This window comes from Ruegeria sp. CRTD044 (genome assembly GCF_059613485.1).
In genome coordinates this window covers 723,342-780,282 of the sequence record NZ_JBXWSP010000004.1, presented here as the reverse complement: position 1 = coordinate 780,282, position 56,941 = coordinate 723,342, and the positions used below count along the sequence as shown (strand labels likewise).

Annotated in this window: 55 protein-coding genes (2 of these 55 only partly in view); 29 read left to right on the top strand and 26 right to left on the bottom strand. The window is 63.0% G+C overall.

All coding sequences use genetic code 11. The features are described from left to right. Window positions 1-531: the 5' portion of a helix-turn-helix domain-containing protein gene (locus AC2FNL_RS06840; RefSeq protein ID WP_222456732.1), read on the bottom strand. The gene continues 93 nt to the left of window position 1, outside the view; only the first 531 of its 624 coding nucleotides appear in the window; it begins with the start codon at window positions 529-531; its stop codon lies off the left edge, out of view. A gap of 65 nt (window positions 532-596) precedes the next feature. Here AC2FNL_RS06840 and AC2FNL_RS06835 point away from each other — a divergent pair, with 65 nt between their 5' ends. From AC2FNL_RS06835 to AC2FNL_RS06815, 5 genes are all read left to right on the top strand, one after another. Continuing rightward, window positions 597-2,114 carry a class I adenylate-forming enzyme family protein gene (locus tag AC2FNL_RS06835; protein ID WP_496832914.1) on the top strand — a complete coding sequence of 506 codons (1,518 nt, stop codon included), beginning with the start codon at window positions 597-599 and terminating at the stop codon, window positions 2,112-2,114. Then, entirely contained in the window at window positions 2,111-2,770 is a 660-nt protein-coding gene (locus AC2FNL_RS06830) for a DsbA family oxidoreductase (RefSeq protein WP_496832913.1), read from the top strand. Before AC2FNL_RS06835 ends, AC2FNL_RS06830 begins: the two co-directional genes overlap by 4 nt. A gap of 76 nt (window positions 2,771-2,846) precedes the next feature. Then, window positions 2,847-4,055, top strand: a complete 1,209-nt coding sequence (locus AC2FNL_RS06825) for a multidrug effflux MFS transporter (RefSeq protein ID WP_496832912.1) — start codon at window positions 2,847-2,849, stop codon at window positions 4,053-4,055. A gap of 55 nt (window positions 4,056-4,110) precedes the next feature. Next, window positions 4,111-5,775, top strand: a complete 1,665-nt coding sequence (locus AC2FNL_RS06820; protein ID WP_496832911.1) for a hypothetical protein — start codon at window positions 4,111-4,113, stop codon at window positions 5,773-5,775. Then, window positions 5,772-6,449, top strand: coding sequence for an SH3 domain-containing protein (locus tag AC2FNL_RS06815; protein WP_496832910.1), 678 nt, complete (start codon window positions 5,772-5,774; stop codon window positions 6,447-6,449). The genes AC2FNL_RS06820 and AC2FNL_RS06815 overlap by 4 nt, the downstream gene beginning before the upstream one ends. 9 nt (window positions 6,450-6,458) lie before the next feature. Here AC2FNL_RS06815 and mfd read toward each other — a convergent pair whose 3' ends face one another. Together mfd and AC2FNL_RS06805 are read right to left on the bottom strand one after the other, a co-directional pair. Further along, window positions 6,459-9,917, bottom strand: a complete 3,459-nt coding sequence (mfd, locus tag AC2FNL_RS06810) for a transcription-repair coupling factor (protein ID WP_496832909.1) — start codon at window positions 9,915-9,917, stop codon at window positions 6,459-6,461. Between the two features lie 21 nt (window positions 9,918-9,938). After that, entirely contained in the window at window positions 9,939-10,463 is a 525-nt protein-coding gene (locus AC2FNL_RS06805) for a component of SufBCD complex (RefSeq protein WP_496832908.1), read from the bottom strand. Window positions 10,464-10,583: 120 nt separating this feature from the next. On the opposite strand from AC2FNL_RS06805, the gene hemB reads away from it, so the two are divergent. From hemB to AC2FNL_RS06785, 4 genes are all read left to right on the top strand, one after another. Continuing rightward, window positions 10,584-11,582, top strand: coding sequence for a porphobilinogen synthase (gene hemB, locus AC2FNL_RS06800; RefSeq protein ID WP_496832907.1), 999 nt, complete (start codon window positions 10,584-10,586; stop codon window positions 11,580-11,582). Window positions 11,583-11,726: 144 nt separating this feature from the next. After that, complete coding sequence (locus tag AC2FNL_RS06795) at window positions 11,727-12,299, top strand: lipid-binding SYLF domain-containing protein (protein ID WP_093962230.1); 573 nt, start codon at window positions 11,727-11,729, stop codon at window positions 12,297-12,299. 153 nt (window positions 12,300-12,452) lie between these two features. Beyond that, window positions 12,453-14,915: a penicillin acylase family protein gene (locus tag AC2FNL_RS06790; RefSeq protein WP_496832906.1), complete on the top strand. Its 2,463-nt coding sequence runs from the start codon at window positions 12,453-12,455 to the stop codon at window positions 14,913-14,915. Between the two features lie 108 nt (window positions 14,916-15,023). After that, on the top strand, window positions 15,024-15,419 hold the full coding sequence (locus AC2FNL_RS06785) for an SgcJ/EcaC family oxidoreductase (RefSeq protein WP_170586895.1): 396 nt from the start codon (window positions 15,024-15,026) through the stop codon (window positions 15,417-15,419). 3 nt (window positions 15,420-15,422) lie between these two features. On the opposite strand, the gene hflX is transcribed toward AC2FNL_RS06785, so the two are convergent. The 4 genes from hflX to trkA form a co-directional block, all read right to left on the bottom strand. Then, window positions 15,423-16,694, bottom strand: coding sequence for a GTPase HflX (gene hflX, locus AC2FNL_RS06780; protein ID WP_496832905.1), 1,272 nt, complete (start codon window positions 16,692-16,694; stop codon window positions 15,423-15,425). After that, on the bottom strand, window positions 16,694-16,933 hold the full coding sequence (gene hfq / locus AC2FNL_RS06775; RefSeq protein ID WP_005982826.1) for an RNA chaperone Hfq: 240 nt from the start codon (window positions 16,931-16,933) through the stop codon (window positions 16,694-16,696). The genes hflX and hfq overlap by 1 nt, the downstream gene beginning before the upstream one ends. Before the next feature lie 133 nt (window positions 16,934-17,066). Beyond that, entirely contained in the window at window positions 17,067-18,605 is a 1,539-nt protein-coding gene (locus AC2FNL_RS06770) for a TrkH family potassium uptake protein (RefSeq protein WP_496832904.1), read from the bottom strand. Beyond that, window positions 18,605-19,981, bottom strand: coding sequence for a Trk system potassium transporter TrkA (gene trkA, locus AC2FNL_RS06765; protein ID WP_093962234.1), 1,377 nt, complete (start codon window positions 19,979-19,981; stop codon window positions 18,605-18,607). The genes AC2FNL_RS06770 and trkA overlap by 1 nt, the downstream gene beginning before the upstream one ends. Window positions 19,982-20,077: 96 nt before the next feature. Here trkA and AC2FNL_RS06760 point away from each other — a divergent pair, with 96 nt between their 5' ends. Then, window positions 20,078-20,557: a hypothetical protein gene (locus AC2FNL_RS06760; RefSeq protein WP_093962235.1), complete on the top strand. Its 480-nt coding sequence runs from the start codon at window positions 20,078-20,080 to the stop codon at window positions 20,555-20,557. Between the two features lie 10 nt (window positions 20,558-20,567). Here AC2FNL_RS06760 and AC2FNL_RS06755 read toward each other — a convergent pair whose 3' ends face one another. The 7 genes from AC2FNL_RS06755 to dusB form a co-directional block, all read right to left on the bottom strand. Then, window positions 20,568-21,749 carry an MFS transporter gene (locus tag AC2FNL_RS06755; protein WP_496832903.1) on the bottom strand — a complete coding sequence of 394 codons (1,182 nt, stop codon included), beginning with the start codon at window positions 21,747-21,749 and terminating at the stop codon, window positions 20,568-20,570. Between the two features lie 43 nt (window positions 21,750-21,792). After that, window positions 21,793-22,365: a helix-turn-helix transcriptional regulator gene (locus AC2FNL_RS06750; protein WP_496832902.1), complete on the bottom strand. Its 573-nt coding sequence runs from the start codon at window positions 22,363-22,365 to the stop codon at window positions 21,793-21,795. Between the two features lie 40 nt (window positions 22,366-22,405). Continuing rightward, window positions 22,406-23,815, bottom strand: coding sequence for a nitrogen assimilation response regulator NtrX (gene ntrX / locus AC2FNL_RS06745; RefSeq protein ID WP_093962238.1), 1,410 nt, complete (start codon window positions 23,813-23,815; stop codon window positions 22,406-22,408). Beyond that, window positions 23,812-26,100, bottom strand: a complete 2,289-nt coding sequence (locus AC2FNL_RS06740; RefSeq protein WP_496832901.1) for a sensor histidine kinase NtrY-like — start codon at window positions 26,098-26,100, stop codon at window positions 23,812-23,814. The genes ntrX and AC2FNL_RS06740 overlap by 4 nt, the downstream gene beginning before the upstream one ends. A 99-nt stretch (window positions 26,101-26,199) precedes the next feature. Beyond that, window positions 26,200-27,567, bottom strand: coding sequence for a response regulator (locus tag AC2FNL_RS06735; RefSeq protein ID WP_496832900.1), 1,368 nt, complete (start codon window positions 27,565-27,567; stop codon window positions 26,200-26,202). 16 nt (window positions 27,568-27,583) lie between these two features. Further along, window positions 27,584-28,663 (bottom strand): two-component system sensor histidine kinase NtrB, encoded by a 1,080-nt coding sequence (locus tag AC2FNL_RS06730; RefSeq protein WP_170595314.1) that lies wholly within the window; start codon window positions 28,661-28,663, stop codon window positions 27,584-27,586. Then, window positions 28,660-29,676 (bottom strand): tRNA dihydrouridine synthase DusB, encoded by a 1,017-nt coding sequence (gene dusB, locus AC2FNL_RS06725; RefSeq protein ID WP_496832899.1) that lies wholly within the window; start codon window positions 29,674-29,676, stop codon window positions 28,660-28,662. The genes AC2FNL_RS06730 and dusB overlap by 4 nt, the downstream gene beginning before the upstream one ends. Before the next feature lie 152 nt (window positions 29,677-29,828). Between dusB and AC2FNL_RS06720 the strand changes: the two genes are divergently transcribed. The 9 genes from AC2FNL_RS06720 (at window position 29,829) to AC2FNL_RS06680 (ending at window position 38,592) form a co-directional block, all read left to right on the top strand. After that, window positions 29,829-30,959 (top strand): bifunctional 2-C-methyl-D-erythritol 4-phosphate cytidylyltransferase/2-C-methyl-D-erythritol 2,4-cyclodiphosphate synthase, encoded by a 1,131-nt coding sequence (locus AC2FNL_RS06720; RefSeq protein ID WP_496832898.1) that lies wholly within the window; start codon window positions 29,829-29,831, stop codon window positions 30,957-30,959. Beyond that, window positions 30,956-31,453, top strand: coding sequence for a phosphatidylglycerophosphatase A family protein (locus tag AC2FNL_RS06715; protein ID WP_496832897.1), 498 nt, complete (start codon window positions 30,956-30,958; stop codon window positions 31,451-31,453). Before AC2FNL_RS06720 ends, AC2FNL_RS06715 begins: the two co-directional genes overlap by 4 nt. Beyond that, window positions 31,450-31,926 (top strand): CinA family protein, encoded by a 477-nt coding sequence (locus AC2FNL_RS06710; protein WP_496832896.1) that lies wholly within the window; start codon window positions 31,450-31,452, stop codon window positions 31,924-31,926. The genes AC2FNL_RS06715 and AC2FNL_RS06710 overlap by 4 nt, the downstream gene beginning before the upstream one ends. Before the next feature lie 180 nt (window positions 31,927-32,106). Continuing rightward, the gene (locus AC2FNL_RS06705) at window positions 32,107-33,288 is read left to right on the top strand and encodes an ammonium transporter (RefSeq protein WP_496832895.1); all 1,182 of its coding nucleotides are present in this window, start codon (window positions 32,107-32,109) and stop codon (window positions 33,286-33,288) included. Between the two features lie 146 nt (window positions 33,289-33,434). After that, window positions 33,435-34,112, top strand: a complete 678-nt coding sequence (locus AC2FNL_RS06700; protein WP_093962247.1) for an orotate phosphoribosyltransferase — start codon at window positions 33,435-33,437, stop codon at window positions 34,110-34,112. Between the two features lie 201 nt (window positions 34,113-34,313). Then, window positions 34,314-35,804 (top strand): replicative DNA helicase, encoded by a 1,491-nt coding sequence (locus AC2FNL_RS06695; RefSeq protein ID WP_170402726.1) that lies wholly within the window; start codon window positions 34,314-34,316, stop codon window positions 35,802-35,804. 231 nt (window positions 35,805-36,035) lie between these two features. Next, the gene (gene alr, locus AC2FNL_RS06690) at window positions 36,036-37,070 is read left to right on the top strand and encodes an alanine racemase (RefSeq protein WP_093962249.1); all 1,035 of its coding nucleotides are present in this window, start codon (window positions 36,036-36,038) and stop codon (window positions 37,068-37,070) included. Beyond that, window positions 37,067-37,849 (top strand): MlaE family ABC transporter permease, encoded by a 783-nt coding sequence (locus AC2FNL_RS06685; protein WP_496832894.1) that lies wholly within the window; start codon window positions 37,067-37,069, stop codon window positions 37,847-37,849. The genes alr and AC2FNL_RS06685 overlap by 4 nt, the downstream gene beginning before the upstream one ends. Then, window positions 37,846-38,592 (top strand): ABC transporter ATP-binding protein, encoded by a 747-nt coding sequence (locus tag AC2FNL_RS06680; RefSeq protein ID WP_496832893.1) that lies wholly within the window; start codon window positions 37,846-37,848, stop codon window positions 38,590-38,592. Before AC2FNL_RS06685 ends, AC2FNL_RS06680 begins: the two co-directional genes overlap by 4 nt. Before the next feature lie 2 nt (window positions 38,593-38,594). Here the strand turns inward: AC2FNL_RS06680 and AC2FNL_RS06675 are convergent, their stop codons facing one another. Beyond that, window positions 38,595-39,017 carry an acyl-CoA thioesterase gene (locus AC2FNL_RS06675; RefSeq protein WP_170338348.1) on the bottom strand — a complete coding sequence of 141 codons (423 nt, stop codon included), beginning with the start codon at window positions 39,015-39,017 and terminating at the stop codon, window positions 38,595-38,597. Between the two features lie 106 nt (window positions 39,018-39,123). Between AC2FNL_RS06675 and AC2FNL_RS06670 the strand changes: the two genes are divergently transcribed. From AC2FNL_RS06670 to AC2FNL_RS06640, 7 genes are all read left to right on the top strand, one after another. Beyond that, window positions 39,124-39,576, top strand: coding sequence for a paraquat-inducible protein A (locus tag AC2FNL_RS06670; RefSeq protein WP_170338849.1), 453 nt, complete (start codon window positions 39,124-39,126; stop codon window positions 39,574-39,576). 149 nt (window positions 39,577-39,725) lie between these two features. Next, window positions 39,726-40,508, top strand: a complete 783-nt coding sequence (locus AC2FNL_RS06665) for a DNA repair protein (RefSeq protein WP_496832892.1) — start codon at window positions 39,726-39,728, stop codon at window positions 40,506-40,508. 133 nt (window positions 40,509-40,641) lie between these two features. After that, complete coding sequence (gene radA, locus AC2FNL_RS06660) at window positions 40,642-42,006, top strand: DNA repair protein RadA (RefSeq protein WP_496832891.1); 1,365 nt, start codon at window positions 40,642-40,644, stop codon at window positions 42,004-42,006. 40 nt (window positions 42,007-42,046) lie between these two features. After that, window positions 42,047-42,616 (top strand): CvpA family protein, encoded by a 570-nt coding sequence (locus tag AC2FNL_RS06655; RefSeq protein ID WP_496832890.1) that lies wholly within the window; start codon window positions 42,047-42,049, stop codon window positions 42,614-42,616. A gap of 497 nt (window positions 42,617-43,113) precedes the next feature. Continuing rightward, the gene (gene purF, locus AC2FNL_RS06650; RefSeq protein ID WP_093962976.1) at window positions 43,114-44,574 is read left to right on the top strand and encodes an amidophosphoribosyltransferase; all 1,461 of its coding nucleotides are present in this window, start codon (window positions 43,114-43,116) and stop codon (window positions 44,572-44,574) included. Window positions 44,575-44,758: 184 nt separating this feature from the next. Beyond that, window positions 44,759-45,007, top strand: coding sequence for a hypothetical protein (locus AC2FNL_RS06645; RefSeq protein WP_093962257.1), 249 nt, complete (start codon window positions 44,759-44,761; stop codon window positions 45,005-45,007). 42 nt (window positions 45,008-45,049) lie between these two features. After that, on the top strand, window positions 45,050-45,697 hold the full coding sequence (locus AC2FNL_RS06640) for an SDR family NAD(P)-dependent oxidoreductase (RefSeq protein ID WP_093962258.1): 648 nt from the start codon (window positions 45,050-45,052) through the stop codon (window positions 45,695-45,697). Window positions 45,698-45,753: 56 nt separating this feature from the next. Here AC2FNL_RS06640 and AC2FNL_RS06635 read toward each other — a convergent pair whose 3' ends face one another. The 4 genes from AC2FNL_RS06635 to AC2FNL_RS06620 form a co-directional block, all read right to left on the bottom strand. Further along, on the bottom strand, window positions 45,754-46,596 hold the full coding sequence (locus tag AC2FNL_RS06635) for an ATP-binding protein (RefSeq protein ID WP_496832889.1): 843 nt from the start codon (window positions 46,594-46,596) through the stop codon (window positions 45,754-45,756). A 115-nt stretch (window positions 46,597-46,711) separates the two neighbouring features. Beyond that, window positions 46,712-47,593, bottom strand: coding sequence for a twin-arginine translocase subunit TatC (gene tatC / locus AC2FNL_RS06630; RefSeq protein WP_496832888.1), 882 nt, complete (start codon window positions 47,591-47,593; stop codon window positions 46,712-46,714). Then, window positions 47,590-48,048 (bottom strand): Sec-independent protein translocase protein TatB, encoded by a 459-nt coding sequence (tatB, locus tag AC2FNL_RS06625; protein WP_170338333.1) that lies wholly within the window; start codon window positions 48,046-48,048, stop codon window positions 47,590-47,592. Before tatB ends, tatC begins: the two co-directional genes overlap by 4 nt. Before the next feature lie 6 nt (window positions 48,049-48,054). After that, window positions 48,055-48,270, bottom strand: a complete 216-nt coding sequence (locus tag AC2FNL_RS06620) for a twin-arginine translocase TatA/TatE family subunit (RefSeq protein ID WP_170338331.1) — start codon at window positions 48,268-48,270, stop codon at window positions 48,055-48,057. Between the two features lie 219 nt (window positions 48,271-48,489). Here AC2FNL_RS06620 and AC2FNL_RS06615 point away from each other — a divergent pair, with 219 nt between their 5' ends. After that, window positions 48,490-48,795, top strand: coding sequence for a hypothetical protein (locus AC2FNL_RS06615; RefSeq protein ID WP_093962262.1), 306 nt, complete (start codon window positions 48,490-48,492; stop codon window positions 48,793-48,795). Between the two features lie 21 nt (window positions 48,796-48,816). After that, window positions 48,817-49,488 (top strand): helix-turn-helix transcriptional regulator, encoded by a 672-nt coding sequence (locus tag AC2FNL_RS06610; RefSeq protein ID WP_496832887.1) that lies wholly within the window; start codon window positions 48,817-48,819, stop codon window positions 49,486-49,488. Between the two features lie 43 nt (window positions 49,489-49,531). Here AC2FNL_RS06610 and AC2FNL_RS06605 read toward each other — a convergent pair whose 3' ends face one another. The 7 genes from AC2FNL_RS06605 to AC2FNL_RS06575 form a co-directional block, all read right to left on the bottom strand. After that, window positions 49,532-50,683, bottom strand: a complete 1,152-nt coding sequence (locus AC2FNL_RS06605; RefSeq protein ID WP_170338325.1) for a M23 family metallopeptidase — start codon at window positions 50,681-50,683, stop codon at window positions 49,532-49,534. Between the two features lie 63 nt (window positions 50,684-50,746). Further along, window positions 50,747-51,397: a protein-L-isoaspartate(D-aspartate) O-methyltransferase gene (locus AC2FNL_RS06600; protein WP_170338827.1), complete on the bottom strand. Its 651-nt coding sequence runs from the start codon at window positions 51,395-51,397 to the stop codon at window positions 50,747-50,749. Further along, on the bottom strand, window positions 51,394-52,176 hold the full coding sequence (surE, locus tag AC2FNL_RS06595) for a 5'/3'-nucleotidase SurE (protein ID WP_170338322.1): 783 nt from the start codon (window positions 52,174-52,176) through the stop codon (window positions 51,394-51,396). Before surE ends, AC2FNL_RS06600 begins: the two co-directional genes overlap by 4 nt. A 123-nt stretch (window positions 52,177-52,299) precedes the next feature. Next, complete coding sequence (locus AC2FNL_RS06590) at window positions 52,300-53,385, bottom strand: ABC transporter ATP-binding protein (protein WP_170338320.1); 1,086 nt, start codon at window positions 53,383-53,385, stop codon at window positions 52,300-52,302. Between the two features lie 86 nt (window positions 53,386-53,471). Next, window positions 53,472-54,584 (bottom strand): YhaZ family DNA alkylation repair protein, encoded by a 1,113-nt coding sequence (locus AC2FNL_RS06585; protein WP_496832945.1) that lies wholly within the window; start codon window positions 54,582-54,584, stop codon window positions 53,472-53,474. A 2-nt stretch (window positions 54,585-54,586) separates the two neighbouring features. Next, on the bottom strand, window positions 54,587-55,366 hold the full coding sequence (locus AC2FNL_RS06580) for an SDR family oxidoreductase (RefSeq protein ID WP_496832886.1): 780 nt from the start codon (window positions 55,364-55,366) through the stop codon (window positions 54,587-54,589). Between the two features lie 75 nt (window positions 55,367-55,441). Next, window positions 55,442-55,804 carry a SnoaL-like domain-containing protein gene (locus tag AC2FNL_RS06575; protein WP_496832885.1) on the bottom strand — a complete coding sequence of 121 codons (363 nt, stop codon included), beginning with the start codon at window positions 55,802-55,804 and terminating at the stop codon, window positions 55,442-55,444. Window positions 55,805-55,913: 109 nt separating this feature from the next. Between AC2FNL_RS06575 and AC2FNL_RS06570 the strand changes: the two genes are divergently transcribed. Further along, window positions 55,914-56,941 carry the 5' portion of a peptide chain release factor 3 gene (locus tag AC2FNL_RS06570; RefSeq protein ID WP_496832884.1) on the top strand. Its footprint extends 580 nt past the window's final position, so 1,028 of the gene's 1,608 nt are visible here — the first part of the coding sequence; it begins with the start codon at window positions 55,914-55,916; its stop codon lies beyond the right edge, outside the window.

Below are 56,941 nucleotides of genomic sequence, written 5' to 3'. Positions count from 1 at the left end.
GCCCCGACGCATCTCAACCGGTTCATAAAATTCGGTGTACAGGCGGATCACGCCGGTCAGCACATACAGGAATTCTTCGCCATCGTGACGCACCCAGCCGTCGAACTCGTCCATTGACCGGGCGCGCACACGGGCCCGATAGGGCAGCATCTGCTTCTTGGTCAGCGTTTCGGCCAGCAACTCGTGCTCGTAGGTCGTGGTGGCGTGCGCGGTGCCTTCACCCATCCTGGTCACTGCCATGCGACCGATCACTTGATCCCGCTCGGGCGGGGTGAACAGTTGCGGTACAGAGATTTCGAGCCCGATCGCCAGCTTCTTGAGCGCATCATAGGTCGGCGACATTTGGCCATTCTCGATCTTGCTAAGCGTGGACCGGGCCAACCCGGCCTGGTTCGCCGCCTGCTCGAGGGTCCATTTCCGTGCCTTGCGCAGTTCACGCACGCGGGCACCCAGATCCACCGGCTCCAGCTCGGTGCGGGAACCGTTGTCGCGGGCGATGCGTACGATGGATTTGTGGTCTTTGCTCGTCATGCGTCATTCTATAGGGCCAGCGCCGCGCGCTTGCAACGCGAGACAAAGGGCAATAGCCAAGGCGCATGTTGTCGATCTTCGATCAGGGGCCGCCGCCGCCCTGCCCTACGCCATTCAACCTGGCCGCCCACGCGCTGCGCCGCGCCGATGCCACGCCCGACAAGGTGGCACTGTCCGTGCTGCGCGCCGACGGCTCGGACGACTGGACCTTTGCGCAGCTGAAATCCGCGGTTCTGAACACCGGAACCGGACTGCTGCGTGCGGGCCTTGTGCGCGGAGACATCGTGCTAATGCGCCTGGGCAATACGGTCGATTTTCCCATCGGCTATCTGGGCGCAATCGCAGTCGGGCTGGTCCCGGTGCCGACATCCTCGCAACTGACCGAGCCGGAAACGGAACGGATGATCCGGGATCTGTCCCCAGCCGCCATTCTGCGCGATCCGTCCGTGGCCTGTGCCGCGCATCCCCAGCAGATCGGCCTGACCGACCTTGCCGCCATGCGCGACCTGCCGCCCGCGTCGTTCGACATGGGCGATCCGGAACGCATGGCCTATATCGTCTACACCTCAGGCACCTCGGGCAAGCCACGCGCCGTGGCCCATGCGCATCGCGCGATCTGGGCGCGGCAGATGATGGTCGATGGCTGGTACGGCCTGCGCGAGGGCGACCGCCTGTGCCACGCGGGCGCGTTCAACTGGACCTACACGCTGGGCACCGGCCTGATGGACCCGTGGACCATCGGTGCCACCGCGCTGATCCCCGAACCCGGAACCGACCCGGCAGCCCTGCCCGGGTTGCTGCGCCGCCACCGCGCCTCGATCTTTGCGGCCGCCCCCGGTGTCTACCGCAAGATGCTGAATGCGGCGGACACGCTGTCCTTGCCCGATCTGCGCCACGGCCTGAGCGCCGGTGAGAAACTGTCGCGCGCCTTGCACGAACGCTGGGTTCAGGCCACAGGGACCGAGCTGTACGAGGCCTATGGAATGTCGGAATGTTCGACCTTCATCTCATCCAGCCCATCCCACCCCGCGCGCGGAGACTCTCTGGGCCAGCCGCAACCGGGGCGCCGCGTGGCGATCCTGGGGCCTGACGGGCCGGTTCCGCAGGGGCAGGAAGGCACCATCGCCATTCACCGCTCGGACCCGGGGCTGATGCTGACCTATCTCAACGCCCCGGACGAGGCCCGCGCGCGCATGCAGGGCGACTGGTTCCTGACCGGCGATCAGGGGGCGATGGCCGTGGATGGGCAGATCACCTATCTGGGACGCGACGACGACATGATGAACGCCGGCGGCTACCGGGTGTCCCCGGTCGAGGTCGAATCCGTCCTGTCGCGCTTTCCTGGAGTCGCTCAGGTGGGCGCGGCCGCGGTCGAGGTCAAACCGGACACCTTCGTGATCGCTGCCTTTTATTCCGGCCCGGAAAAACTGGACGAAACCGCCCTGCGCGCTTATGTCGAGGCCAACATGGCGCGCTACAAGCAACCCCGCGCCTTCATCCATCTTCCCGAACTGCCCACCGGGGGCAACGGAAAACTCTTGCGCCGCGCATTGCCGGCCTATTTCAAGGCACCCGAAGAATGACCCAGACCGTCAAGCTTGATATCCTGTCAGACCCGATCTGCCCGTGGTGCTATATCGGAAAGACCAACCTGGACAAGGCGCTGGCCTCGGTCCCGGATCATCCGTTCGTGATCGAATGGCATCCGTTCCAGCTGAACCCCGACATGCCCGAAGGCGGCATGGACCGGCGCGAATACCTGGAACGCAAATTCGGTGGCAAGGAGGGTGCGGTTCGCGCCTATGCGCCGGTGGTGGAGCATGCCGAAAAGGCCGGCCTGAACATCGATTTCGAGGCCATGAAACGCACCCCGAACACGCTGGACGCCCATCGCCTGATCCATTGGGCCGGGATCGAGGGCAAGCAGAACGAGGTGGTGGATGCGCTGTTCACTGCGTATTTCGTGCAGGGCCGCGACATCGGCGACCACGAGGTGCTGGCCGACATCGCCGACAGCGTGGGCATGGACGCCGCAGTTGTTCTGAAGCTGCTGAAATCCGACGCCGACCGGGACGACATTCGTCAGCGGGATACGCACTCGCGTGAAATGGGCGTAAACTCGGTCCCCACCTTCATCGTCGCCAACCAGCACGCGGTCCCTGGGGCGCAACCACCGGAATTGTGGGCGCAAGTGATCGGCGAAATAATGTCTCAGCTTGAGCCCTCCTCTGCAGAATAGCACAGAGTTCTGTGCGCGATTGCACCTAGCCCACCTTGCCCTGTCGTGTTAGCGCGTTGGAGCAAGGAGTCCCCGCATGGCTGACCGTATTTCCAAGGCCGAATTCATCGCGCTGATCGCGATGATGTTTGCCACCATCGCATTTTCGATTGATTCAATGCTGCCTGCCCTGCCCGAGATCGGCGCGCAGCTCAGCCCTGATGACGTGAACCGGGCGCAGTTGATCCTGACCAGCTTTGTTCTGGGAATGGGAATCGGCACGTTCTTCACCGGCCCGATCTCGGATGCGGTCGGACGCAGGCCGGTGATCTTTGCCGGAGCAGCCGTCTATATTCTGGCATCGGCCGTGGCCTGGGCCAGTTCGTCGCTCGAGTTGGTTCTGGCCGCCCGGGTGGTTCAGGGGCTGGGGGCCGCCGGGCCCCGCGTGGTCGCCATGGCGATCATCCGCGATCTGTTCTCGGGCCGGGAAATGGCGCGGATCGTGTCCATCGCGATGATGATCTTCACCCTGGTGCCCGCCATCGCGCCCATGGCCGGAGCCGCCGTGATTGCCTTCGCCGGTTGGCGCGGTGTGTTCATGTCGTTCATCCTGTTCGCGCTGGTGATCATTGTCTGGATGGGGTTCCGACTGCCGGAGTCGCTTGCGCCGGAAAACCGCCGCCCGTTCCGCCTGCCGCTGATGGTCGGTGCGGTGAAAGAGATGTTTGCCCACCCCACTGTGCGCCTGTCGATCTTTGTCCAGACCCTGTGCATGGGCATGCTGTTCACCATGCTGACCATGGTGCAGCCGATCTATGATGTGATCCACGACCGCGCCGACAGCTTCCCCTTCTGGTTCGGATTCGTGGCGCTGATGTCCGGCTCGGCCAGCTTGCTGAACGCGGCCGTCGTGGTGCGCGTGGGGATGCGCCGAATGGTGACCTGGGCGCTGGCCGGACAAATCCTGATCACCTCGTTGGTGATTGCCCTCAACATGTCGAACCTGTCGCCGCAGGCCTCGTTTGCGCTGTTCGTGTTCTGGCAAACCACGGTCTTTTTCATGGCCGGCGTTACCATGGGTAACCTGAACGCCATCGCGATGGAGCCGATGGGCCATATCGCCGGCATGGCGGCCTCGGTCATCGGGTCGATCTCGACCGTGCTGGCCGCCGCGGTCGCCGCGCCGGTGGGGCTGCTGTTCGACGGCACGCTGGGGCCGTTGACCATCGGCATCCTGACCATGTGCGTGCTGGCCTTCGGGCTGATGGTCCACATGGGCCGGATCGAAGACCGTGTTCCCGCCTGACCTGTGCAGCGCACCTGAACTGCGCTAGGCTCGCCCCAGTCAGGGAGAGTTCGGCATGAGCGACTATTTCGATCTGGGCACGCATAGCTGCCCCGTCACCACGTCCTCGGATCAGGCGCAGCTGTGGTTCGACCGGGGCCTTGTCTGGACCTACGGCTACAACCATGAAGAGGCGGTCGTGTGTTTCCAGCGCGCGCTGGAGCATGACCCCGACTGCGCCATGGCCCATTGGGGCGTGGCCTATGCCGCCGGGCCCAACTACAACCTGCCCTGGGATCTGCTGGACGACCGCGGTAAGGCCAAGGCCCTGAACTGCGCCTATGACGCAACCCAATGCGCACAGGCCCTGCTGGATCGCTGCACGCCGGTCGAACGCGAGCTGATCCGCGCCCTGCCTGCCCGCTATCCCCAGCGTGACCCGGCGCCCGACATGCACCGCTGGGACCACGACTTCGCCGACGCCATGCGCGCCGCCTTCGCGGCCCAGCCCGATCATCTGGACCTGCGCACCATCTATGTGGAGTCGCTGCTGAACCTGACCCCTTGGCAGATGTGGGACCTGAGGACAGGCCAGCCCGCCGAGGGCGCCGCCACGCTTGAGGCGCAGGAGGCCTTGGAATGGGCCATGGCCAACGATCCGGCGGCGATGTCGCATCCGGGCCTGCTGCACCTCTATGTGCATCTGATGGAGATGTCGCCCACGCCGGAAAAGGCGCTGAAGGCCGGTGATGTGCTGCGCACGCTGGTGCCGGATGCCGGGCATCTGGTGCACATGCCCACCCATATCGACGTGTTGTGCGGCCACTACCAGAACGTCGTGCACTGGAACGAACAGGCGGTCACCGCCGATCTGAAATACTACCGGCGCGAAGGCGCCTTCAACATCTATACCGGCTATCGCCAGCACAATTACCACTTCGTCATCTATGGCGCGCTGTTCTTGGGCCACTTGGAGCCCGCCCTGCGCGCGAACAAGGGCCTGTGGGACACCACGCCCGAGGAAATGCTGCGCATCGAAAGCCCGCCCATGGCGGATTACTTCGAAAGCTACATGGCCATGGGGCCGCATATCCTGATCCGCTTTGGCCGATGGGAAGAAGCCAAGGCCCTACCCCTGCCCCCGGATCCCGACCTGTATCTGACGGTGACGGCCACCACGCACTACGCCCGCGCCATCGCCCATGCCGCCACCGGCGACGTGGCCGAGGCCGAAGCTGAAGAGCAGTTGTTCCTGGTCGCCAAGGACCGCGTGCCGGAAACCCGTCTGCTGCACAACAACCGCGTGATCGACCTGCTGGAGATCGCGCGCGAAATGCTGCGGGGCGAGATCGAGTATCGCAAAGGCAATTTCGACACAGCCTTCGACCATCTCCGGCGCTCGGTCGAACTGGACGACAATCTGCCCTATGACGAGCCTTGGGGCTGGATGCAGCCCACCCGCCACGCGCAGGGGGCGTTGCTGTTCGAACAGGGCCACGTGGCCGAAGCCGAAGCCGTCTATCGCGAGGATCTGGGTCTGGGCGGCACCCTCAGCCGTGCCTCGATCCATCCCGACAATGTCTGGAGCCTCAAGGGCTTGCACGATTGCCTCAAGGCGCGCGGCGCGGTAGAGGAATTGCAGCTGATCCGACAACGACTGGACCTGGCCCTGGCGCGGGCCGACCGCAGCGTCGGCGCCTCGTGCTTCTGCGCCCAGGCCGCGATGAGAGCCGCTGAATGAAACTGTTGAACGCTGCGCTGATCGCGCTGTTCTGCGGGCCCGCCTGGGCCGACCGCCAGACCTTTCCGCCTGTGGACGAGGCCAGCCAGGACCCGACGCTGGAAGCCTTTCGCGCGGACCTGCGCGCCAAAGTCGCCGCCCGCGACCTCGAGGGCGTCATGGCCGCCACCTGCCCCGAGATCTATACCAGCCACGGTGATCCGGACGGCTCCGAGAAGTTCCGCGCCAACCTGACGATCGATCCCGAGACCCTGCCCGAGGCCGACCGCCGCCACGCCGCCACCATCCGCGAGGACTACTGGCGCGACCTCGAGACCACGCTGGCCCAGCCCGGTTACTTCGACGAGGATGGCGAATTCTGGATGCCGTATCAGTGGCGGCTTACCCTGCCGGCGAAGCTGGACCCGTTCACCGCCTATTTCGTGACCGGTCAGGATGTCACCCTGCGCCAGGCCCCAAACCGCGGCGCGCCCATTCTGGACCTGATCAGCCATGAAGTGGTGATCGTGCCGGACTATTTAGAAGAGGCCGAGTATCAGGGCGTCATCCTGACCGACGGAACGCGCGGCTATGTCTATTCCGACTTCCTATGGTCGATGGTCGGCTATCGCGCGGCCTTCGTGACATCGGACAGCGGCGACTGGCAGCTGTGTACCTTCGTGGCCGGGGACTAGGCCGCGCCCTCAGGCGCTGGCCTTCTTCTTTTTCTCGGCGGCCACCTTCTCGGCCAGATCGCGGGCAATGGCAAAGGCGCCCTTGATCTTGTCGCTGTCCTTCTTCCAGTCGCGCCGCACCACGATCTTGTTGTCCTTGACCTTGGCCAGCCCGCGCTGGTTCTGGATGAACTCGACCAGACCTTGCGGCGAGGCGAACTTGTCATTGTGGAACTGGATCGTCGCCCCCTTCGGTCCGCCGTCCAGCTTGGCGATGCCGGCGCGTTTGCACATGGCCTTGATCCGCACGACCAAGAGCAGCGTGTTCACCTCTTTCGGCAGCGGGCCGAACCGGTCGATCAACTCGGCGGCAAAGCCCTCAAGCTCGACCTTGGTCGACAGCGACGACAGGCGGCGGTAGAGGCCCAGCCGCACGTCCAGATCGGGCACATAGTCTTCGGGAATCAGCACCGGAACGCCCAGGTTGATCTGCGGCGCCCACTGGTCGTCGGCCTCGCTCAGCCCCTCCATCTCACCGGCCTTGATCTTGGCGATCGCCTCTTCCAGCATCGACTGGTAGAGTTCATAGCCCACGTCGCGCATCTGGCCCGACTGCTCCTCGCCCAGCAGGTTGCCCGCGCCGCGAATGTCCAGGTCCTGGCTGGCCAGCGTGAACCCGGCCCCCAGCGTATCGAGCGAGCCCAGAACCCGCAGCCGCTTTTCGGCGGCCGGCGTCAACCGCGCGCGCGGCTTGGTGGTCAGATAGGCGTAGGCGCGGGTCTTGGACCGCCCCACCCGGCCCCGGATCTGATAGAGCTGCGCCAGCCCGAACATGTCGGCCCGGTGAACGACCATCGTGTTCGCGGTGGGAATGTCCAAACCGCTTTCCACGATCGTGGTGGCCAGCAGGATGTCATACTTGCCGTCATAGAAGGCGTTCATCCGGTCGTCCAACTCGCCCGCGGCCATCTGGCCATGGGCCACCACATAGCTCAGTTCCGGCAGCTGATCTTTCAGGAATTCCTCAATCTCGGGCAGGTCCGAGATGCGCGGCACCACATAGAAACTCTGCCCGCCGCGATAGTGCTCGCGCAGCAGCGCCTCGCGGATGGTGACGGCGTCGAACTCGCTGACATAGGTGCGGATCGCCAAACGATCGACGGGCGGCGTGCCGATGATCGACAGGTCGCGCACGCCAGTCAGGCTCAGTTGCAGCGTGCGCGGGATCGGGGTGGCGGTCAGCGTCAGCACATGCACGTCGGAGCGCAGTTGCTTCAGCCGCTCTTTGTGGGCCACGCCGAAATGCTGCTCTTCGTCGATGATCAACAGCCCGAGGTTCTGGAACCGGATGCCCTTGGCCAACAGAGCATGGGTGCCGATCACGATGTCTACCGTGCCCTTTGCCAGCCCTTCGCGGGTCTGCTGCGCCTCTTTGGCCGAGACAAAACGCGACAATTGCCGGACTTCCAGCGGGAAGCCCCGGAACCGGTCCTTGAAGCTGGCGGCGTGCTGGCGCGCCAGCAGCGTTGTGGGCGCAATCACCGCCACCTGCAGGCCGGACATGGCCGCAACAAAGGCCGCGCGCATGGCGACCTCGGTCTTGCCAAACCCCACGTCGCCGCAGATCAGGCGATCCATCGGCGTGCCCGAGTGCAGGTCCTCCATTACGTCGGCGATGGCGCTCAGCTGGTCCTCGGTTTCCTGGTAAGGGAAGCGGGCACTGAACTCCTCCCACGCGTGGGGCGGCGGGTCCATGATCGGGGCCTTGCGCAAAGCGCGTTCGGCGGCGATGCGGATCAGCCGGTCGGCCATCTCGCGGATGCGTTCCTTGAGCTTGGCCTTCTTCGCCTGCCACGCGCCGCCACCCAGCTTGTCGAGCAAGCCTTCCTCGTGCCCGTATTTCGACAGCAGTTCGATGTTTTCGACCGGAAGGTACAGCTTGGCACCTTCGGCATATTCCAGCAGCAGGCATTCATGCGCGGCGCCAAGGGCGGTCACGACCTCCATGCCCATATAGCGGCCGATGCCGTGATCGACATGCACGACAAGATCACCGGGGCTGAGCGACTGGGTCTCGGTCAGGAAATTCTCGGCCTTGCGGCGTTTCTTGGGCTGGCGGATCAGCCGGTCGCCCAGCACGTCCTGTTCCGAAATCACCGTCATGTCGGGCGTCTCGAAGCCGTGCTCCAACGCCCAGACCGCCAGGTGCAGGCCGCGTTTGCCGATGCGTGAGCCGTCGGTCACAGGAATTGCCTCGGCCAGCCCCTCATCCTCGATCAACCCGGTCAGGCGTTCGCGCGCGCCCTCGGAATACGAGGCGACCAGCACCGGCCCCTTCTCCAGCTTGTTTTTGATGTGGCTGGCCAGCGCGCCGAACAGGCTGATGCTTTCCTGCTGACGCTCGGGGGCAAAGTTGCGCCCGATCCGCCCGCCCGCATCGATCACCCCCGGCCCGCTGGCCTGCGGCAGGGGGCTGAACTGCAGCACCCGACGCTGCGCCACTGCCTGGGTCCATGCCTCGTCGTCCAGATACAGCAGGCTCGGCGGCGTGGGCTTATAGACCGAATCCATGCGCGAGCGGTTCTCGAGCGCCAGGCGCCGGGTTTCATATTGATCGGCGATGCTGTCCCACCGCGCCAGACGCGCGGGCGTCACCTGATCGTCCAGCGTGATCGAAGCCCCCGGAAGGTAGTCGAACAACGTTTCCAGCTTTTCATGGAACAGGGGCAGCCAGTGTTCCATGCCCTGATGCTTGCGCCCGGCGCTGACCGCCTCGTACAGCGGATCATCCGTGCCGGCCGCACCGAATTCGATGCGATAGTTCTGACGGAACCGGGTGATGGCGGCCTCGTCCAGTATCACTTCGGAAACCGGGGCCAGTTCGACCAGGTCAAGCTTTTCGGTGGTGCGCTGTGTGGCTGGATCGAACCGGCGCGCGCCGTCCAGCACGTCACCAAAAAGGTCCAGCCGCACCGGCCCTGCCTCGCCCGGCGGGAAGATGTCGATGATCCCGCCGCGCACGGCATAGTCGCCAGGTTCCATCACCGTGGGACTTTGGCTGAACCCCATGCGCACCAGAAAATCACGCAGCGCGGCCTCGTCGATGCGCTGACCGACCCGTGCGGTGAACGCGGCCTGCCGCAGCACGTCGCGCGCCGGCACGCGCTGGGTGGCCGCGTTCAGCGTGGTCAGCAGAACAAAGCGCTCGGGCATCTGATGCACCAGCGCCGCCAGTGTCGCCACCCGCGCCGCAGCGATGTCGGGGTTGGGCGACACCCGGTCATAAGGCAGGCAATCCCAACCGGGGAACAGGATCACCGGCATGTCGGGCGCAAAGAAACGCAGCGCGGCACGCATCGCCTCGGCACGTTTGTCGTCGCGCGCCACATGCAGAACCGGCCCGCCCGAGCGGGCGACTTCGTTCAACACCAGCTGCGCGTCAAACCCCTCGGGGGCGCCGCCGACTGTCACGTGGTTCGGAGCCTTCATCACGCCGCCTTTCCGATTTTGCTATCCCAGAACGCCTATCGAAAGGTTCTGATACATGCCCCACATCGAAGTGACCAGTATCGCAAACATACCGATGACCTGCGTCGCCAGCCGGCACCGATGCAGCGCCTTGGACACAGCTTCAATCGACAACTCCTGCCGCCGCAGGTTCCGGGCCACCCGCAGGCTGTTTGCGCCGACAAGAACCATCGGGAACAACAGCAGGAATACGGCCTGGGCGAACTCGACCTGATAGTAAAACCCCAGCGTCGCCAGACCCGCAAACAGGAAACAGCACAGCGCCAAGATCACGACCCCCGAAACGTCAGCAATGTAGAGGATGCGATTGGTGTTGATCCGTACGATGTCTAGAAGGTCGATCTCGGCCTGCCCACCGACGCGGCGGGCGCGCACGACCAGATCATACGGAACCCCCATCACCCAATGGCTGGCTGTCGACCACAGCACCGCAAGCGCGATCCAATACCACAGATTCGAAAAGCTGCGCATATCGATGAGTTCGAAAATCGAGGAGTACCAGTCCAAACTCGGTCCTTTAATTCAAAATTCTCAGGCGGTTCTATCGCAACGGCGCGGCTATTGGTACCCTTGAGACCTGCGCAAATTCATGCCACCCAATGCGCGAATGTTCAAGGAGAACGCGCCATGAAACCGACAATCGCCCCCTACCCCCACGGCCGCTTTCGTCGCGCCCGCCAGTCCGAGGCGATCCGGGGTCTGGTGCGCGAGAACACACTGACCGTTGATGACCTGATCTGGCCTGTCTTCGTGCGCGACGGCGAGGGCATCGAAGAGCCCGTGCCCTCGATGCCCGGCGTGGTGCGCCGCTCGGTCGATCTGATCGCCAAGGCCGCAACCGAGGCGCAGGCGATGGGCATCCCGGCGATCTGCCTGTTTCCTTACACCGATCCCAGCCTCAAGACGCAGGATTGCGCCGAGGCGTGGAACCCCGACAACCTTTCGAACCGCGCCATCCGCGCGATCAAGCAGGCCGCGCCCGAAATCGCGGTGATGACCGACGTCGCGCTGGACCCCTACAACATCAACGGCCATGACGGATACGTGGTGGACGGCAAGATCGTGAATGACGAAACGGTCGAGGCGCTGGTTAAGATGACGCTGGCTCAGGCCGAGGCCGGAGCCGACATCATCGGCCCGTCCGACATGATGGACGGCCGGATCGGCGCGATGCGCCAGGCACTCGAGGCCGCCGGCCATCACGACGTCATGATCCTCAGCTATGCCGCGAAATATGCCAGCGCCTTCTACGGACCCTTTCGCGACGCGGTGGGGGCATCAGGCGCGCTGACCGGTGACAAGAAGACGTATCAGATGGACCCGGCCAACTCGAACGAGGCGTTGCGCCTGATCCAGCGTGACCTGACCGAGGGGGCCGACATGGTGATGATCAAGCCCGGTATGCCCTATCTGGACATCTGCCGGCGGGTCAAGGACACGTTCGGCGCACCCACCTATGCCTATCAGGTGTCGGGTGAATACGCGATGATCCAGGCCGCCGCGCAGAACGGATGGATCGACGGCGAAAAGGTGATGCTGGAAAGCCTGCTGGCCTTCAAACGTGCGGGCTGTGACGGCATCCTGACCTATTTCGCGCCGCAGGTCGCCCGGCTGTTGCAAGGCTAATCCTGCAGGACTCCGCGATTTTTCGCCGATCGGCCGGCCTTGGCCTGCCGGTTTTCCCGTGACACCCGAGGCGGCTCGGCGTATTCTTGCACACAAGACCGGGACCACCCGGCTTTTCAGGCACATAGACAGAGAAAAACAAACATGAGCAGTTCCAACACACCACGACTGAGCCGTCGCGGCTTTGCCTTTGGCATGGCCGGACTGACCCTGACCGCCGCCTGCGGCAACGGCGTCGGAAACTCGAACGCGGCAACGATCGATGCCCGCGTCGATGCCACGCTGACCGAGATGTATACCCGCTACCCGAACACCCAGGAAATCGCCAACAAGGCCAACGGGATGCTGGTCATGCCGCTGATCACCGAGGCGGGCTTCGTCTTTGGCGGTGGCTACGGAAAAGGCGCATTGCGCATCAATGGCGCCACGGTCGACTACTACTCGGCTGTCAAAGGCACTGCGGGGCTGCAGATTGGCGCCCAGCAATACGCCCATGTCCTATTCTTCATGACCGAGGACGCCCTGAACGATTTCCGCCGCTCAAGCGGATGGACCGCCGGCGCGGACATTGGATATGTCGTCAGCGACCAGGCGGACCAGTTGTCGACCGACCTGACCACCCTGCGCAAACCCGTGCTGGCGGCGGTCTTCGGTCAGGCTGGGCTGCAATTGGGCGCGACGGTCGAAGGCATCAAATACACGCGCATTATTCCCTGACCCCCTGCCCCCCCTCAAGAAAACTCCGTCACTGGCCAATGCCGTGGCGGAGTTTTTCGTTTCAGGCGCAGATTCCGCGGCGCGGCCTCTTTCGGTCGCCAGAGCCATGAATTAACCTTCGCCTGATCTGCAAATTCAAATGGTGCGCTGCTGATGGGTGTCGTCTTTCGCTGGTTGATGCGTATCGCCTCGGGTCTGGTCCTGCTGACCCTCGCGGCGATCGGTCTGGTGTATTTCCTGGCCAGCCAGTCGCTGCCTGACTACGACCAAACGCTGCAGGTCAAAGGCCTGAATGCACCGGTCGAGATCGTGCGCGACACTGCCAACGTGCCTCACATCCTGGGGCAGACCGACCCTGACGTGTTCTTCGGTCTGGGTTATGCACATGCCCAGGACCGGTTGTGGCAGATGACGGTCATGCGCCGGACCGTGCAGGGACGCCTGTCCGAGGTTTTTGGCCAGCGGACCGTGCATATCGACAAGCTCATGCGTCGGCTGGATCTATACGGGCTGGCGCATCAGTCCTTCGAGGTTCAGGACGATTACACAAAGGCCGCTCTTCGCGCCTATGCCGCCGGTGTCAATGCGCGGCTGGACGAAATCAACGAAAACGCCCTGGGCCGCGGCGCGCCCGAAATGTTTTTGTTCAACGCACCGGTTGCTCCCTGGCAACCGGGTGACAGCATAGCCATGATCAAGCTGATGGCGGTTCAGCTATCCGGGCATTTGCAGGACGAAGTGCTGCGGGCGCGCACCTCGTTGATGCTGAACGATCCGCAGCGGCTGTCAGATATTCTGCCGGACGTGCCTGGCGCGGGCATTGCAGCGCTGCCCGAATATGCGGCGCTGTTTCCCAACCTGCCCCGCTATGCCGCCAATTCGGAACCCGCGGCCTCATGGCTGAACCCGGTCCCGCAGCGCGGGTTGGCGGGTGCCTCGAATGCATGGTCTGCGGCTCCTTCGCGCTCGGCCACCGGTGGAACCCTGTTGGCCAACGATCCGCATCTGGGCCTGACTGCGCCGGGGATCTGGTATCTGGCAAGGCTTGAACTGGCCAAGGGCGGCGTGATCGGCGCCACCATCCCCGGCATTCCGGCGGTTATGTCCGGCCGTAGTGACCGGCTGGGATGGGGCCTGACCTCGTCCTATCTGGACGATCAGGACGTGCATATCGAAAGAGTGAATCCCGACAACCCCGAGGAATATCTGACGCCCGAAGGCTTCAAATCCTTCAAGTCGCGCCCTTCAATCATCGAGATCAAGGACGCCCCCCCAATCACCCTGACCCTGCGCTGGACCGAGAACGGCCCCGTCCTGCCAGGCACCCATTTCAACCTGGAAACCATCACACCGCCGGGGCATGTCGCCTCGCTGTCCTGGACGGCGCTCAGTCCGCGCGACACCTCGATCAGCGCGTCGATGGCGCTGATGAACGCGGATACCGTACGTGAAGCGATTGAAGCCGCCGAGCTGTTCATCGCGCCGTCGCAAAACCTTTCGGTGGTCGACAAGACGACCGTCGGCATGAAACTCATCGGCGCAATGCCCAGCCGCGACCTCAACAACCAAAGCCGTGGGCGCATCCCGACCCCGGGCTGGATCGCTGCCAACCGTTGGCAGGGCCGTCTGCCCTATTCCGACAACCCCGAATTCGTGGCTCCGGCCGGTGGCGTTCTGGGCAACACCAACAACAAGATCATAGACCGGCCCTTCCCCCTGCATGTGTCCTATGAATGGGGCGATACTCAGCGCGTCCACCGCTGGGAATTCCTGATGCAATCGCGCGAGGTGCACACCCGCGACAGCTTCATCGAAGCGCAACTGGACACGGTCAGCTTCACCGCACGGTCACTGCTGCCGTTGATCGGGGCCGACTTGTGGTTCACCGGCGAGGCCGCGCCCGAAGGCACCCCCGAACGCCAGCGCCAGATCGCCTTGACCCTGCTGGCCGAATGGAACGGCGAGATGAGCGAGCACCTGCCCGAGCCGCTGATCTATGCGGCCTGGGTCCGCGCGCTGCAAAAACGACTGATCGCCGATGACCTCGGGCCGCTGGCCAAGGAATTCAAGCATGTCGAGCCCTTGTTCATTGAACGCGTTTTTCGCGACATCGACGGGGCCTCAGCCTGGTGCGACGTCCGGCAGAGCGCACCGGTGGAAAGCTGCACCGACATGGCCCGGCTGGCCCTTGACGATGCACTGGTCTGGATTTCCGAGCGCTATGGCAGCCAACTGGAATCCCTGCGTTGGGGCGATGCCCACCAGGCCACCCATGATCACCCGGTGCTGGGCGAGGTTCCGGTGCTGCGCTATTTTGTTAACATCCGCCAATCGACCAGCGGCGGCGACAACACCCTACAGCGCGGACGCACCTCGGGCGAAGGGCCGGACCCGTTCCAGAACGTGCACGGCGCGGGCTATCGTGGGGTTTATGACTTTGCCGACCCCGACAGCTCGGTCTTCATCACGGCCACCGGGCAATCGGGCCACTTCCTGTCGCGCTACTATGACGATCAGGCGCAACTGTGGCGCCGGGGTGAGTACATTCCCATGTCGCTGGATCTAGATCTGGCGCGCGCCGCCGCCGTCGGGACCACCCGCCTGATGCCGCAATAGGCGGGGTTTCGGCGGACCCCCGCCCCTTTTTTGTCGCCCCGTGGACGTGGCCCCGTGGCTTGGCCTACCATTCCGGAGCGCCCGGACCGCAGCGCGAGGGGGAAGATCATGGCCAGTTTGCGCGATACCCTGAACAATCTAGCCCGCGACTATGCCATCGCCTGGAGCTCGGGTGACGCCAATGCCGTGGCCGACTTCTTTACGTCGGACGGGCAGATCACGATCAATCGCGGCGAGCCCATCGTCGGGCGGGCGGCCATCGCGGAAATGGCGCGCGGGTTTCATACCGACTTTCCCGATCTTGAAGTGCGCTGCGATATGCTGCGGTGGGCCGGTCCCCACGCCATTTTCGTCTGGACCCTGGAAGGGCACCATGCACAGACCGGCAATGCGGTGATCACGCGCGGCTGGGAGGAGTGGGAGCTGGACGCGGAGTACAAGATCCGGTCGTCGTTGTGCTGGTTCGATGCCGACGACCATCAGCGCCAGATCGACGGGGCCTGATCATCAGAGGCCCGCGAACTGATTGGCCTGCTTGTCGGTCCACAGAACGGTGATCTCGAACCCGTCCTCGGTCTGTTTTTCATCGCGCACCACGTCCTGCCGGAACAGCCAGGCGCGTTTGTCGCCGTCGGCAAAGCCCAGCTTCAAAACCTCTTCCCGGCGCACACCCTGCAGGATCGTGGCGATCTCGGTCAGCAGCGGGTCGATCCCCTCGCCGGTCACGGCCGATATCGGGAACACCGCCGGATCGCGCTCGGCCCGGGCCTGCACGGCATCGCGGTCCTCATCGGACAGCAGATCGATCTTGTTCCAGACTTCAAGCTGAGGGCGGGTATTGTCCACACCCAGCGAGGCCATGATCGTGCGCACATCCTCAGCCTGCTCTTCGGTCTCGGCATGGCTGATGTCGCGCACATGCACGATCAGGTCGGCGGCCAGAACCTCCTCGAGCGTGGCGCGGAAGGCCGCGACCAGTTCGGTCGGCAGGTTCGAGATGAAACCCACCGTGTCTGACAGGATCACCTCGGGTCCGTCGGGCAGTTCGATCCGGCGCATGGTCGGGTCCAGCGTGGCAAACAGCATGTCCTTGGCCATGACTTCAGCCCCGGTCAGGCGATTGAACAGCGTGGATTTTCCCGCGTTTGTGTAGCCCACCAGCGCCACGATCGGATAGGGCACCTTGGCCCGCGCGGCCCGGTGGAGCGTCCGTGTCTTCACGACCTTCTGCAGCTGACGACGCAGCCGCACCAGTTGATCGTCGATCGCACGCCGGTCGGCCTCGATCTGGGTTTCCCCCGGTCCGCCGACAAAGCCCAGCCCACCGCGCTGACGTTCCAGGTGGGTCCAGGCTCGCACCAGCCGCGTCCGCTGATAGCTCAGCGCGGCCATCTCGACCTGCAGCACACCCTCGCGCGTGCGGGCGCGGTCCGAGAAGATTTCCAGAATCAGCCCCGTCCGGTCGAGGATCTTGACCTTCCACGCCTTTTCCAGGTTGCGCTGCTGAACCGGGGTGACCGGCCCGTCGATCAGAACCAGTTCGATCTCGTTTTCAGCAAAACGCGCGCCTAGCTCCTCGATCTTGCCGCTGCCGAACAGCAGGCCAGGCTGCGCCCGCGGCAAGCGCACGATTTCCGACCCGATCACATCCAGATCGGGCAAGGCGGCAGCCAGTGCCACCGCCTCTTCCAACGCCGGAACGGGGTCGCGGCGCTGGTCATCTGACTTGATATCGGGATGCAGCACCCAACCCCGGGTGCGCCTCCGGTCATGTTCCATCAAGAGGCGTCTTCGCCCTCATACAGGTTGATCGGCTGCGACGGCATGATGGTCGAGATCGCGTGCTTGTAGACAAGCTGCGACTGTCCGTCGCGGCGCAACAATACGCAGAAATTGTCGAACCAGGTGATGACACCCTGCAATTTCACACCGTTGATCAGGAAAATTGTAACGGGAACCTTTGCTTTCCGTACATTGTTCAGGAAGGCATCCTGAAGATTCTGTCTGTCCGAAGCCATATTTTGTTATCTCGCCGTTGTTCTTGCTTACGCGCTGCGGACCAACGCGCTCCCTCCGCGCGAGTATGGAGTGACGCGCAGAGATATTCCAGATGAAAAATCAGGCAGTAACGTGAAGGCTCGAATTGGCGGTTCAATCCCGCCACAGGGCCGGAGTGATCAACGCGATGATCGCCAGAGTCTCTAGCCGGCCGATCACCATGCCGGCGCACATGGTCAGCTTGGCTCCGGCCGACAGATCGATCAGACGGATCGGCAGATCGGTGGCCAGTTCGATCAACGGACCGGTCGTGCTCAGCACCGCGACGCTCAGCACCATGGCGCGTTCAAACCCAACCCCCTCGGCAGCGAGAACGACATCAAGCAACGCAAGCGTCAGCGCGAACATCATCAGAAAGACCCACGCGATAAAGGCACCCTGGCTTTGGATGCGGCGGTTGCCACCGCCCGCCCCGCTGACCGATGACGGGTGGATCAGCCTGTCCAGTTCACGCGCGCCATTCAGGTAAAGCGCATAGACCCGCAACAGCTTGACCCCGCCGGCGGTGGTGGCGACCCCGCCCCCGATAAGCGCAAGCCCCATCAACACTAGCCCCGGTGTTCCCAGACCGGACAACTGTTGCGCGTCGTTCCAATAAGCGCTTTCGAACCCGGCCGTCGTCAGGAACGACATTACCGTGAACAACATGCCCCAGATGACGTTCAGCGTTTGCAGGCCGGTCACTTGCCCGCCGATCTCGGCAACCCCGGCCAGCACTCGGAAAACCAACAGTGCCGCCACGCCGACGACGATCATCAGGCCGATCCGGAATTCCGGATCGTGGTCCAGCCGGGAATAGCCGGTTGTCGCGGTGTCCTTTGAGAACGTCAGGCGGGACAAGGCAAAGAACAGGAACAGAAACAGGATGGCCTCGCCGGTGATCCCGGCGGTGGACCCTTCCAACCCGCCCACTGGCGATATGCCGGACGTGGCCATCACCGACATAGCGTGGCAGATGGCCGTCAGGCCCTTTTCTCCGGCGATCACCAGCAAGACCCAGATTACCGCTGTGAGGCTGGCATAAACCGGGGTCAATGTCGCCGTCACACGGAGCAGTCGCCCCCGCGGGTCGACCTTTTCGCTCTGGGCTACGCCGGAAACCGGGCGGCCCGGCTGTCCGCGCGCGGTAATCTCGAACCCGCCCAACGACAGAGGCGCCAGGATCGCAGCCGCCGAGATCCACATCAGCAGCCCACCCATCCAGCCGACGAGTGCCCGCCACAGGTGAACCGGCGCCGACAGGCGCTCGGGGTCGGGAAACAGGTCCGCTCCGGTGGTGGTGATGGCGCTGACCATGTCAAAATAGGCGTTCAGAAAGGTCGTGTTCCCCAACGCGTCATGGACCGGAACGGCCAGAAACAGCGGCAATACCGTCAGCGAGCCCAGCAGGACCGCCAACTGCCCCAAGGTTCCGCGCCGCGGCTGCCGGCTGGCCGTCGCCAGGCCAACGATCGTGACCAGGAACAGCCCCACCAAACCCGAATAGAAGAACGACCGCGACGTGGGGTGGTCATCCAAGGCAAGGGCGTAGATTGCCGGGATCCACATGGCCAGGGACACAACCGCCGTGATCAACAGAAACAGCGGCAGCCGCCGAATAACACTGATTTTGGGTGCGCGGGCGACAGCCATCAGAAAAAGTCGATCGAAACCTGCATCAGGCGTTCGACCTCGGGTACATCATTGGCCATTGCGAAAATCGCAACCACGTCCTTTTCGTCAATCCGCAGACTGCCAGTGGGCCGCAGGACCTCGTCGCCCTTGCGAACCGCGCCGACCAGGACGCCTTCGGGAAAGTCGATGTCGCGCAGTTTCTGCCCCGCCATTGGCGAGGTCGACAGCACTTCGGCCTCGATCACTTCGGCCTCGGCATCGCCGATCGAATAGACCTGTCGTACCCGGCCATGCCGGATATGGCGAAGGATCGAACTGACGGTCGTGGCCCGCGGGTTGATATAGGCGTCAATCCCCAATGGCCCCATCAAGGCCACCATGCTGGGGTCGTTGATCAGCGCAATCGCCAGCGGACAACCTTCGGCCTTGGCCCGTACCGCAGCCAGCATGTTGGTCCGATCGTCATCGGTGACGGCGAGCATTGCGTCCGCGCGCTCGATCCCCGCTTCGCTCAACAGCGCGGAATCCAGACCGTCGCCGTTCAGAACGATCGTACGCTCCAGCGACTCGGCGGCCAGTTCCGCACAGCGCCGGTCACGTTCGATAACCTTTGCACGGATGCGTCCCTCGCGTTCTTCCAGCGTCCGGGCAACTTCGAGGCCGACGTTCCCGCCGCCCACGATAACCACGCGATCCTGCTTTTTCTGTGATTTACCAAAGACTTCCATCGTACGATCAACGTCTTGGACGCTGGTAAAGACATAGCATTCGTCACCGACGAACAATTGGTCCTCGGATTCCGGCGCGAAAAGTGTTCCGTCGCGGCGAATACCCACCACGATGGCGCTGAGCGTTGAAAACAGGTCTGTCAGTTGGCGCAAGGGCGTGTTGACGATCGGGCAATCCTCGGCGATCCGAATACCCAAAAGCTGCGCCTTGCCATCCATGAACAGTTCCGTGTCAAAAGCCGCAGGCGCCGACAGGCGGCGCATGGCTGCTGCGGCCACTTCACGTTCGGGGCTGATCACCACGTCGATCGGAAGATGGTCGCGGCGGTACAGGTCGCGATGGATCGCTTCGAGGTAGGATTTCGACCGCAACCGCGCGATCTTGCGCTGGATCGAGAACACCGAGTGCGCCATCTGGCAGGTGACCATGTTCACCTCGTCCGAATGGGTCGCGGCGATGATCATGTCGGCGTCACGGGCTCCGGCCCGCTCGAGCACGTCGGGATAGCTGGCGAAGCCGGCGATGCCCTGAACGTCCAGAGTCTCGGTCGCCCGGCGTACCAGGTCAGGGTTGTTGTCCACAACGGTGACGTCATTCAATTCGCCCGAAAGGTGCCGAGCAATCTGCCAGCCCACCTGGCCGGCGCCACAAATGATGACCTTCATGCCTTTGGCCTTTCTGCCTGAGCGTTTTGAATGACAGATGCCCACAGAGCGGTCAATCGAATTGTCATGACGGCCTGTGTGATGCAAGATAAGCGAATGAAAACAGTGCTTCGATTGCTTGTTCCCCTTGCCCTGCTGGCCGGATGCGGTCCGTTGTCGATGTATTATCGCGAAGGCGAAAGCGTCTCGCGGATGCAGGCCGAAACGACCGAATGCCAAGTGCAGGCACTGAAGGACGCGCCGGTTGCAAACCAGGTGCGCCAAAGCCCGCCCACCTATTGGCCGGGCCGCACCTATTGCGACGGGCGCGGGCGATGCTACCGCACCGGAGGTTGGTGGGAGCCGGGCCGCGTCTACACCGTGGATGTAAATCAGGGACTGCGAAACACGGTCGAAGCGCAGTGCATGGCTAAAAAGGGATACCGCCCCATCAGCCTGCCGCCCTGTAAACAATCGGTCAAATCGGGCGTTCCGCCGACCCGAACAACCGTCCTGCCGCCATTGGGCACGGCGTCTTGTTTCGTCAAATTCGACGACGGGTCATTCCAGATCATCACCCCGGGGTTGCCGGGCTAACCGACTGAACTCAACCCAGATCGCCGGGTGACGGTCGCCGGCGGAGTGACAGGAACAGATGTGCTGCGATGGCGGCTGCATAGAATACAAGTACGGCCACGAACATCGAGCCTTCTCCGGCACGCCAAAGGATTGCAAGCAGAACAGGTGTGCCCAGCAGGTTGCCCGCATTTCCCATCTGCGCCATCGCCCCATAGCTCAGCGCCTGATCTCGGGCTGAGCCATTCAGTTGCGGAACCGCCGCGAAACTGCCGCCCTGCACGAGGCCCAACACCGCAAACAGCGCAATGCCGACAACGGGCAGAGGCGCTCCGAAAAACAGCAGGGCCAAGGCAACCATCCCGGCCGCAAAACCAAGATTTACAACCGTGACTGCAGACAGGAACGTCAAGAGCACGGGCACCGCGACCCACGACAGCACGATACCTGCCAGCGGCATCAGACTGGCTACAAGAACCGACTGATCCTCGGGCATACGGCCGGGCAGGATCGCCAGCAACGACACGAAGGTCAGAGTGTAGAAGAACCATCCGATCGCCGGTGCTGCCATGCGGGGCGAGCGGTAGGTTTCAAGATGCGTCTGCAGGATGGATCCCAGCCCCCACCCCCGAAGTTTTGTCGCGATGGGCGGAACCTTTGGCGGAAACAGGGCGACCAGTCCTGCAATCAGCGCCATCAGGAAACCGTGGCCCATGAAGTAATCCGCCAATCCAAAACGCTGGATCATCGGCAGGCCGAACCAAGCGTTCAGCGCAAAAGCAACTCCAAAGAAAGAACTCCACAACACCATGGCGGCATTGCGCGCGGCTCCGCGTGTGATCTGCGCGATCAGCGTCGGAGCGGCAACCACGATCGCCAGATGCGAAACGCCCTCGATGATCCGGCTGCCCAGCATCACGTGAAAGCCGGGTATGGTGGACTGGAACACCGATACAACGCCGCCCAGCAGCAAACCGAACACCAGCAGGCGGACCGGTCCGAACTGCGCGGTAATGGCGCCTGACATGGCCCCCAGCACGGCGCCCATCAAACTGATGATCGACAACAACCAGCCGATCGCATCCCCATAGCCTGGATACAATGCACCGACCGCGTCAAAGGCGACGGCGATCTTGGCGAACTGCGTGGCCGCGCCCAGTCCGGCCAGCCACAACAGGATCACCTGCAGGAATATGCGAAAAGATTGAGTCACACCCGCGTTCTACCCTCGCCCCCAGGCAAGGTGAACGCATATATTATGCGGCGCGTACGCGCGTGCCGCTGACCAGGCGCACTGGGGTTCCATCGGCCAGATACAGCCGCTCCCATACGATTTGGCCTGCGCTGATGGTGATCTGGTCGTGCACAACCTGGGAAGTGATGAAAGCCTTGGGATTTGGCGCCTGCAGGTCCCACCAACCCTCGTCCGTCAACTCCATTTCGGCCTGGCGGATCTCGTCGGTGGCAAACTGCCACAGCGACACCCCCAACAACGAGTGCTGGCTGGCTGACCAATCCCGTGCGCGGCTGGGTGAATAGGCCAGACAAACATGGCTCGCCTCGTCCACCAGATGCAGACAGGCATGCGAACTGCCGACAAGCCGCTTCAGTGCTGCATCGTCGGCGCGGTGATCCGAAAGCGCCGCGAAAACCGCGGCCTGTTGTTCAGGGCTTGGGGTCTGGACCCCGTTTTCCCAGCGCGACACCGTGGCCTGATCGACCCGCATCACATGTGCGAGCGCCGCCTGCTTCATCCCGGTGGCCCGCCGAAGCCGTTTGAGACGACGACCAAAGGCGGGAAATCCCCGCTGGATCACCGATAGCGTCATGGCCGGGCACCTCCCGTTGTCCTGCCGGTTTGGCCGGCCCCTACTCCGCCGGTTCAGGCTCGTCCAGTTGCGCCACCCGCGCGCCTGACTTGTTCGACGTCACCACACCCAGCGACTTCAGCTTGCGGTGCAAGGCGCTGCGCTCCATTCCAACGAAACTGGCCGTGCGGCTGATATTGCCGCCAAAGCGATTGATCTGGGTCAGCAGATACTCACGCTCGAACGCTTCGCGCGCCTCGCGCAGTGGCAGCGTTGCCAGAGCGCCCGACAGCACGACCCGGCCGGAATCGTCGGCCTTTTCCTCTTCATTCGGCAATTCCCGCGCTTCGATCGGTCCGGTGCCATCACCAAGGATCAAAACCCGCTCGACCAGGTTCTTCAACTGGCGCACGTTGCCGGGCCAACTCATGGTCTGCAGCAGGGCCACGGCCTCTTCCGACAACTCGCGCACAGGGAGGCCCTGGGTTTCGTTGCACATCTCGATGAAATGCTTGGCCAGGACAGGAATATCCTCGCGCCGTTCTTCCAAAGACGGCACCGCGATCGGGACGACGTTGAGGCGGTGATACAGCTCTTCGCGGAACCGGTCCGCGGCAATCTCGGATTCAAGGTCGCGGTTGGTCGAAGAGATCACACGCAGATCGACACGGACGTTGTCCGAGCCACCCACCCGCTGAAACTGCTGATCGACGAGGACGCGCAGGATCTTGGACTGCGTGCCCAACGGCATGTCGGCAACCTCGTCGAAATAGACCACACCGCCATGGGCCTGTTCGAGCAGACCGGACTCAACGCCACGCTCGGCGGATTCACGGCCGAACAGCACTTCTTCCATGCGTTCGGGCTCGACCCCTGCGCAGTTGACCGTGACAAAGGGCGCGTTCGCCCGGTTCGAGTGCGCATGAATGTAGCGCGCGGCGATTTCCTTGCCCGATCCAGCAGGACCACGCAGCATCACCCGACCGTTGGATTTGGTCACCTTGTCCAACTGGCTCAGCATCGCGCGGAACGCAGCCGACTTGCCGATCATGTCGGAATTGCTGACTTCCTTGCGCTTGAGCGAGGCATTCTCGCGACGAAGGCGCGACGTTTCCATCGCGCGGCGGATCACCACCATCAACTGGTCGATATTGAAGGGCTTTTCGATGAAATCATATGCCCCCTGCTTGATCGCCGCGACGGCGATTTCGATATTTCCGTGCCCCGATATGATCACCACCGGAACATCCGGATTGTCGCGTTTGACCGCCTTCAGAATGTCGATCCCATCCATGCGGCTGTCCTTGAGCCAGATGTCCAGGATCAGCAGCCCGGGTGGTTCTGCGTTGATCGCGGCCATGCACTCGTCCGAGTTGCCGGCCAGCCGGGTGGAATATCCTTCGTCCTCCAGAATGTCGGACACCAGTTCGCGAATATCGCGCTCGTCATCTACGATCAGAATGTCACTCATCTTTGGCCTGCTTTCAGTGTTTTGGTTTTAATTGCCTGCTTTTGCGGCGCTGCGACCGGGGCCGTGTTGGCCTTCGGCAACCGGATCACGGCCATTGCGCCAAAATGGTCCTGTCCGTCGAACACGGGCGCATCCTCAAGGGTCAGCGAACCGCCGTGTTCTTCAATGATTTTCTTGACGATGGGCAGGCCCAGGCCAGTCCCTTCGTCGCGCGTGGTCACATATGGCTCGAACAGCCGCGCCCGGTCTTCGGGCAGCCCGATGCCGTTGTCCGCGATGGTAATCAGTGTTCCGTCGTCATCCGTGGACAGGCGCACCTTTATCTGCGGGCCGAGGTTGTCGGGCGCACCCTTCTTTTTCAGGGTTTCGATGGCTTCGCCGGCGTTCTTGATCAGATTTGTGAGCGCCTGGTTCAACATCGTCGCGTCCACATCGGCCAATACTGGCTGGTCCGGGATCTCCGCGTCGATCTGAACGTCTGGCTGACCGGCCTGCTGCAGCAGAACCGCCTCGCGCACCAGGCCCGCGATGTCTTCCTCGTGCCGGTCGGGCTCGGGCATGCGGGCAAACTTCGAGAATTCGTCCACGATCCGGCGCAGATCGTTGGTCTGGCGAACGATCACGTCGGTCATGGATTCAAGGCTGGCGCTGTCCTCTTCATCCAGTTTCCGCGCGAACTTCCGCCGGATGCGTTCGGCGCTCAGCTGAATGGGGGTCAGCGGGTTCTTGATCTCATGCGCGATGCGGCGGGCCACATCACCCCAGGCCGCCATACGCTGGGCGCTGACCAGATCGGTCACGTCGTCAAAGGCGACCACGTAACCTTCCAGCCTGCCGTCCTCGCCGCGTCGGGTTGCCATCCGGACCAGCAAGTTTTCCAACTGCCCCTTACGGGTGACCTTGATTTCGTCCTGAATTGCTTCCTGGTTGCCTTCTTTCAGCGCTTCGAACAAAGGCAGGAACTCGGGTACTGCAATGCCGATTGCCAGTTGTTGCTCATGGCCTTTCCAGTCCAGCAACCGCTCGGCCGAGCGGTTGACGAATGTCACCTGACCATCCGGATCCACCCCGACAACGCCAGAAGTCACCGAGCTGAGCACCGAGTCGAACAGCCGGCGGCGACTTTCGATCTGGCGGGTGTTTTCCAGCAGCGTACCCCGCTGCGCCTTCAATTGCCGGGTCATCTGGTTGAAGTACCGCCCCAGCATGGCGATTTCGTCGTCGCTGGCCTCCTCAATGACCTGCACGTCCAGATCACCGGCCCCGACCCGCTGCGCGGCGGTGGTCAGACGACCAACCGGGCGCGAGAGCCGCTCGGCGAACCACATACCCAGCGAAACGGCCGCCAAGATGAGGATTACCGCGAACCCCAGATACAGCAGCCCGAACTCGAACAGTACCCTGCCCCGTTCGTTTTCCAACTGTTGATAGAACTGCGCGGTTTCCTTGGTGTCGTCCAAAAGGGTCAACAACTGGCCATCTACGGCGCGGCTGACATACAGGTATCGGTCCAGATAGGCGCGCAGCGGCACCAGAGCGCGAAATTCGTTGTTGGGCCAGTCCGCGATGATCAACAGACCCTCGTCTCGGGCCTGCTCCAACTGCTCGGGTTTCGGCGGTTCGTAGTTGAACAAATAAGATCTGTCTCCGCGGGCCCGGATTTCACCACTGCCGTCAATCACGTAGGCTTCGCGCAGTCCGCGCTGAATCTGTGCCTGCCCCTGGGCCAGCACCTCGCGCAGCTCGGCGTCCGAGATGTAGAAGTCCAGCTTGCGTGCATTGTCAAGAAACCGCGCAAGAACCGTGGCATCCTGCGTCAGACCCTGTTCGTGCTCTTGTTCATAGGCCTCGGCGGCCGTCAGCGAAGATCCGACCACCTGCCTGACCCTGTCCGAGAACCATCCCTCAAGCCCAATATTCACGGTCAGACCGGCAAAAATCGCAACCGTCACCGTGGGCACCAGCGCCAACAGCGTGAACGCACCGATCAGCCTCAGGTGTAGGCGAGAGCCCGCCGATTTGGCTCGGCGCGCCGCAATAAGATTGCCCAACTGCCCCAGAACCAGGGCCGCCACGACCAGAATGTAGACAAGGTCAGCCAGCAGAATCAGCCGAAGCGTGGGGGCATTCGCACCCAGGTCAAACGGCCCGATTACAAGGTAGGTCGCAAGTGTCAGGACCGGCCCCAACACAACCAGCCCCAAGGTGCCGAAATTGCGCAGTTTCCGGGACTTACGCCACCGATTCAGGGATAATGCCGGCCGTTTCTGTGCCCGGGATACCACCGTCTGCCCTCATCCTGATGTGCCGCTTTCGCGGCGTACCGCCATATGTCGTGGTCTTTTCCGGGACTGTGCCCGGATGCCACGGTTTGTGTGGCGAGATTACATCAGTTTGCGTCGACGTGTCACCTGAATATCGAGATCAGTGATTTTTTTGCGCAGCGTATTCCGGTTGATCCCCAGCAAATCGGCACATTTTGCCTGATTTCCTCCGGTCGCATCCAGAGCGATTTCGATCAACGGTGCCTCAACCTCGCGCAGAATGCGCTGGTACAGCCCCGGTGGCGGCAGCATGTTTCCATGAAGGTCGAAGTAACGCCGCAGATGCCGCGCAACCGACGACGACAGCTTCTCTCGTTCGCTCCCGCTCAGCAGTGGTTCGGCCTCGGGCTGACTGCCCAAGACGGTCTCGACCTCGGACTTGGTGATTTCGTCGGATCGGCTGGTCAGGCTCAGCCGGCGGATCGCGTTTTCCAGTTGCCGCACGTTGCCAGGCCACGAATACCGGCGCACAAGTTCGATCGCGTCAGGGCCCAACCGCCGCTTTGTGCCGTTTTCGCGTTCTTCACGGGCCAGAAAATGCTCGGCCAGCAACAGGATGTCGTCGACCCGCTCGCGCAGGGCTGGCACGTGGATGGTGGCACCGCAGAGGCGGTAGTAAAGGTCCTGCCGCACCCGCCCGCTTTCCATCGCCTCGGTCAGGTCCGACTGGCTGGTCGCCATGAAGCGCGGAACGTGGTCGCCGGGCGTATCCATCATCCGCACGATCCGGGCCTGGATTTCATCGTCCAGGTCTGCAATCTCGTCGATCAGCAAGGTACCGCCGCGCACTCGGGCCATGACCCGGGCCGGACCCTCCAGGTCGCGCAGGTCCGCTGAAGTAGCCGTGACAAAGGGCAGTGTCCGCCGGTCTGAGAAATCGTGAATTGCCCGCGCAATCAGAGACTTGCCCGTTCCACTTTCACCGGAAATCATGACCGAGAGATCGGTGTTCATGACCCGGGCAACCAACCTGTACAGGGCTTGCATCACCGGGGTCCGGCCGACCAATGGCAGCTCGTCAGGGCGGTCTTGGGATGTGTCCGCGGGTTCGATCTGAACCCGTTGCTTGCGGTCCAGAGCGCGGGCAGTACGCTTCATAAGATCCGGCAGGTCGAACGGCTTGGGCAGATAATCATAGGCATCCGCCTCGGCCGCCTGGATCGCCGTCATGATCGTGTTCTGGGCCGAGATCACGATCACCGGCAGGCCCGGCCGGTCCTGCGCGATCTTGGGCAGCATTTCCAGCCCGTTGCCATCGGGCATGACCACATCCGAGATCACCACGTCGCCCTTGCCCTCGCCGACCCAACGCATCAGCGTCGTCAGGGACGAGGTCGCATGCACCTTGCAGCCCGCCCGCGTCAGGGCCTGGGTCAGAACCGTCCGGATCGTTCTGTCATCATCTGCAACCAGTACCGTGCCATCCATCTGGTGTTCTCCTTTATTATTCTTTGCCCTGCCCTGCCTCGCGCGGCGCGCGGCGCAGCGACAGCCGGAAGACTGTCCGCCCCGGCACCGACTCGGCCGTGATCCAACCGTCGTGGTCGGACACGATCTTGCTGACCAACGCCAGGCCAAGGCCGGTGCCGTTCTCCTTGCCGGATACGAACGGGTCGAAAATGTCGCCGCGGATGTCCTCGGGCAGGCCCGGGCCATCGTCGATGATCTCGATCTGCAGCGGCAGCGAGTGGCCCGAACCATCACTGCGCCGCAGACGGAAGGAATGTTCGAAATAGGTGTGCAGGCGGATCGTTCCGCCCTCGGGGCCGGCGGCCTCGGACGCGTTCTTGAGCAGATTCAAGACCACCTGTAACAGCTGATCCGGGTCACCATAGGCCAGTGGCAGCGACGGGTCGTAATCCTCGATGATGGTCATGTCCGCGCCAAAGCCCAGCAGCGCCGAGCGGCGCGCGCGGTCCAAAACATCGTGGATGTTGACCGGCTTGAACTCGGGCCGCGAGAGGTTTCCGAACTGCTCGACCTGCTCGAGCAGCTTCACGATCCGGCGACTTTCGGCCACGATAAGATCTGTAAGCTCAAGGTCTTGCGGGCCGATATTCATGCTCAGCAACTGCGCGGCACCGGTGATCCCGGCCAGCGGGTTCTTGATTTCATGGGCCAGCATCTCGGCCATGCCGATCGCCGACTGCGCCGCCGATTTGACCGTGTTGCCGCGGGTCATGCGGCTGGCCAGTTCGCGCGGCGAGACGATCATGATCATCGACCCTGGATGCCCCAGCAGGGGCGCTATCTGCAGCGCGCATTGCAGCGGCGCGCGATTGCCCGAGCCCACGTCCACGTCATTAACGAACAGCGGCGTTCCCTGCTCGCGGGCGCGCGTGAACGCCTCTTCCAACGGCGCGTCCACGGCGATCTGGTCCCAGACCGGATGCCCGACCACCGATTTGCGTGAGGCGTTCAGGAACCCCTCACCCGAGGAATTGACGTCGGCGATGCGATCCTCGGGGTCGATGATGAAAGCCGGAACCGGCAGCGATGCCCAGATGACCTGATCCGAAATCATGCCGCCACCTCGGCATTTTCCGTCAACGCGTCGCCGATCAGCCGCAGAACCTCGACCGGATCGCGCGAGGTCAGGACAGCGCGGCGCAGCGACACAGGCGTTCTGGCCTCGTCTAGGTACCAGCCCAGATGCTTGCGCGCGACACGCAGCCCCAGATCGGTGCCATAGAACCCCAGCATCGCTTCATAATGCGCCCGCACCATGTCGGCCAGATCGTCGCCCTCGGGAACCTCTGGCGCCGGCGTCCCCCACAACTCGTGCGCGATCTGCGCCAGCAGCCAAGGTTTGCCCTGCGCGCCACGGCCCACCATGACGCCATCCGCGCCCGACTGTTCCAGCGCTGCCTGCGCACGCCCAAGGCTGGTGATGTCGCCATTGGCCACGACCGGAATGCTGACGGCATCCTTGACCGCGCGGATCGCGGCCCAATCGGCCTCGCCCTTGTAGAACTGACAGCGCGTGCGCCCGTGGATCGTCACCATCTGAACACCGGCCTCCTGCGCCCGCCGCGCCACGTCCGGCGCGTTCAGCAGCGTGTCGTCCCACCCCAGCCGGGTCTTGAGCGTCACCGGAACGTCCACCGCGCCCACGACCGCCTCGATCAGGGTGAGGGCATGGTCGGGTGTCTTCAGCAGGGCCGAGCCGGAATAGCCGTTCGTCACCTTCTTGGCCGGGCAGCCCATGTTGATGTCGATCACCCGCGCGCCCCGGTCGGCGACCTGCCGCGCGGCCTCGGCCATCCAATAGGCGTCGCGCCCAGCCAGCTGTACGGCGGTGTTTTCCACATCCGCTGACAGTTCGGCCCGTTCGCGCACGCCGGGCTTGGCCTGCACCATTTCCTGGCTGGCAACCATCTCGCTGACCACCATCCCGGCGCCGAACCGCATGACGAGGTCGCGAAACGGCCGGTCGGTGATTCCGGCCATCGGCGCCAGCAGAACCGGCGGGGTCAAAGTTTTCTCGGCAATTCGCAGCGTCAACGTGCCTAATCCTTGAGCAATTGCGGTTTTCATATCGAATCCGGGGCATATGAACAACAAATCCGCGACCAACAAGCCCGCAAAATCATCATGTGCCTAATTTTTAATCGACTTACCGCGAGTGATTGCCTCTGCTTTCACCGCCGCCTAAACACGGAAGCCAAACGAAGGTCGGAAATTCAGACATGACAACCGCCGCAATCATCGTCGCCGCCGGGCGCGGCCTGCGCGCCGGAGGGGGCCAGCCCAAGCAGTGGCGCCCCTTGGCTGGGCGGCGCGTGGCTGACTGGACGATCGAACGGATCAAGGCGCAGGTGCCACTGGTCGTGCTGGTCCTGTCCCCCGATGACCCCGAGGCTTGGGCGGAATTCGCCGACAGCGGCCTGATTCTTGCGCCCGGCGGCGCAGACCGGGCCGAATCCGTGCGCAACGGGCTGCAGGCGCTGGCCGATCGCGGCGTCAGCAAGGTTCTGATCCATGACGTAGCTCGGCCCTGTGTCAGCGCGCGGGTCATTGGTGACGTGCTGGCGGCCCTCGACACCCACGCCGCCGCGGCGCCGGGGCTGCCGGTCACCGATGCGCTGTGGACCGGGGCCGACAGCCAAGTGACCGGCACCCGAGATCGCGCGGGCCTATTTGCCGCGCAGACGCCGCAGGGGTTCCGCTATGACGCGATCGTGTCCGCGCATGCGGCGCATCCCGGCGGGGCCGCCGATGATGTCGAGGTTGCCCGCGCCGCCGGGATCGACGTGGCCATCGTTCCGGGCGACGCGGACAATCTGAAAATCACACGGCCCGAGGATTTTGCCCGGGCCGAACGCATATTGAGGTCAGACATGGATGTAAGGCTGGGCAACGGATATGATGTGCACCGGTTCGGGCCGGGCGATCACGTGATCCTGTGCGGCGTCGAGGTCCCGCATGAGCGGGGGCTGCAGGGCCATTCCGACGCGGATGTGGGCATGCACGCCGTCACCGACGCGATCTATGGCGCGCTGGCGCAGGGCGATATCGGCCAGCACTTCCCCCCTTCCGACCCGCAATGGAAAGGCGCCGCCAGCGAGATCTTTCTGCACCATGCGGTGGATCTGGCCGCGCGCATGGGCTTTCGCATCTCGAACGTCGACTGCACGCTGGTCTGCGAATACCCCAAGATCGGCCCGCACGCTGCGGCGATGCGGCAGAAAATGAGCGAAATCATGGGGCTGGACGCCGACCGCGTGTCGATCAAGGCCACCACGTCCGAGCGTCTGGGCTTTACCGGGCGCAAGGAAGGCATCGGCGCTATCGCGACCGCCTGTCTGGTGAAACCATGACCCTGGCGCGCCTGATCGGAACCGTGGGCGGGGTCGGTTACCTGCGCCCTGCCCCCGGCACCTGGGGCTCGCTGGCCGCACTGCCTTTGGCCTTGGCGCTGCACCTGCTGGGTGGCTTCCCGCTGCTGGCCGTCGCAACCGTCGCCGTCTTTGTGGCCGGCACCTGGGCCACAGGTGTCATGACCGCCGGGCAGGACGATCACGACCCTTCGGAGATCGTCGTCGACGAGGTCGCGGGCCAGTTCATCGCCATCTGGGCCGTGTCCTATCCAGCCTGGGCGCATGACATCGCGATCACCGCCCTGTGGCCGGGCTGGATCGCCGCGTTTTTGCTGTTCCGCTTGTTCGACATCACCAAACCCGGCCCCGTCGGCTGGGCCGACCGGCGCGGCGACCCCTTGGGCGTGATGCTGGACGACGTGATCGCGGGCGCGTTCGCGGCCGTGGGCGTTCTGATCCTGGCCGGGATCGCACATGGAGTACTGGGCCTATGACCATCGCCGAACTGCTCGACCGCGCCAAGGCGCTGAACGTCATGATCGCCACCGCCGAAAGCTGCACGGGCGGCATGGTTGCCGCCGCGATGACTGACATTCCCGGCAGTTCCGCCGTAGTTGACCGAGGCTTCGTCACCTATTCCAACGCCGCCAAGCAGGACATGCTGGGCGTGCGTGCCGAGACCCTGGCGGCCCATGGGGCCGTCTCTGAAGAGGTCGCCCGCGAAATGGCCGAGGGTGCGCTGGCGCATTCTCAGGCGCAGCTTGCGGTCTCGATCACCGGCATCGCGGGGCCCGGCGGGTCCGAGTTCAAGCCCGAGGGCCGGGTCTGTTTCGGCCTCGCCGTCACAGACCGCCCCACCCTGACCGAAACCGTCGAGTTCGGCGCCGCAGGCCGCGCCAATGTCCGACGCGCGGCGCGGGATCATGCGCTTAAGCTGCTGGAAAACGGGCTTTCCGAACTCGCCTAATTTTTCGGCATCTGCCCGGATACGGCGCACTTTTAGTCACCACTTGGAGAAAGGACGCCAAAACAGGCACCTTTTTCACACCATGCCTCTTTTTTCCTCGGCCGCCGTTCGGTTGAACCCACGGCACGTCACTCACACCGCGCCCCTTGGCGCAGCTACAGGAAAGAGGAGAACGGCCCAATGAACGGAGCCGATACCGCCTGGATCATCGTCGCGACGGCGCTGGTCTTGTTCATGACCTTGCCGGGCCTCGCCCTGTTTTATGGCGGGCTGGTGCGCGCCCGCAACGTGCTGAGCGTTTTCATGCACTGTTTCGCGATCGCCTGCTTGATGAGCATCCTGTGGCTGGTCGCCGGGTATTCGATCGCCTTCGGTGACGGCGGTTCGGGCCTGTGGGGCGGGCTGGGCAAGGCGTTTCTGAACGGCGTCGATGCCGACAGCCTGTCAGGCACCCTGCCCGAGGTGCTGTTCTTTGCCTTCCAGATGACCTTTGCCATCATCACCCCGGCTCTGATCGTCGGCGCCTATGTGGAGCGCGTGGGCTTTGGCTTCGTGCTGGTCTTCTCGGGCCTTTGGATGCTGCTGTGCTATGCGCCGGTGGTTCATTGGATCTGGGGCGGCGGCATCCTGACCGATGGCGGCATTCTGGGCGAGGTTGGCGTGCGCGATTTCGCCGGTGGCATCGTGGTGCACGAAACCGCAGGTCTGGCCGCTCTGATCATCGCGTGGGTCCTGGGGCCGCGCAGGAACCGCACCACCCCGCCGCACAACCCCGGATACGTCATGATCGGGGCCGCGATGCTGTGGGTCGGCTGGTTCGGCTTCAACGGCGGCTCGCAGCTGGCCGCGGATGGCGGCGCGGCCATGGCGCTGACGGTCACCCATATCTCGGCCGCCACCGCATCGCTCAGCTGGGCGCTGTGGGAGCGGATCAAATACGGAAAGGCCTCGCTGGTCGGTCTGGTCACCGGAACCATCGCGGGTCTGGCCTCGATCACGCCGGCCTCGGGCTATGTCGATCCGGTTCAGGCGCTGATCATCGGCGCGGTCGCCGGGGTGCTGTGCCAAGAGGCGGTGAACGTGGTCCGCAATGTGCTGAACATCGACGATACGCTGGACGTGTTCGCCGTGCACGGTGTGGGCGGCATTTTCGGCACCATCATGATCGCCGTCTTCGGCCTAGGCGCCTGGACCGCGCAGTTGGGCGGGCTGGTGATCGTGGGTGTCTTTACGTCAGTTGTCACATTTGTGCTGATCAAGGTGGTTGCGCTTGTCACCCCGCTTCGCGTAGACGCCGAGACCGAGACGAACGGGCTCGACCTGTCGGTCCACGGCGAACGGGCCTATGACATGAGCAGCTAAGCCCACCTTGGCTGTCTCGACTGCCCATCCGGGCATCAAGCGGACCTCTTGCGAGGTCCGCTTTTCTTTTGGGCCAACCCCTCTCGACATCGGGCCGGTCGGCAGGCTATCAGCCCGCAACGTCATTTCAGCACCGAGGTCCCGCCATGATCCCCAGTTCCTTTCCCGACAGCACGGAAATCGCCCGCCTGACCGCGCGGATGCTGCTGGAGATCAAGGCGGTGCATTTCAACGCGCGCGAGCCGTTCACGCTGGCCAGCGGTCTACCCAGCCCCACCTATATCGACTGCCGCAAGCTGATCTCGTACCCGCGCATCCGGTCGACCCTGATGGATTTCCTGACGGTCACCGTCATGCGGAATGCCGGGTTCGAGGCCTTCGACAACATCGCCGGCGGTGAAACCGCGGGCATTCCCTTTGCCGCAATGGTAGCCGAGCGCATGGCCCTGCCGATGACCTATGTGCGCAAGAAGCCCAAGGGCTATGGCCGCAACGCCCGGATCGAAGGGGCCATGACCGAGGGCCAGCGCGTGCTGCTGGTCGAGGACCTGACCACCGATGGCGGCTCGAAACTGTCCTTTGTGGACGCGATCCGCGAAACGGGCGCCACCTGTGGGCATACGGCGGTGATCTTCTACTATGGCATCTTCCCCGAAACCGAGAAGACGCTCGGCGATCATGGCGTGCAGTTGCACCACCTGTGCACCTGGTGGGACGTTCTGGCCGAGGCCAAGGCGCAGGGCACGTTTGACGCAGAAACGCTGGACGGGGTCGAAGCCTTCCTGAACGACCCGCGCGCCTGGCAGGAGGCCAACAAGAGCTGACTATCTGGCCATTGTTGACGGTCGGGAAACACTGGCCGTCAGCCTTTCTGCCTATCCACAAGATGTTGACGAATGACCGGCCCCTGCGGCAAGATGCAGGAGCGGAAGATATGCACAGCATATCCCCAGAAAACATACAATTTGCCCCGACTCACGGGGCCGAGATATGACCTTTGTCCCATGGGGACAGCGAGAGCAGCAATGAACGAGATCAGCAGTATCGAGCAGGCAGCGGCGCAGATTCAGAACGCCGCGACCATGCCGCATTCCATCGAGGCCGAACAGCAGCTTCTGGGTGCGATCCTGACCAACAACGACCTGTATGACCGGGTCGCGTCGATCATCGGGCCCGAGCATTTCTATGACCCGGTCCATGCCCGTATCTATGAGGTCGCCGCCGCGCGCATCGCCAAGAACGCGCTGGCATCGCCGGTGACTCTGAAATCCTTCATGGCCGAGGACGAGGGTTTGAAGGAACTCGGCGGCCCGGCCTATCTGGTCAAGCTGGCCGGGGCCTCGATCAGCGCCTTCGCCGTGCATGACTATGCCCAGATGATCTATGATCTGGCGATCCGGCGCGAATTGATCCGGCTTGGCCGCGACATCTCGGACAAGGCCGCGCGGGTCGAAGTGGCCAGCGAACCCAAGGAACAGATCGTCGAGGCCGAACAGAAGCTCTACAAGCTGTCCGAACAGGGCCAGACCGAACAGGGGTTCAAATCCTTCCTCAAGGCTGTGACCGAGGCGGTGAATGTCACCAACGAGGCCTATCAGCGCGGCGGCGGCATGGCCGGGATTTCGACCGGGCTGGTCGACCTGGACAAACAGCTGGGCGGGTTGCACCCGTCGGACCTGATCATCCTTGCCGGGCGTCCGTCGATGGGTAAGACCTCGCTGGCGACCAACATCGCGTTCAACGTGGCCAAAGCCTATAAGCGGGGTCAGCGCGCCGATGGCACCGAGGGTGCGGTGGACGGCGGCGTCGTCGGTTTCTTCTCGCTGGAAATGAGCGCTGAGCAGCTGGCCGGACGGGTTCTGGCCGAGGCGTCCGAGATCTCCAGCCACAAGATCCGCCAAGGCGACATGACCGAGGACGAGTTCCGCCGTTTCGTCGATGCGGCCAAGGCGCTGGAAGCCTGTCCGCTTTACATCGACGACACGCCGGCCCTGCCGATCTCTCAGTTGGCGGCCCGGGCGCGGCGGCTCAAGCGGACGCATGGGCTGGACCTGCTGGTCATCGACTATCTGCAGCTGTGCCGTGGCATGTCCGACAACCGCGTGAACGAGATCGCCGAGATCTCGATGGGCATGAAGGCTATCGCGAAAGAGCTGAATATTCCCGTAATCGCCCTGTCGCAGTTGTCCCGTCAGGTCGAGAACCGCGACGACAAGCGTCCGCAGCTGTCCGACCTACGCGAATCCGGCTCGATCGAGCAGGACGCCGACGTGGTGATGTTCGTGTTCCGCGAAGAATACTACAAAGAGCGCGAAAAGCCCGGCGATCACGAGTTGGAGAAGATGGAAGAGTGGAAGCAGGCGATGGAGCGTCTGCACGGCAAGGCCGAGGTCATCGTCGGCAAGCAGCGCCACGGCCCCATCGGCACGGTCGAGCTGTCCTTCGAGGCGCAGTTCACCCGCTTTGGCAACCTTGTAAAACCCTGGCAACAGGGTGGCCAGATCGAGGGTTACTAAGCCCATCGGGCCCGAATCCATGTGCCGCGGCCCAATGCGCCGGATGAACGATCTGGATCAGCCAACGGGTTTGGCCCGGATAGGCGGACAATGCTGGCGCGCTGTCTTACCCGCGTTCAAGCCCGTCCGGACCTGCGCATCCCGGCTACAAGCCGCCCATGGCAAGGACTTTACGCGCGTTTGCAGCGCATTCCCCCTTGACCTCGTGCGGCGCAATGTCATGAACGGGTCATGAGTACCGCACGTTTGACGATCAACCTTCATGCGCTGGCCAGTAACTGGCGGGCGCTGGACGCAAAAACCGATGTCGAGACCGGCGCCGTGGTCAAAGCCGACGCCTATGGTCTGGGCGCCGGACCTGTTGCCAACACGCTGGCCGAAGAAGGCGTCCGCAAGTTCTTCGTCGCCGTTGCCGAGGAGGGTGCCGCCGTCCGTCAAGCGATTGGCCCCGGCCCGCTGATCTGCGTCTTTTCAGGCCATATGGAGGGCGACGCCGACCTGTTGCGCGATCACGACCTTGTGCCGCTGATCAACTCGCCCGAGCAATTCCAACGCCACCTGCAGGCGCTGCCGGTCCATCCGTTCGGGATACAGTTGGACAGTGGCATGAACCGCCTCGGGCTGGAGCCTTCCGACTGGGCCGCCCTGCGGAGCCGGGCCGAGGCGCTGAACCCTGTCGTGGTCATGTCGCACCTGGCCTGTTCGGACGAACCGGACCATCCCATGAACCGGCAACAGCTGAAAACCTTCCGCGAGATGACCGATGGCGTGTCGGCTCCGCGTTCGTTGGCGGCCACCGGTGGCCTGCTGCTGGGGCCCGAATTCCACTTTGATTTCTGTCGCCCCGGCATCGGCCTGTATGGCGGCTTGCCTTTTGCGGGCGCCAAACCTGTGGTCACCGTCGATCTGCCGGTGATACAGGTGCGAGACCTGGCAGTCGGAGAAACCGTCGGCTACGGCAACACGTGGAAGGCCCGACGCCCCTCGCGTATCGCAACCGTGGCAGCGGGCTATGCCGATGGGCTGCACCGTGCCATCGGTGGCGGTATCGACACGTTTGCCGGCGACCTGCCCTGCCCCGTCGTCGGACGCATCTCGATGGATCTGATCACCGTCGACGTGACAGACCTGCCGCACACACCCGAACGTCTGCGCATTCTGAACGGCCATCAGACGGTGGACGACCTGGCCGAGGCCGCGGGCACCATCGGGTACGAGATCCTGACCTCACTCGGCAACCGCTATTCGCGGGGTTATGTCGAATGAATCCACTCGCATGGCTTGGCGAACTGGGCCGCGCGGTCCTGAACCTGCTGGCGGCGTTCGGCCGCGTGGCGCTGTTTGCGTTGGATGCTCTGTCACACATCTTTCGACCGCCGTTCTACCCGCGTGAGCTGGGCATGGCCCTGCTGAACATCGGCTGGCTGTCGCTGCCGGTCGTAGGCCTGACGACCATTTTCACCGGCGGCGCGCTGGCGCTGCAGATCTACGCCGGCGGCGCGCGTTTCAACGCCGAGGCCGTGGTGCCCCAGATCGTGGCGATCGGCATGGTCCGCGAATTGGGCCCTGTCATGGTCGGCCTGATGATTGCCGCGCGCGTCACCTCGTCGATCGCCGCCGAGATCGCCACAATGAAGGTGACCGAGCAGATCGACGCCCTGGTCACCCTGTCGACCCACCCGATGAAATACCTGGCGGCCCCGCGCGTTCTGGCCGCATTGATCACCGTGCCTGTTCTGGTTGCCGTGGGCGACATTATCGGCACCGCAGGCGGCTATGCGGTGGCGACGCAGAACCTCGGTTTCAACCCGGCAGCCTATCTGAAAAACACGGTCGATTTCCTCGAACCGCTCGACATCCTGTCCTCGCTGGTCAAAGGGGCGGCGTTCGGGATGATCGCGGCGATCATGGGCTGCTATTTCGGCATGCATTCGGGACGCGGCGCGCAAGGCGTGGGCCGCGCAACCAAGGGCTCGGTCGAGGCCGCCGCTGTGCTGATACTTGCCGCCAACTTCGTTCTCACGGGGGTGTTCTTCTCGCTATGATCCGGATGGAGAACGTACACAAGGCCTTCGGCGACAACCAAGTGCTCAGGGGCATGAACCTCGAGATTGCCAAAGGCACGTCCATGGTGATCATCGGTGGTTCGGGCACCGGAAAATCCGTGGCGCTGAAATGCATCCTTGGTCTGATCAAACCCGACAGCGGCAAGATTTTCGTCGATGGGCAGGACGCCCAGACCGGTGACCGAGACGCCTTTCTAGCCAGGTTCGGTATGCTGTTCCAAGGGGCGGCCCTGTTTGACTCGCTGCCTGTCTGGCAGAACGTGGCCTTCCGCCTGCTGCGCGGCTCACTGAAACGACCGACGGACGAGGCACGTGAAATCGCGATCGAGAAACTGCGCCGCGTGGGCCTGCGCGCCAAGGTGGCAGATCTCTACCCGTCCGAACTGTCGGGCGGGATGCAGAAACGCGTGGGTCTGGCCCGCGCCATCGCCGCCGAGCCCGAGATCATCTTTTTCGACGAACCCACCACCGGCCTGGACCCGATTATGTCGGGCGTCATCAACGACCTGATCCGCGAGATCGTGACCGAAATGGGCGCCACCGCGATGACCATCACCCACGACATGAGCTCGGTCCGTGCGATTGCCGACAATGTGGCGATGCTGCATGACGGGGTGATCCAGTGGACCGGCCCGGTCAGCCAGATGGATTCCTCGGGTGATCCTTTCGTCGAGCAGTTCATCAGTGGGAGTGCGGAAGGGCCGATTGAGGCGGTGCGGTAGGTCTATTCTACATCCATCCACAGTTTCGCTTTTTCTGAAACATCACCGGGCAACACCTCAGCCCGGCGTGTTTCCAAGTTCAGCAAAACACATTTAAACACAGCGATGAAAGCCGTTTCACCGTCCGCTACTTTTCTAAGCGTGTGGCGGAAAGTCATGGATTTCTTTCCAATTTCCAGAATTTCGCTCTCCATTTGGATCGCTTCGCCTGAACCAAGTTCCTGCCGGAAGTCGCTGTTGATATTCACCACTGCGAAGGAAAGCCGCCTACCGCTCCGCATATCGTCTGCCGTCAAGCCCATTTCGGCCTGCATGGCGAAAACGGAATCTGAACATGCTGCAAAATACCTGGATACATTCATGTGCCCAAGGAAATCGCAATCGGAAGGATCAACCACCGACTTGAACGCCAAATAGGCGGGCATAGAAATTATCTCCTTGCCGAATGACTTTACATGACTTCACTTGTACACGTTATCACATCATTCAGTCGAAGAAAGCGTCGTCCATAAACCCTACGATTTAAGCATAATGACCCTCCGCCTCGCCACCCTCTCGCTGCTGATCCTCTACCCCATCGCGTGGTTCGCCCCGTTGATGCGCGCGGGCCTGCTGCCGATCTTCGGCCTCAGCGAGATCAGCGTCATCACCGGGCTCCAGTCCTTGTGGAAATCCGACATCTTCCTCGCGCTGGTCGTCACCGTCTTTGCCCTGTTTGCGCCGTACATCAAAACCATCGGAACCGCGCTGGTCCAATGGGACCTGCTGGACCCGCGTGTCCAACCCGCGCTTAACATCATGGGCAAGCTGGCCATGGCCGATATCTTCCTCATCGCGCTCTACATCACTTTGGCAAAGGGCATCTCATACGCAACGATCGAAACAGCGTGGGGCCTGTACCTGTTCACCGGCTGCATCCTTGCCTCGATCGCGCTGGGATACGTTACCGAAGTGAAACTTGGTTCACGAAACCTCCGGACCTGATTGATTGAAAACGCATTTCTGGCTATGATGGCCAGTATTCGAGCAGCCAAGTCATTTTTGTTTCAGGGTCCGACGCGGACCGTCTTGCACGTTTGATGGATACTCCGCCCGGGCCCGGTTTTGCCGGTTTCAAAAGGAGTAGGACTGCCATGGCCGCCCTCCATTCGATTTCAATTCATTTCCAGAACGTATTCCTGCGACTGACTTTTTTCCTGATCTGTGCCGCTGCCCTTTTTGCCGTATCCGCCACCATGCTTGCCGCCGTGAATGTCTGGCCTTGGCTGACGATGCAGGCTGGATTGGGCGGGCAGGACATCCCGAACGCAGGCATTTACATCCAGATCGGTCTGACCGCTCTGGTTCTGATGCTCGCCTTCTACCTGCCCTCCAGCGCGCGCATGATGGCGTTGGAAAACGCACATCGGAAGTTCTCGCTGCAAATGCAGGACGTGGTCGATGCCTACCAGATCGCCCATGCGGCCGACCGCAGCGGCGTGTTCGCGCTGGCCTCGGAGTTTGACGCGGTCAAGGAGCGCATGGCCTTCCTGCGCGATCACCCCGACTTGCAATCGCTGGAGCCCGAGATCCTTGAACTGGCCGCGCAGATGAGCCAGGTCAGCCACGAACTGGCCGAAACCTACGGCGCGGCCAAAGTTGCCCGAGCGCGGGCGTTCCTGCAACAGCGGCAGGAAGAGGTCGAACTGTTCCAGCAACGGATCGAAGACGCCCAGACCATACAGCATGAATTGCGCCAGTGGACCCGCGACATCGAGATCGAGGAGTCCATCGCCAAGGCGCAATTGGCCCGCCTGCGCGAGGAATTGTTCGAGCTTTTGCCCGAGCTGTCAGCCCAGTTGCAGACACCTCCGGACGACAGCGACCCGACCGCGTCGAGCGTCATCGCCATGCCCCCTCCCCGCGCCGCCGAATAGCCACTCACTCACCAGATGCGGCAGCATCTGCCGCGAAGGATGGCCCGCCCGGGCCTGACGCCGCGGCCCGTCAGTCCGGATTGAACACCGGAAGGGCTTGAAGAACCGCGCAAGCTCGGGCACGAATTGCGCTATGGCAAAGACGACGACTTTCAACTGCTCGGCCTGTGGCGCCTCGCATTCCCGCTGGTCCGGCCGCTGCGACGGCTGTGGCGAGTGGAACACCATAGTTCAAGAGGCCCCATTGTCGGCAGGCCCGGCCAAGAAATCGCTGGGCGGCAAACGCGGCCAGGCCGTTACCCTGACCGACCTGTCTACAGAAGAGGCCCCGCCGCCCCGCACAGTCTGCGGTGTCGAGGAACTGGACCGTGTCTTGGGCGGCGGGCTGGTCCCGGCCTCGGCCCTGCTGGTGGGCGGCGATCCGGGCATCGGCAAATCCACCCTGCTGTTGCAGGCCGCCGCGCGCTTTGCCCGGTCGGGGCTGAAAACCATCTATGTCTCGGGCGAGGAAGCCAGCGCCCAGGTCCGCATGCGCGCGCGTCGTCTGGGGCTTGAAGACGCGCCGGTGCAACTGGCGGCCGAGACCAACCTGCGCAACATTCTCACCACGCTCGAGGCCGAGAAACCCGGTCTTGCCATCATCGACTCGATCCAGACCATGTGGGCGGACAATGTCGACAGCGCACCGGGATCAGTCAGTCAGGTCCGCGCCGCCGCGCACGAACTGACCAGCTTTGCCAAGCGCCACGGCGTGTCCATCATCATGGTCGGCCACGTCACCAAGGAAGGCCAGATCGCCGGCCCCCGCGTGGTCGAACACATGGTCGATACCGTCCTCTATTTCGAGGGCGAGCGCGGCCACCAGTTCCGCATCCTGCGCGCGGTCAAGAACCGCTTTGGCCCCGCCGACGAGATCGGCGTGTTCGAGATGACCGGTAAAGGTCTGGCGCAGGTCACCAACCCCTCGGCCCTGTTCCTTTCGGAACGCGGCAAACCCAGCCCCGGCTCGGCCGTTTTCGCAGGCATCGAGGGCACGCGGCCCGTGCTGGTCGAACTGCAGGCGCTGGTCGCCCCCTCGCCCCATTCACAGCCCCGCCGCACGGTCGTCGGCTGGGACAGCGGGCGGCTGGCGATGATCCTCGCCGTGCTCGAAGCGCGCTGCGGCATCCCCTTTGCAGGGCTTGACGTCTATCTGAACGTGGCCGGAGGCCTGAAGATCAGCGAACCCGCAGCCGACCTTGCCGTGGCCGCCGCTCTGCTGAGCGCGCGCGAGGACACCGCCCTGCCCGCCGACACCGTGGTTTTCGGAGAAATCTCGCTATCCGGGGCACTTAGACCAGCGCCGCAGACCGAAAACAGGTTGAAAGAAGCGCAAAAACTTGGTTTCACAGCAGCAATTGCTCCGGCAGGCGGCAAAACCGGTACTGTGGCAGGTCTGACACTCACCCGACCCTCTGATTTGGTTGGGTTTGTTGGCGAAACCTTCGGAGCAGGTTAAAGTCGCGCCTCGAGGGGCAGAAAAAGAACAGGCGAGGGCCATGGAAGGTTTTACAATAATTGACGGGCTCGTTGCCCTGATCATCGTGCTGTCGGGGATTCTGGCCTATTCGCGCGGCTTCATGCGCGAGGTCATGGCCATTGCAGGTTGGGTCGCCGCCGCAGTTCTGGCCTTCATCTTTGCTCCGCAAGCCGTGCCGCTGGTCAAGGAAATCCCTGTGGTCGGAGACTTCTTGCGTGACAGCTGCGAATTGTCAGTGATTACGGGCTTTGCCGCAGTGTTCGCCATTGCGCTCATCGTGGTCAGCATCTTCACTCCGTTGTTCTCGTCCTTGGTACAGCGCTCGGCACTGGGTGGGCTGGATCAGGCGCTGGGTTTCTTCTTCGGCATTGCCCGCGGCATTCTGCTGGTTGCCATCGCCTTCTTTGTCTACGACACCGTGATGACCGGCCAGTCCTTCACGATCGTCGACGAAAGCCGCTCGGCCAAGGTGTTTGAGCAGTTCAGCGACAGGATCGAAGAGCAGAACCCCGAAGCCGCCCTGGGTTGGGTGACCACCCAGTACGAAGAGCTTGTTGCATCCTGCACCGCGGATTCGCAGGGCCAGTAACAGCTACCAGCCAAGCAAAACGAACCAGCCCGGCTGCCAGCCGGGCTTTTCTTTTGTCAGAGGGTCAGACGAACCCCTCGCCCCCACAAACCGAACAGCGGTTGGTTTTCAGGCCAAAGCATCCGTCACACCGGCTGAACTGCGGCTTGCCCAAGTGGTCTCGGCCCTTCAGGACTTCGCCCTTGCCGTTGCATATCTGGCAAGGTGCACGTCCCATTCCGCGGCATCGATGGCACCGGCGTTTGACGTGCTCGTCCTTTTTCTGGCTCGGTCGTCCCTGCCACATACTTGTTTTGCCCTCGATCAAATGCTGCCGGCATCATTCCACGCAGCGCGTTCAAAACACGGGAAACACTCATGTTCGCGGCCCCATCAAACCAGAAACCCGGCCTGCGGCAAAACGAATTATGATCCTTTGGTGACATGGGGGGCATTAGGCATTATGTGAGGGCCAACTCGCCATGGAATCGGAGCTGCCTGTCTTGCATAGCCCGCAGATGCCCCCCGCCCACCCGTTCGATGATGACAAGCTCCGCGAGGAATGCGGGATTTTCGGGGTCGTCGGCGTCAAGGATGCCGCCAATTTCGTTGCTCTTGGTCTGCATGCCCTGCAGCACCGCGGGCAGGAAGCGGGCGGGATCGTCACCCATGATCCCGAACTCGGTTTCAACTCGGCCCGTCGATTTGGCTATGTGCGCGACAATTTCACCTCGTCCGACGTGATGGAAAGCCTGCCCGGACCGATCGGGATCGGCCATGTGCGCTATTCCACGGCCGGGTCCAAGGGCCAAACCGCCATCCGTGACGTCCAGCCGTTTTTTGGCGAGTTTTCGATGGGCGGGGCCGCGATTGCGCACAATGGCAACATCACGAACGCCAATGCCCTGCGGCGCGAGCTGATCGAGCGCGGCTCGATCTTCCAAAGTTCGTCCGACAGCGAATGCATCATCCACCTGATGGCCCGCTCGTTGCAGCGCAACATCCCCGAACGGATGGAAGACGCGCTGCGCCGGGTCGAGGGCGCCTTCTCGGTGGTCGCCATGACCCGCACCAAGCTTATCGGCGTACGCGATCCGCTGGGCGTGCGCCCGCTGGTATTGGGCAAAATCGGCGATGGCTGGTGTCTTGCTTCGGAAACATGTGCCCTGGACATCATCGGTGCTGAATTCCTGCGCGAGATCGAGCCCGGCGAAATGGTTGTGATCAATGCTCAGAACGGCGTTGAAAGCCACTTCCCGTTCCGCCGGCAACCCAGCAAATTCTGTATCTTCGAGCATGTCTACTTCTCGCGCCCAGACTCGATTCTGGGTGGACGCTCGGTCTATGAGACACGCGAAGCCATCGGACGCGAGCTGGCCAAGGAAAGCCCCGTCGAGGCAGATCTGGTCTGCCCCGTGCCCGACAGCGGCACGCCCGCGGCCATTGGGTACTCGCTGGAGTCGGGCATCCCCTATGCGATGGGGATCATCCGCAATCAATACATGGGCCGCACCTTCATCGAACCCACCGAACAGATCCGCAACATGGGCGTGCGGCTCAAGCTCAACGTGAACCGCGCCCTGATCGAGGGCAAGCGGGTGATTCTGGTTGACGACTCGGTGGTGCGCGGTACGACCAGCCGCAAGATCAAGGAAATGATCTTGGATGCCGGAGCGAAAGAGGTGCATTTCCGCATCGCCTCGCCGCCCACGGCCTGGCCTTGTTTCTACGGCGTGGACACGCCACAGCGCGAAAAGCTGCTGGCCGCCACCATGACCGAGGAAGAAATGACCAAGCATCTGGCGGTCGACAGCCTCAAGTTCATCTCGCTGGACGGGCTGTACCGGGCGGTCGGCGAATCGCAGGGCCGCAGCAAGGACTGCCCGCAATACTGCGATGCATGCTTCTCGGGCGAGTATCCCGTCACTCCGGCGGACATGGTTGAACAAGGGTTCAAGATGCAACCGGCGGCCGAATAAGGCCGGAATTCAGAGACTTCTCCAAGGGGCCGCAGGGCCCCTTTTTTCATGGTGCGGATCAGCGTGGCGAAACATGGCCGAAACCTGTTGCACCGGCTTTTCCTTCCCTTTTGGCTCTGCTAGCCAACCGGCTGCTCACTCACGCAATCACACGGAGGCCGGGCCACCGGGCCGGCCAGTTTACATGGCAAATCCCAGAGTCGACAGCGCGGCCACCCAAAAGGGCGCGCTCAGCAAGAATGGTACGACCGTCCTGGGCGTCTTTGGCCCGCAGAACGACATGCGCGCCCTGATGCGCTCATCGTCTGGACGGGTGAAAGAGGTCAAGACAGGCAGCCGCTTTGGTTCGGGCACGATCGTAGCCATCGACAAAGACGGCATCATGCTGCGACAAAGCGGCCGGACCCAGCGCATCGCCATCCCCGGAAGTTGATCCGGGCTTGACGGGCTGCGCACTTGGGTTCAAACCCCGCGCATGACCGATCAGACCAAAATCGCACTTGTCACCGGCGCGTCGCGCGGCCTGGGTGCCGCCCTGGCCGAGGCCCTGGCGCCCGAGTATCACATCGTCGCCGTTGCCCGCACCACCGGCGGGCTGGAAGACCTGGATGACCGCATCAAGGCCAAAGGGGGCGCGGCCACCCTGGCGCCGATGGACATCGCCGACCCCAATGCCATGGCCACGCTGTGCCGGGGCATCCATGACCGCTGGGGCAAGCTGGACCTGTGGCTGCATACGGCTATCCACACCGCACCGCTGACGCCCGCGAATTTCATCGACCCCAAGGATTGGCAGAAATCCGTGGACGTAAACGCCTCGGCAACTTCGGTGCTGATCCCCTATGTCGCGCCCTTGCTGGGTGAGGCTGGACAGGCCGTGTTCTTTGACGACCCCCGCGCGGGCGAGAAGTTCTGCGCCACCTATGGTGCAACCAAGGCCGCGCAGATCGCCATGGCGCGCAGCTGGGCCGCCGAAACCGTGCGCACCGGGCCGAAGGTTTATGTGTTGCAGCCCGAGCCCATGGCCACAGCCCTGCGCGCGCGTTTCTTTCCGGGCGAGGACCGGTCGAAGCTGGCCAGCCCCTCAGACGAGGCCGCGCGCCTGCTGTCCATGCTGGGCTGAAGCCTTTCGGCCAGATCCTTTGGCAGATGCAGCGGCGCCCAATACGGGCGCCGTTTTCATTCGATATGGACGCCCTGCCGGCCCGCCAGATCGACAAAGAACTGCCAGGCCACCCGGCCCGAACGCGCGCCGCGCGTGGCCTGCCATTCGATCGCCTCGGCCCGCAGCACGTCGGCATCGACGCTGACGCCATAGGCTGTGCAATACCGGTCGATCATCGCAAGGTATTCGTCCTGATCGCAGGGGTGGAACCCCAGCCACAGGCCGAACCGGTCGGACAGCGAAACCTTTTCCTCGACCGCCTCGGACGGGTTGATCGCGCTCGAGCGTTCGTTCTCGATCATGTCGCGCGGCATCAAGTGGCGGCGGTTCGACGTGGCATAGAACACCACGTTTTCGGGCCGGCCCTCGATCCCGCCGTCCAACACGGCCTTGAGCGACTTGTAGTGCTGGTCGTCATGGCTGAACGACAGGTCGTCGCAGAACAGGATGAACCGGTAAGGTGCGGCGCGCAGGTGGTTCAGCAACCGCGCGACCGAGCCCATGTCCTCACGCTGAAGCTCGACCAGCTTCAGGTCGGGAAACTCGGGCTGAAGGGTGCCGTGCACCGCCTTGACGAGGCTGGACTTGCCCATGCCGCGGGCGCCCCACAAAAGCGCGTTGTTGGCCTTGTACCCGGCCGCGAAGCGGCGCGTGTTGTCCAGCAGCGTATCGCGCGACCGGTTGATGCCCACCAGCAGATCCAGATCGACGCGGTTGACATGATGCACCGGCTCCAGCCGGTCGGGCGCGACATGCCAGACAAAGGCCGGCGCCGCTGAGAAATCAGGCGCGGCCAGCGGCGCCGGGGCCATGCGTTCCAACGCATCGGCGATGCGGTTCAGGGCTTGGTCGTCCATGGGTCCTCCGAAGTCTTGCGGTCGATTTCAACCATGTTCACGGGCCGCCAACAAGACCCGCATGAAGAAAGGGCGCACCCGTCAAGGCACGCCCTTCCCCGTTTACTTGTCGGGTTTATTTGCCGTCTTCTGCGTCAAACTCGTTCATCATCGCATCATCGGCGGCTTCTTCATCGTCGTAATAGCCCTCCTCGCGCAGCTGTTCTTCACGCTTTCTCTCGACCCGGGCCACCAGGAAGATCGAAATCTCGTACAGGCCATAGACCACAACGAACAGGATGATCTGGGTTATCACGTCCGGCGGGGTCACGATGGCGGCCAGAACCAGAATGCCCACCACGGCATATTTGCGCACCGCGCCCAAACCTTCGGCGCTGACCAGCCCGGCCTTGCCCATCAGGGTCAACAGAACCGGCAGCTGGAAACACAGGCCAAAGGCCACGATGAACTTGATCGTCAGGTTCAGATATTCCTGCGCCGATCCCTGGAACACCACGCTCAGCGGCGCAGTGGCACCATCCGCCAAGGCCTCGCCCTCGGCCCCGAATTGCTGGAACCCAAGGAAGAAGTCATAGGCCAGCGGCGTGACCACGTAAAAGGCAAAGCTCGCGCCCAGCAGGAACATGAAGGGCGAGGCCACGAGGAACGGCAGGAAGGCGTTCTTCTCGGACCGGTAGAGCCCCGGCGCCACGAACCGCCACATCTGCATACCGATATACGGAAAGGCCAGAATGAACCCACCCAAGAGCGAGACCTTGATCGCCACGAAGAAGCCTTCCTGCGGCGAAATGAAGATCAGGTCGCAGTCCTGCCCGCGCTCGGACAGAACATCGCACAGGGGTTGGGTCAGAAAGTTGAAGATTGGCGTGGCAACCGTGAAACAGATGATCATACCGATCAAAAAGGCCACGACGCTGTGGATCAACCGCGTGCGCAGCTCGGTCAGATGCTCGATCAGGGGGGCCGAGGTATCTTCGATCTCGTCGGTCTTGCTCATGTCTTGCCTTCGGTTTTCAGCGCGGCTTCGGCCTCTTCGGCCTTGGCCAAGGCCTCGGCGGCTTCTTTCGCTTTGCGCTCGGCGGCGGCACGGGCGGTTGAGGCCTGGATCTTCTTGGCCTGCTCGGCCCGCTCAGCGGCCAGTTTGCCGGTTTCGCTGTCGGGGTCGAACTTGGTCGGGTCCATGCTCTTGGCCATGTCCTGGGCCGCCTGCTTGACGCCGTCCATCGCACTGCCCACCGGGTTGGTGGCCGCGTCCAGACCTTTCTTGATGTCGTTCACACCCGCCTGGTCGGCCGCTTCGTTCATGGCGCTTGAGAACTCGCGCGCCATACCGCGGGCCTTGCCGACGAACCGTCCGACATTGCGGAACAGAACCGGCAGGTCCTTGGGCCCCACGACGATCAGGGCAACGATGCCGATGACCAGAAGCTCGGTCCAGCCCAGATCAAACATGGGCGATTAGACCTTGTCTTTGTCGGACTCGGGCGTGACATCCTTGGCCAGCTCGGACGCGTCCTGTTCGATCTCCTCGCCGCCTTCCTTGACGCCTTTCTTGAATGCGGTGATGCCCTTGCCCACTTCACCCATCAACGAGCTGATCTTGCCGCGGCCAAACAGCACCAGCACCACGACGGCGATCAGCAGCAGGCCGGGAAGGCCGATATTGTTGAGCATGTCTCTTCTCCTTCTACGTCGGCGCGTTGCGCCGGGAATGTGATCTGGAAGCCTGTCTACGCCCACCGGGCCGTCGAAAAAAGTGACGCAAGTCAAATCCGCGTTCAAATCCGCGCGCTCAGGTGGTTTTTTGCGGGCTGGCAATTTACAACTGACAGGTTTATGTCAGTTGTGAGCGGCTAGGAACAGGGCATCGAAACCTGGTCAACGGAGACTCACATGACCCATGTTGCTGAAATCGTCACCTTCACCCTCGCTGATGGCACCACGCCGGAGGAGTTCGTCAGGCTCAGCCAGACGACCGAGGCCTTCGTGCGGGCGGCACCCGGCTTTGCCCACCGACAGCTGAGCCAGGGCGAGGATGGCCGCTGGACCGATTATGTCATCTGGACCGACATGACGGCCGCGCAGGACGCCGCCGCGCAGTTCCCGCAGCAGGACTTTGCCGCCGGTCTGATGGCGGCCATCGACCCCGCCAGCATCCAGATGCGCCACGAGAAAGTGCTATGGAACATGACCGCCTGATCGCGGTCCGGACGGCGTGACATGCGCCGCACTGACCGCCTGTTCGACATCATCCAGATCCTGCGCGACGGCAAACTGCACCGCGCGCAGGACATCGCGGACCGGCTCGAGGTTTCGGTCCGCACCATCTATCGCGACATGGATACGCTGGTGGCGTCGGGCGTCCCGGTCGAGGGCGAACGCGGCGTGGGTTACATGGTGCGCGAGCAGATCACCCTGCCCCCGCTGAACCTCACCCCGGGCGAGCTTGAGGCCCTGAACCTCGGGATGGCGATCGTGGCCGAGGCCGCCGACCCCGACCTGAAGGCCGCCGCCGACTCGCTGGCCGCCAAGATCGACGCGGTGCTGCCCACCCAGGTGGTGGCCGAGGCCGATGAGTGGAAATTCGCCGTCTATCCATTTGCCGATGCCGCTCGCGGGCTGGCGCATATGGCGCCGATCCGGGCGGCCATCAAATCGCGCCAGAAACTGCGGCTGACCTACCGGCGCATCGATGGAACCCTGACCGAACGCACGATCCGCCCCCTGCACATGGAATACTGGGGACGGGTCTGGACCCTGACCGCTTGGTGCGAGCTGCGCGACGCCTTCCGCGTGTTCCGCATCGACCTGATCGAAAGCGTCACGCCCCTGCCCGAGATCTTTGCCGACGAGCCCGGAAAGCGGCTGGCCGACTACGACCCGACCGCCTGATCCCGTTTTTCACCCAAGGCTACTTGGAACCGCACTCTGAGCCTCAGCGCAGATAGGTTTCGGGGTCGACGGATTCGAACCCTTTGCGCACTTCGAAATGCACATAGGCGTTCTCACCACCGCGCAGCTTGGCAATGCTTTGGCCGCGGCTGACCCGGTCGCCTTTCTTGACCGAGATGTTCTCGACATTCGCGTAGACCGTCAGCAAATCGTTGGTGTGCTTGACGACGATGATCGGGATCTGATCCGCATCCGCCGTAATGGCCGCCACGGTACCGGCTTCGGCCGCCTTGACCGATGCACCGGGCGATCCGGCGATGTCGATCCCTTCGTTCTTGCCCTTGGCATACGGGCGAATGATCTTGCCGGTTACCGGCAGAGCCAAGGCTGACGAGCTGGAATTCGTCGGGGCCTCGGCCGTCACGTCCGGAGCGGGCGTCAACGGCGCAACTTTTTCGTCCGGCAGCGGCTGCGTTGCACTGGGCGGCGTCGGGGTGGGCGATCCCTGCCCCGGTTCGGTGGTCGCCGTGGGCGCTGCGGCGGCAGCTTGGCGCGGTGCAGCCTGATTTTTGACGGGGATCAGCAGAAACTGTCCTTCGCGCACGGCGAAGTCCGAACCCAAACCGTTCCATTCAGCCAGCGCATCGACCGGAACCTGATACAGGCGCGAAATGGTATAAGCCGTCTCACCCCGCTTGACCTTGTGCCGGATCGGCTCGTCCGTCGAGGTGACGGGCGCCGGTTTGGCCGGCTCAAGGTTCGTGACCCGCACGCCGCCCGTGTCCGGCGCCTGATCAATCGCGGTCGTGGCGATCGAGGCGATATCGACATTCCCCGCTCCGGCGCCGACGGACCGTGGCAAGGCCAGCACTTCGCCCTCGCGCAGCTGGTCGGTGGGCTTGAGACCGTTGAACCGGGCCAGCTCTGCCTCGGGCAGACCGACCCGCGCAGCCACGGCGGCGACGTTGTCACCCCGTTGCGCGACGGCAACCTGATATGTCGGATAGGTGATCACGCCACGGCTGTCCGGCGCTGGCCGGTTCGTGGTGGCTGATTGTGCGGCCGGAGTGGTCGAAAAACCGCCGACCTGACCGCGCAGGTCGTAATCCAGCGGGCCTTCGCATCCGGCAAGCACCAGCGCGGCAACCATCGCCGTTGTTCCACGACCCAAGACTGACTTGGAAACTGCTCTCATATCACTGTCCTCAACACCTGCCCCTGTTTGCCGGGGTTCTGGCGCCCAAATCCTAAACCTACGTTACGCCTCATCCTTTCCAAGCCCTTCCAGCAAGGGCACGAACCGAACAGGCAACAGTTCGTCATACTCCAGCCCGGTCTCGGTTCTGGTGACCCGTATCAGGGTCTGAACCGCATCCGACTGCCCAACGGGCAAAACCATGATACCGCCGATTTTGAGCTGCGCCAAGAGCGGGCCCGGCGGGTCCTCGGCAGCGGCTGTGACGATGATGCGGTCAAAAGGAGCCTGTTCGGGCAACCCGAAAGATCCATCCGACAGCATCGCCGTGATATTCGTCAGACCCAACTCGCGAAACAGCTCACCGGTTTCGCGTACCAGACGCTTGTGGCGTTCAACGGTGTAGACCCGCCGCGCCAGCTTAGACAGCACTGCAGCCTGATACCCCGAACCCGTCCCCACCTCGAGCACCTTGTCGCGCGGCGTGACCTGCAGGGCTTGGGTCATCAGACCCACGACAGAGGGCTGGCTGATCGTCTGGCCGCATGCAATCGGCAGCGGCGTGTCCTCGTAGGCACGCTCGGCGAACAGGCCGCGCACGAACTTGCCGCGGTCGATCTGCTCCATCGCGTCCAGAACACGCGCATCCGTGACCCCGCGAGACCGCAGGGCGAACAGGAACTGCATCTTTGTTTCGGGGTCCAGTCCGGTCATTCGATCGTCTTCAATGCCTCCAGCGCATCATCGGCGGTCAGGTCGGCCCGCATCGGCGTGACCGAAATATAGCCGTCCAGGTTCGCCGCCGCATCCGTTCCCGGAGCCGTCGGGTTGTGCTGATAGCCCCCCTTGATCCACAGGAAACGGCGACCCGAGGGCGAGCTGTGCGGTTCCACCCCAAAATGCGTGTCTCGTCGGAATCCCTGACGCACGACGCGTGTGCCAAGAACTTCATCGGCAGGCACCGGAGGGAAATTTACGTTGTAAAACAGGCGGTAGTCTTCCTGTGCGGGCGGATCGGCCTCAAGAATGCGTCGTACCAGATCCGCACCGAACCGCGTGGCGGCCTCGAACGGGTCGTCCAGCCCAAGATTGCGCGGACCAAAATACTGCGACAAGGCGATCGCCGGAATGCCCTGAAGCGCCGCCTCCATCGCCCCGCCGATCGTGCCCGAATACAAAGTGTTCTCGGCCGAATTGTTGCCCCGGTTCACACCAGAAAGAACCAGATCAGGCCGCGCGACCTTCATCACGTCATGCAGCCCGGCCAGAACGCAGTCGGCCGGCGACCCTTCGGCCGCGAAACGACGCTCGCCCAGTTTGGCGACCATCATGGGATGGGTATAGCTGATACAATGCCCGACCCCCGACTGTTCGAAAGCCGGAGCCACGATCCAGACCTCACCATCCGGGCCGGCCACATCCGCAGCAATCGCCTCGAGCGCGATCAGGCCCGGGGCGTTGATCCCGTCGTCATTTGTCAGAAGTATGCGCATTGCCTGCCTGTGCCCCCGCGTTTCGCCCTTGATAGACGGCCCCAAAGGATGCGGCAAGCGATGCCCCGGCGCATTCTGCGGCATTCGCGCACCACTCGCCGGGAAATCGACCTGCTGCAGCGTCTAGGCCGGAAAAACGAAGCAGCGATCCCGCCGGATGGTCAACCACATCACCCGGCCCGGATTGGGCACGAACACGTTCGGGACGGTCGCCTTGAGGATCGAGCCGTCATAGTCCATCCGAAACTCGATCAGGCTTTCGTTGCCCAGAAAGCGAGCGCGCTCGACCACGCCGCGGGCCGCAACGCCATCGGTCGCCGTCGGCAGCGGTCCCTTGCCATTGCGATCAAAGTCCAGCCGCACATGCTGAGGGCGGAAAACGATTTCGACGTCAGTGCCATCGGGGACACCCGGCGCCAGGAATTGACCAAATGGCGTTTGCGCCAATGCTCCATTCACCTGGGACTGCAACACATTGACATCACTAAAAAATGCCACGGCAGCCTTGTCCACGGGTCGGGTGTAGACATTGTAGGGCGCACCCTGCTGGACGATCTTGCCGCGGCGCATCAGTGCGATCTCGTCAGCCATACGCATCGCCTCTTCGGGCTCGTGCGTGACCAGCAGCACGGCGGCGTCCTCTTCCTTGAGGATGGCCAGGGTCTCGTCGCGGATGCCGTCGCGCAGACGATTGTCGAGGCCCGAGAACGGCTCGTCCATCAGCATAATCCGCGGACGCGGAGCCAGCGCGCGGGCCAGCGCGACCCGCTGCTGCTCACCCCCTGACAGCTGGTGCGGAAACCCGTCGATATGGCGGATCAGGTCGACCTTTCTCAGCAACTCTTCGACACGTTCCCGCTTTTGCTCCTTGGCCCCCTTCAGTCCAAAAGCTACGTTGTCAGCCACGCTGAGGTGCGGAAACAAAGCGAAATCCTGGAACATCAGTCCGATCTCGCGACGTTCCGGCGGGACTCGGAACACCGTATCACAGACCAGCTTGCCATCGACGTAGATTTCGCCCGAGTCCTGCATTTCGACGCCGGCAATCATCCGCAACGTAGTGGATTTGCCGCAGCCCGACGGGCCCAGCAGACAGGTCACCTGGCCCGCCTGAACGGTCAGCGAGACATCATCCACCACCGTGCGCCCGCCGAACCGGCAGACCAGATTGCGGATTTCCAATCGCGGAGGAGCTGTGTTGATTGCCACCGACGGACCCCAATTGCCTTTTCCCGATCAATTTCATCGGGCTTGCGCCGGGATAACAACCCCGCCCATCGGGCGCAAGAGAGGCGCTAGGCCAGCAGCTCGAACGGCACACCCGCGCGGACCTTGCCGTTGACCTGAATCTCAAGCCGATGCGGCCCCGGCACCAACCGAAACGTCGTAGCGTCGCCCTTGAGCTTGTGCCGCTTGCTCAGCCGCAGGCAGCCATCTGACAGATTGGCCTGCTTGAGCTTGTGAACCTTGGGTGAGATTTTCCCTCCAGGCCTCTGAAAGTGCACGATATAGTCTATCAAGACCGGTTGATCATCGGGGCCTGAAACCGAGACGGTGAACTCCAGAACCCCGCCGATGCGGGCGTCGCCATTCACCGCAACATCCACCTCCAGCGGTGCGTCGGGATCATAGCCCAGCAGCGCCATTGCCCCGCCATGGCCGGACTTGACCAGCCCGCGCAGCGCATGTGCGGTGATCCACCGCATCTCGTCAGTGTCTTGCGCGCCCGAGGCATGCCACGCCTGCAGCCGGTTCAGCGCCAGGTCAGGGTCTTTCTTGGTGATGTCGTTGAGATGGTTCGCCACCGACCGCGTGACATAGCGCGTCGGGTCCGAGTGCAACCGATCCAGCAGCGGCAGCGGGTCCGACAGGTCCAGCCCGACCGCCTTCCCCCAGGGCAGCCGCGGGCGCGTGCCTTCGGAGACCAGCCGCCGGACGTGATAGCTGGAATGCCCGCACCAGTCCTGCATCCGGTCCAGCACCAGATCGGGATGGCTGTTCAGAAAGGGCCGGATCGCCCATTCCATTGAAAATCGCTGAGTGATCTCTGCAAGGACATCCAGCGCCAGGTCGGGGTGGTCCGCGCCGACCTGCGCCACCCAGTCACCCAGCGGAGCAAAGATGAAGTCACCAAAATCATCATCGCTCAGGGACGGGTCCAGAGGCGGCGGCAAGGCGCGCAGGATCACCGGTGCCACGTCGGGCAGCGCGCCGGGTAAGGCCGTCTGCAAACAATCGGCAATCCACGCGATCCGCTGCATCAGCTCCAGCTCCGGCAGGCGCGACATGACCCGCGCCTCGAACGCCTCTCCGTCAAATCCGGCGTCGGCCTGCGTGAACAGGCCGGCCAGGTAACGGGTCTTTTCCGCGTTGAACAGCTGATCCTTCAGCGAAAACCCCTGCGCCACAGTCACATCGTCAGGTTGGTTGCGCCACCATCCAGCAGGATGTTCTGCCCTACGATGAACCCGGCATGTTGCGAGCACAGAAACGCGCAGGTCGCGCCGAATTCCTGCCGCGTGCCATAGCGCCGCGCCGGGATCGTGGCCGCGCGCTCGGCCCGTGCCTCGTCCAGCGAGATGCCCTTCTGCGCCGAAACCCCGGCATCCAGCGAGTCCGCCCGGTCGGTGGCATGAATGCCGGGCAACAGGTTGTTGATGGTCACGCCGTAGGGCGCAACCTGCCGCGCGGTTCCGGCCACATAGCCGGTCAGCCCGGTGCGCGCCGCGTTTGACAGGCCCAGTACCGCGATGGGCGCCCGCACCGATTGCGAGGTGATGTTCACCACCCGGCCCCAACCCTTGTCCATCATTGACGGCAACAGCGCCTTCATGAAGGCGATCGGCGTCAGCATGTTGGCATCCAGCGCCTTGATGAAATCCTCGCGATCCCAGTCGGACCACAGGCCCGGCGGCGGGCCACCGGCGTTTGTCACAAGGATATCAACGCCCTGCGCGGCCTCGATCACCTGCGCCTGGCCTTCGGGCGTGGTCACGTCGCAGGCGACTGTCTGCACCTCGACGCCGTAATCGGCGCGCAACCGGTCGGCCTGCGCCGCCAGCGCGTCAGGCCCACGTGCGTTCATCACCAGATCAACGCCCTCGGCGGCCAGCGCCTCGGCGCAGCCCAGCCCCAAGCCCTTGCTGCTGGCACAGACCAGCGCGCGTTTTCCTTGTAGTCCCAGATCCATGTGATCCCCCCTGTCAGTTGCTACCCGCATGTCTAGCACCGGCCAGACAGGGAAGACCAGATTGGCGTCGGCAAATCAGTAGAAGAACTCTTCCCGCACGATCTTGCCGTTGACCACGTGATAGACTCCGACCTCGCGCATGTCGAAAGCTTCACCGCTTTCCTTCACCTTGCCCTGCACTTCAAAAATCACGGCAAAGCTGTTCTCACCATGCAGGAACGGGTCGCTGACTGACGCGCCCGAGACCTCGTGTGAGCTTTCCCACCAATCATGTTTGCCGCGGATGCCCTCGATGCCGTGGGTCTCGCGGCCCATGCCCTGCATGTCCATCGCTTCGACGGAAACGGCATCGGCTGCATACAACTTGTCCAGATTCTCCTTGGCGCGGTTTTCGCGGCAACCCGCCACCAGTTCCTGGGCGATTTCTTTCAAATTCATTGATCCACTCCATTATTTGTTCACTATATGTTCTTATTGACATATCCACCCGATTCGAACCACCCCCTTTGTCTTGCCTCGGCAGGATTCCCCGCCTATACGCGCCTTCATGCTTGATACTGCCTCGAACCAGCCCACCCTGCCGCCCGAGATCGCACGGCGCCGCACGTTTGCCATCATCTCGCACCCGGATGCGGGCAAGACGACCCTGACCGAAAAGTTCCTTCTGTATGGGGGTGCTATCCAGATGGCCGGACAGGTTCGGGCCAAGGGCGAGGCACGGCGTACGCGGTCGGACTTTATGCAGATGGAAAAGGACCGGGGCATTTCGGTCTCGGCCTCGGCCATGTCGTTTGACTATGGCCCCTACCGGTTCAACCTGGTGGACACGCCCGGCCACTCGGACTTTTCAGAAGACACCTATCGCACGCTGACGGCCGTTGACGCCGCGGTCATGGTGATCGACGGGGCCAAGGGCGTTGAAAGCCAGACGCAGAAGCTGTTCGAGGTCTGCCGCCTGCGCGACCTGCCAATCCTGACCTTCTGTAACAAGATGGACCGTGAGAGTCGCGATACGTTCGAGATCATCGACGAGATCCAGGAAATGCTGGCGATCGACGTGACCCCGGCCAGCTGGCCCATCGGCGTGGGGCGCGATTTCATCGGCTGCTACGACATGCTGCGCGACCGGCTGGAACTGATGGACCGCGCCGACCGCAACAAGGTGGCCGAAAGCATCGAGATCAACGGGCTGGACGACCCCAAGTTGGCCGAGCATGTGCCCGCGCATCTGCTGGACAAGCTGCTGGAAGAGGTCGAGATGGCGCGCGAACTGCTGCCCGTGCTGGACCCGCAGGCAGTGCTTGAAGGCCATATGACCCCGATCTGGTTCGGCTCGGCCATCAACTCCTTCGGCGTCAAGGAACTGATGGAGGGGATCGGCCAATATGGCCCGCAACCGCAGGTGCAATCGGCCGAACCGCGCCAGATTTCGCCAGACGAGAAAAAGGTGGCGGGCTTTGTCTTCAAGGTGCAGGCCAACATGGACCCCAAGCACCGCGACCGGGTGGCCTTTGTCCGCATGGCCAGCGGCCACTTCAAGCGCGGCATGAAGCTGACCCATGTGCGCAGCAAGAA

Coding starts and splice junctions, on each gene's coding strand:
- mfd (WP_496832909.1), bottom strand. CDS start 9,917: ATGAAGGCTCCGAACCACGTGACAGTCGGCGGCGCCCCCGAGGGGTTT.
- AC2FNL_RS06575 (WP_496832885.1), bottom strand. CDS start 55,804: ATGAATTTGAAAGAAATCGCCCAGGAACTGGTGGCGGGTTGCCGCGAA.
- trkA (WP_093962234.1), bottom strand. CDS start 19,981: ATGAAGGTCATCATTTGTGGCGCCGGCCAGGTGGGCTGGCAGATTGCT.
- hfq (WP_005982826.1), bottom strand. CDS start 16,933: ATGGCTTCGGACAGACAGAATCTTCAGGATGCCTTCCTGAACAATGTA.
- AC2FNL_RS06705 (WP_496832895.1), top strand. CDS start 32,107: ATGAACGGAGCCGATACCGCCTGGATCATCGTCGCGACGGCGCTGGTC.
- surE (WP_170338322.1), bottom strand. CDS start 52,176: ATGCGCATACTTCTGACAAATGACGACGGGATCAACGCCCCGGGCCTG.
- tatC (WP_496832888.1), bottom strand. CDS start 47,593: ATGAGCAAGACCGACGAGATCGAAGATACCTCGGCCCCCCTGATCGAG.
- AC2FNL_RS06750 (WP_496832902.1), bottom strand. CDS start 22,365: ATGACGCTATCGGTGATCCAGCGGGGATTTCCCGCCTTTGGTCGTCGT.
- AC2FNL_RS06730 (WP_170595314.1), bottom strand. CDS start 28,663: ATGATTTCGGATCAGGTCATCTGGGCATCGCTGCCGGTTCCGGCTTTC.
- AC2FNL_RS06610 (WP_496832887.1), top strand. CDS start 48,817: ATGCGCCGCACTGACCGCCTGTTCGACATCATCCAGATCCTGCGCGAC.
- AC2FNL_RS06825 (WP_496832912.1), top strand. CDS start 2,847: ATGGCTGACCGTATTTCCAAGGCCGAATTCATCGCGCTGATCGCGATG.
- AC2FNL_RS06715 (WP_496832897.1), top strand. CDS start 30,956: ATGACCCTGGCGCGCCTGATCGGAACCGTGGGCGGGGTCGGTTACCTG.
- AC2FNL_RS06665 (WP_496832892.1), top strand. CDS start 39,726: ATGGCCGCCCTCCATTCGATTTCAATTCATTTCCAGAACGTATTCCTG.
- AC2FNL_RS06600 (WP_170338827.1), bottom strand. CDS start 51,397: ATGACCGGACTGGACCCCGAAACAAAGATGCAGTTCCTGTTCGCCCTG.
- alr (WP_093962249.1), top strand. CDS start 36,036: ATGAGTACCGCACGTTTGACGATCAACCTTCATGCGCTGGCCAGTAAC.
- AC2FNL_RS06785 (WP_170586895.1), top strand. CDS start 15,024: ATGGCCAGTTTGCGCGATACCCTGAACAATCTAGCCCGCGACTATGCC.
- AC2FNL_RS06695 (WP_170402726.1), top strand. CDS start 34,314: ATGAACGAGATCAGCAGTATCGAGCAGGCAGCGGCGCAGATTCAGAAC.
- purF (WP_093962976.1), top strand. CDS start 43,114: ATGCCCCCCGCCCACCCGTTCGATGATGACAAGCTCCGCGAGGAATGC.
- AC2FNL_RS06620 (WP_170338331.1), bottom strand. CDS start 48,270: ATGCTCAACAATATCGGCCTTCCCGGCCTGCTGCTGATCGCCGTCGTG.
- AC2FNL_RS06760 (WP_093962235.1), top strand. CDS start 20,078: ATGAAAACAGTGCTTCGATTGCTTGTTCCCCTTGCCCTGCTGGCCGGA.
- AC2FNL_RS06770 (WP_496832904.1), bottom strand. CDS start 18,605: ATGGCTGTCGCCCGCGCACCCAAAATCAGTGTTATTCGGCGGCTGCCG.
- AC2FNL_RS06815 (WP_496832910.1), top strand. CDS start 5,772: ATGAAACTGTTGAACGCTGCGCTGATCGCGCTGTTCTGCGGGCCCGCC.
- AC2FNL_RS06735 (WP_496832900.1), bottom strand. CDS start 27,567: ATGGATGGCACGGTACTGGTTGCAGATGATGACAGAACGATCCGGACG.
- AC2FNL_RS06605 (WP_170338325.1), bottom strand. CDS start 50,683: ATGAGAGCAGTTTCCAAGTCAGTCTTGGGTCGTGGAACAACGGCGATG.
- AC2FNL_RS06790 (WP_496832906.1), top strand. CDS start 12,453: ATGGGTGTCGTCTTTCGCTGGTTGATGCGTATCGCCTCGGGTCTGGTC.
- AC2FNL_RS06820 (WP_496832911.1), top strand. CDS start 4,111: ATGAGCGACTATTTCGATCTGGGCACGCATAGCTGCCCCGTCACCACG.
- AC2FNL_RS06680 (WP_496832893.1), top strand. CDS start 37,846: ATGATCCGGATGGAGAACGTACACAAGGCCTTCGGCGACAACCAAGTG.
- hflX (WP_496832905.1), bottom strand. CDS start 16,694: ATGGAACATGACCGGAGGCGCACCCGGGGTTGGGTGCTGCATCCCGAT.
- AC2FNL_RS06720 (WP_496832898.1), top strand. CDS start 29,829: ATGACAACCGCCGCAATCATCGTCGCCGCCGGGCGCGGCCTGCGCGCC.
- AC2FNL_RS06670 (WP_170338849.1), top strand. CDS start 39,124: ATGACCCTCCGCCTCGCCACCCTCTCGCTGCTGATCCTCTACCCCATC.
- AC2FNL_RS06615 (WP_093962262.1), top strand. CDS start 48,490: ATGACCCATGTTGCTGAAATCGTCACCTTCACCCTCGCTGATGGCACC.
- AC2FNL_RS06675 (WP_170338348.1), bottom strand. CDS start 39,017: ATGCCCGCCTATTTGGCGTTCAAGTCGGTGGTTGATCCTTCCGATTGC.
- AC2FNL_RS06580 (WP_496832886.1), bottom strand. CDS start 55,366: ATGGATCTGGGACTACAAGGAAAACGCGCGCTGGTCTGTGCCAGCAGC.
- AC2FNL_RS06685 (WP_496832894.1), top strand. CDS start 37,067: ATGAATCCACTCGCATGGCTTGGCGAACTGGGCCGCGCGGTCCTGAAC.
- AC2FNL_RS06645 (WP_093962257.1), top strand. CDS start 44,759: ATGGCAAATCCCAGAGTCGACAGCGCGGCCACCCAAAAGGGCGCGCTC.
- AC2FNL_RS06640 (WP_093962258.1), top strand. CDS start 45,050: ATGACCGATCAGACCAAAATCGCACTTGTCACCGGCGCGTCGCGCGGC.
- dusB (WP_496832899.1), bottom strand. CDS start 29,676: ATGAAAACCGCAATTGCTCAAGGATTAGGCACGTTGACGCTGCGAATT.
- AC2FNL_RS06795 (WP_093962230.1), top strand. CDS start 11,727: ATGAGCAGTTCCAACACACCACGACTGAGCCGTCGCGGCTTTGCCTTT.
- radA (WP_496832891.1), top strand. CDS start 40,642: ATGGCAAAGACGACGACTTTCAACTGCTCGGCCTGTGGCGCCTCGCAT.
- AC2FNL_RS06700 (WP_093962247.1), top strand. CDS start 33,435: ATGATCCCCAGTTCCTTTCCCGACAGCACGGAAATCGCCCGCCTGACC.
- AC2FNL_RS06835 (WP_496832914.1), top strand. CDS start 597: ATGTTGTCGATCTTCGATCAGGGGCCGCCGCCGCCCTGCCCTACGCCA.
- hemB (WP_496832907.1), top strand. CDS start 10,584: ATGAAACCGACAATCGCCCCCTACCCCCACGGCCGCTTTCGTCGCGCC.
- AC2FNL_RS06635 (WP_496832889.1), bottom strand. CDS start 46,596: ATGGACGACCAAGCCCTGAACCGCATCGCCGATGCGTTGGAACGCATG.
- tatB (WP_170338333.1), bottom strand. CDS start 48,048: ATGTTTGATCTGGGCTGGACCGAGCTTCTGGTCATCGGCATCGTTGCC.
- AC2FNL_RS06830 (WP_496832913.1), top strand. CDS start 2,111: ATGACCCAGACCGTCAAGCTTGATATCCTGTCAGACCCGATCTGCCCG.
- ntrX (WP_093962238.1), bottom strand. CDS start 23,815: ATGAGTGACATTCTGATCGTAGATGACGAGCGCGATATTCGCGAACTG.
- AC2FNL_RS06655 (WP_496832890.1), top strand. CDS start 42,047: ATGGAAGGTTTTACAATAATTGACGGGCTCGTTGCCCTGATCATCGTG.
- AC2FNL_RS06710 (WP_496832896.1), top strand. CDS start 31,450: ATGACCATCGCCGAACTGCTCGACCGCGCCAAGGCGCTGAACGTCATG.